Source organism: Streptomyces globisporus, assembly GCF_003501885.1.
GTDB classification, from domain to species: Bacteria; Actinomycetota; Actinomycetes; order Streptomycetales; family Streptomycetaceae; genus Streptomyces; species Streptomyces globisporus_D.
In genome coordinates this window covers 1-55,094 of sequence record NZ_QWFA01000013.1, presented here as the reverse complement: position 1 = coordinate 55,094, position 55,094 = coordinate 1, and the positions used below count along the sequence as shown (strand labels likewise).

The following is a 55,094-nucleotide window of genomic DNA, read 5'->3' as shown; positions in this document are numbered from 1 at the left end:
CCCGCATCCCGCCCCGACCTCTCCCTTCTCCCCCGCCCGAGCAAGGTCTCCTCGCTCGGCGGCCGCCTCACACTGGACCGGGACACCACCGTCCGCGCGCTGCCGGGCGCGGAACCGGCGGCGGACCTGCTGCGCACCCTGGTCGGCCACCCCGCCGGGCTTCCCCTCGTGCCGGCGCCCGACGGCCGGGTCGTCCTCGCCCTGGACGACCGGCTCGGCGGCCTCGGCGAGGAGGGGTACGGACTGACGGTCGCCCCGCAGGCGCTCCAGTTGCGCGCCGCCCACCGCACCGGGCTGCTCCGGGGCATCCAGACGATCCGCCAACTCCTGCCCGCCGAGGCCCTGTCGGGCGGGGCGGCGGGCACCGGCTCCTGGGAGCTGCCCTGCGTCGAGATCACCGACGTACCGGACCGGCCGTGGCGCGGGGCGATGCTGGACGTGGCGCGCCGCTTCCAGCCGATCGGCTATCTGCGCCGGTACGTGGACCTGTTGGCGCTGCACAAGCTGAACGTCCTGCACCTCCACCTCACCGACGACCAGGGCTGGCGGATGCCGGTCGACGCCTACCCCCGGCTGATCACGGTCGGCTCCCGGCGGGCCCGGTCGCAGAAGGGCCCGACCGGTCCGGACGGGGCGCACTTCGACGCGGTGCCGCACGAAGGTGCGTACACCAAGGCGGAGTTGAGAGGGCTGGTGCGGTACGCGGCGGAGCGCGGGATCACCGTCGTGCCGGAGATCGAGATGCCCGGCCATGTGCGGGCGGCGCTCGCCGCCTACCCGGAGCTGGGCAACCACCCGGACCGGCAGCTGGACGTGTGGACCCGCTGGGGGGTGTGCGACACGATCCTCGGCGTCCACGAGGGGGTCTTCGACTTCTGCCGGGCCGTGCTGGAGGAGGTGATGGACGTCTTCCCGTCGCCGTACGTCCACATCGGCGGCGAGGAGTGCCCGACCACCGAGTGGGAGGACAGCCGGGCCGCCCGGGGGCGCGCGGCGACCCTCGGGCTCGCGGGCCCGGCCGAGCTGCACGGCTGGTTCATGGGCCGGGTCGGGGCGTTCCTGGTGGAGCGCGGCCGGATCCCGCTCGGCTGGGTCGAGAACGGCGCCGAACTCCCCCCGGAGTTCACGGTGATGACCTGGCGCGACGCCACGCACGCCCGGGCCGCCGCCCGCCGCGGCCATCAGGTGATCGCCGCGCACCACCGGGCGACCTATCTCGACTACGCCCAGTCCACGGACCCGACCGAGCCGGTCGCCCAGCCCGGCGCGCCGGTTCCCCTGCACACGGTCCACGACTACGAACCGGCGCCGCACGACTGGCCCGAGGCGGAGCGGGCCCGGGTGCTCGGCACCCAGGTCCAGCTGTGGACGGAGTACGCCCGCACCCCCGAGGAGATCGAGTACCTCAGCTTTCCCCGGCTCTGCGCACTCGCCGACCGTTCCTGGTCCGGCGGGCGCGGCGACTGGCCGGGGTTCGTCGAGCGGCTGCGCCACCACACCGCCCGGCTGGACGCCCTGGGCGTCCCCTACCGCCCCCTGGACGCGCGGTCGCTCGCGACGGCCGTGTCCGCGTCCCCCTCCGCAGGAACAGCGCGACTCCACCCGTAACCACTCCCCCACCACCGTTCCGGAGAGGAACACCCGTGAACACATCACGCAGGAATCCGCACAGGTCCAGGCTGCGCACCGCCGCCGCCTCGGCCGTCGCCGTGGCCCTGGCCGCCACCGGTCTGGCCACCCTGCCGTCCTCGGCTTCCGCCGCGGCCGACGGGATCGTGGTCCAGTACCGGACGAGCGCGTCCGGAGCGAGCGCCGACCAGAGCGAGCCGTGGCTGAAGGTCCGCAACGCCGGCTCCACCTCCGTACCGCTCAGCGGCGTCAAGGTCCGGTACTACTTCAAGGCCGACTCGCCCTCCGCCGCCTACCGGTTCGCCTGTTCCTGGGCGGTGAAGGGGTGCGCGAACATCACCGGTACGTTCGGGACGCTCGCGAACCCGACTGCCATCGCCGACCGCTATCTGGAGATCGGCTTCACCGCAGGGGCGGGCTCGCTCGCACCGGGCGCGGACACCGGGGACATGCAACTCCGCTTCCACCAGGCGTCCTGGGCCTCGCTCGTCCAGTCCGACGACTACTCCTTCGGCCCGGACCGGACGGCGTACGGCGACTGGTCCAAGGTGACGGCCCACGTGAACGGGGCCACCGTGTGGGGCGAGGCGCCCGGGGGCAACGGCCCGACCGACCCGCCGGACCCGACGGACCCGCCGACCGACGGCCCCCGGCTCTTCGACGACTTCGACTACAGCTCCCACACCGACCCGAAGATCAACGCCAACGGCTGGAGCGTACGGTCCAACTCCGGCGGCCCCGGAGTGCCGGGCGCGACCTGGGCTCCCGAGAACGTCACCTTCGCCTCGCAGAGCGGGAACTCGGTGATGAACCTGGAGACGTCGACGGCGGGCACAGGCGCTTCGACGAAGCACACCGAGATCCTGACCAAGTCGATGAAGTTCAAGAACGGGACCTACGCGTCCCGGGTGAAGTTCAGCGACACCCCGCGCTCGGGCCCGGACGGCGACCGGATCGTGCAGACCTTCTTCACCATCAACGACCTCAAGGCGCCGATGGCGGACGACTACGCGGAGTACGACTTCGAGTATCTGCCGAACGGCGGCTGGGGCGAGCCCGCCAACATCCTCTACACGACCTCGTGGGAGACCTACCGGCCCGACCCGTGGGAGGCGGTCAACGCGCACAGTGAGGTCCGGGCGTCGTACGCGGGCTGGCACGACCTGGTGGTGACGATCGACGGCAACCAGATCACGTACTACGTCGACGGTCAGCACTTCGGGACGCACGGGGCGGCGTATCTGCCCGAGCGGCCGATGTCGATCAACTTCAACCAGTGGCTGATCGACCTGGAGGGCCAGGCGAGCACGGCACCCCGCGCCTACGACCAGCAGGTGGACTACGTCCTGCATGTGAAGGACCAGGTGCTCACCCCCTCCCAGGTGAACGCGATGGTCGGGGCGTACCGCAGTGCGGGGACGAGCTTCGAGGACACGGTTCCGGCCGGATAGCGAGCGGCGCGTACGGCGTGAGAGCCGGGCGGGGCGGGGGTCGAAGGCGGCCTCCGCCCCGCTTTCGCATGCCCGAAGGCACCCGTGTTCGCAGGTCCGAAGGGGCCCGCACCTCCCCTGCCGTGCGCCGCCGACCGGGGCGAATTTTGCGGCACCCCCTTGACAGCCCCACCCCCCTCCGGGCAATCTTCCGTTAAGCAGAAACTAACTTCCGCAATACGGAAGGAGCGCCGAAACCCTCATGGGATACCCGGACCAGCGCTTCGATGTGAACCTCTCGATCCTCTTCACGGAACTCCCGCTCCTGGAGCGTCCCGCGGCAGCCGCCGCGGCGGGCTTCACCGCGGTCGAGCTGTGGTGGCCCTGGATCGAGACCCCCACCCCGCCGCAGGCGGAGCTCGACGCCCTCAAGAAGGCGCTCGACGACGCCGGCACCCAACTGGTGGGACTGAACTTCTACGCCGGACAGCTGCCCGGCCCCGACCGCGGCGCGCTCTCCGTGCCCGGCGAGGAGTCGGACCGCTTCCGCGCCAACATCGAGGTGGCGGCCGACTTCGCCGCCTCGGTCGGCTGCACGGCGCTCAACGCGCTGTACGGCAACCGCGTCGAGGGCGCGGACCCGCAGGTGCAGGACGCGCTCGCGCTGGAGAACCTGGTACTGGCCGCCCGCGCGGCGGACCGCGTCGGGGCGATCCTCCTGGTCGAGACCCTCAACAAGCCGGAGTCGCCGCTCTATCCGCTGGTCAGCGCACCGGCCGCGATCGAGGTCGTCGACAAGGTGAACGCGGCGACGGGCCTCGGGAACGCCAAGTTCCTGCTGGACCTCTACCACCTCTCGATGAACGGCGAGGACCTGAGCCAGGTCATCAAGGCGTACGCCGCGAAGACCGGCCACGTCCAGATCGCCGACAACCCGGGACGCGGCGCGCCGGGCACCGGCTCGCTCCCGCTGGAGCGGCTGCTCGACGAGCTGAAGGACGCCGGTTACGCGGGCTGGGTCGGCCTGGAGTACAAGCCGGGCGACCGGCCGAGCGCCGAGTCCTTCGACTGGCTCCCGGCGTCGGCCCGAGCGGCCGGCTGACCGGCCGCCCCCCTTACGTACACACGTTTTTCAGGAAGGCACCCTCATGAGCAACAACCTCCCCAAGGTCGCCTGGATCGGTCTCGGCATCATGGGCTCCCCCATGTCGGAGAACCTGATCAAGGCCGGTTACTCCGTCACCGGATACACCCTGGAGCAGGACAAGATCGACCGGCTGGTCGCGGCCGGCGGCACCGGCGCCTCCTCGATCGCGGACGCGGTCAGGGACGCGGATGTCGTCATCACGATGGTGCCCGCATCGCCGCAGGTCGAGGCCATCGCCTACGGCCCGGACGGCATCCTGGAGAACGCCAGGAGCGGCGCGCTGCTGGTGGACATGTCCTCCATCACCCCGCAGACCTCGGTCGACCTCGCCAAGAACGCGGCGGAGAAGGGCATCCGGGTCCTCGACGCGCCGGTCTCCGGCGGCGAGGCCGGAGCCATCGAGGCGGTCCTGTCCATCATGGTCGGCGGCGAGCAGGCGGACTTCGACACCGCGAAGCCGCTCCTGGAGGCGCTGGGCAAGACCATCGTGCTCTGCGGCCCGCACGGCTCCGGCCAGACGGTGAAGGCCGCCAACCAGCTGATCGTCGCGGTCAACATCCAGGCCTGCGCCGAGGCCGTGGTCTTCCTGGAGAAGTCCGGGGTGGACCTCGCCGCCGCGCTCGACGTCCTCAACGGGGGCCTCGCCGGCTCGACCGTGCTGACCCGCAAGAAGGACAACTTCCTGAAGCGGGACTTCGCCCCCGGCTTCCGGATCGACCTGCACCACAAGGACATGGGCATCGTCACCGACGCCGCCCGCAATGTCGGCGCGGCCCTGCCCGTCGGCGGTGTGGTCGCCCAGCTGGTCGCCTCCCTGCGCGCCCAGGGCGACGGCGGCCTCGACCACTCGGCGCTGCTGCGCTCGGTCGAGCGGCTCTCCGGCTCCCAGGTCTGACCCCTCCCGGCTCCGCAAGGAGCCCCTGGCCTCGTACGGGGCCACGGCCCGCACGACGGGCCCCCTGATCTCCGGGCCGCGGTGGCGCTGACACCTGTCCTGTCGCGCCCAGGCGCTGCCGCGGCCCGGAACCACATACTTCGTTTTCAACAAACTGTTGACGTTCTCTCTGCGGCGAATCTACGCTCCTCAAGCCGTCAGCAGCTCGTACGAAAGGTCATCCCGCCACATGGCTAAGCGTGTGCTCACGACCGAGTCAGGCGCCCCGGTCGCCGACAACCAGAACTCCGCCACCGCCGGTGTCGGTGGACCGATCCTCCTCCAGGACCAGCACCTCCTGGAGAAGCTCGCCCGCTTCAACCGTGAGCGCATCCCGGAGCGCGTGGTGCACGCCCGTGGTTCCGGTGCGTACGGCTACTTCGAGGTGACCGACGACGTCACGGGCTTCACCCGTGCCGACTTCCTCTCCTCGGTCGGCAAACGCACCGAGACGTTCCTCCGCTTCTCGACCGTCGCCGACTCGCTCGGCGGCGCGGACGCGGTCCGCGACCCGCGCGGCTTCGCCCTCAAGTTCTACACGGACGAGGGCAATTACGACCTGGTCGGCAACAACACCCCGGTGTTCTTCATCAAGGACCCGATCAAGTTCCCCGACTTCATCCACTCGCAGAAGCGCGACCCGTTCACGGGCAAGCAGGAGCCGGACAACGTCTGGGACTTCTGGGCGCACGCCCCCGAGGCGACGCACCAGATCACCTGGCTGATGGGCGACCGCGGCATCCCCGCCTCGTACCGTCACATGAACGGCTACGGCTCGCACACCTACCAGTGGACGAACGCCGAGGGCGAGGCCTTCTTCGTCAAGTACCACTTCAAGACGAACCAGGGCGTACGGTCCCTCTCCGCCGACCAGGCCGCCGAGCTCGTCGGCAAGGACGCCAACTCGCACCAGACGGACCTCCTCCAGGCCATCGAGCGCGGCGTCAACCCGTCCTGGACGCTGTACGTCCAGGTGATGCCGGCCGCCGAGGCCGCGGACTACCGGTTCAACCCGTTCGACCTCACCAAGGTGTGGCCGCACAGCGACTACCCGCTCCAGCGGGTCGGCCGGCTGGTCCTGGACCGGAACCCGGACAACGTCTTCGCCGAGGTCGAGCAGGCCGCGTTCTCCCCGAACAACTTCGTGCCCGGCATCGGCCCCTCCCCGGACAAGATGCTCCAGGGCCGGCTGTTCGCCTACGCGGACGCGCACCGCTACCGCCTGGGCGTCAACCACACCCAGCTGCCGGTGAACGCGCCGCGCACGGCGGTCGTCGACAACTACGGCCGCGACGGCATCCACGCGACCCGCAACGGCTCGCGCCACGACAAGAACTACGAGCCCAACTCGTACGCCGGTCCGGCGCAGACCGACGCGGCGCTCGCCGCGCCGCTCGCGATCCACGGCTGGACGGGTACGCACGAGGCGCCCGCCCACGCCAAGGACGACGACTTCTTCCAGGCGGGCGAGCTCTTCCGGCTCATGTCGGAGGACGAGAAGGGCCGCCTGGTCGCGAACATCGCCGGAGGCCTCTCGCAGGTCACCCGCGACGACGTGATCGAGAAGAACCTCGCCCACTTCCACGCGGCCGACGCCGACTACGGCAAGCGCGTGGAGGAGGCGGTCCGCGCCCTGCGCGAGGACTGAGCCTCCTATATACCCCTGCTCGTACCGCGCACCCGGATGAGGGGTGCCGCGCGGGACGGGCAGGACGACGAGGCCGCGGCGGCTGTGCGATGCCAGTGCGGTGGTGAAGGCCCGGGGACCGTCTCCTGACCTGAAGGAGACGCCCTCGCCCGGGCCGATCGCCGCCGCCGCGGTCCCTGTCACCCCTGAACGAGGGCGTGGAGTACGGATACGGTCCCGTACTCCACGCCCTTCTCGCATGCCCGCACTCCTCCAGCTCGTCCGGCCAAGGTTGACGCCCTTGGCTACTGGCATTAGCCTTTAGCTAATCGCATTAGCTTACAGCTATTGCACTTACCGAGCTGGGAGATGTCATGACCGAGTTCATCTCCGTTCCGGGCGGCACCCTCGCCTACGAGGCCGCCGGCGAGGGCCCGCTGGTTGTCCTGGCCCACGGCATGGGCGACAGCCGCGCGGCGTACAGGTTCGTCCTGCCGCGTCTGGTGGCGGCGGGGTACCGCGTGGCCGCGGTCGATCTGCGGGGCTGCGGCGAGTCGAGTGCGCAATGGCCTTCCTACTCACGCACCGACATCGCGGGCGACCTGCTCGCGGTGATCCGTCACCTCGGCGGCGGCCCTGCCGTCCTGGTCGGCCACTCCATCTCCGGCGGCGCCGCCACCATCGCGGCCGCCCAGGAACCCGGCCTGGTCAGGGGCATCATCGAGCTGGGCCCCTTCACGCGCGCGCAGTCGATCAAGCTCGGCGACTTCCGCTCGAAGAGGTACCGCAGGGGCGCCTTCCGGCTGCTCGGCGCCGCTCTGTTCAGCAGCGCGGGGCTGTGGTCCCGCTATCTCGACCACGCCTACCCGGGCCGCAAGCCGGCCGACTGGGCCGACCGGCTGGCCCGCGTCGAAGCGATGCTGGGCGAGCCCGGCCGGATGCGGGCCTTGCGGAAGATGGGGCAGTCGGCGCCGACCGACGCCGGCGCCCAGTTGGGCAACGTACGGTGCCCCGCCCTGATCGTGGAGGGCTCGCTCGACCCCGACTGGGTCGATCCGCGCGCCGAGGGAGAGGCGATCGTGGCCGCGATGCCTGCCGGTGTCGGGAAAGTCGCGGTGATCGAGGGAGCCGGCCACTACCCGCACGACCAGTACCCCGGGGAGACGGTGTCCCTGATCCTGGCCTTCCTGGAAACGCACGCCCGTGCCTAGGGCGGGCCTCGATACGAACGCCGTCGTCGCGGCGGGGGCGGCACTCGCCGACGAGGTCGGCTGGGCGGGCCTGACCATGGGTCTGCTGGCCGACAGGCTCGGCGTACGGCCGCCGTCCCTGTACAAGCACGTCGGCTCCCTGCACGAACTGCGGCGCGGCATCTCCGTCCGGGCCAAGCGCGAGCTCGCCCATCATCTGGCCCGGGAGTGCGTCGGCCGTTCCGGCCCGAACGCGGTGCGAGCGTTCGCGGACGGCTACCGCCACTGGGCCCTGGAACATCCCGGCCGCTATGCCGCCACCGTCCCCGCTCCGGCGGCCGGTGACGAGGAGGACCACGACGCGGGCGAGGAGGCGTTGCAGGTTCTGCTCGCCGTCCTCGCCGGTTTCGGTCTGCCCGACGCGCGCGTGGTCGACTCCGCACGGACGCTGCGATCAGCACTTCACGGGTTCGTCACCCTGGAGGGCGCCGGCGGCTTCGGGCTGCCCGGTGACGTCACACGGAGTTTCCACTTCCTCCTCGACACCCTGATCGCCGGCTTCCAGGCCGGCCCTGCTGATCACGCTTCCGCACCGTGAGGGCCCCTGGCCCGGAGACATCTCCGGGCCAGGGGCCCTCGTTCGGTGCCGGGCGGGTCAGGACACGGCCAGGGGGCGGATCGCGGTGGGTGCGTGGGACGGGTCCGTGGCGATGTCCTCGAACTCGTTGACGGACGCGATGTCCGTACCGCTCATCGCGATGTTCGTGACCCGCTCCAGAATCGCCTCGACGACCACCGGCACCCGGAACTCCGCCGCCAGCTTCTTCGCCTCCTCGAAGGCCGGCAGCAGCTGGTCCGGCTCGGTGACCCGGATCGCCTTGCAGCCGAGGCCCTCGACGACCTTGACGTGGTCGACGCCGTAGACGCCCAGTTCCGGGGAGTTGAGGTTCTCGAACTCCAGGTTGACCTGAAAGTCGATGTCGAAGTTGCGCTGGGCCTGGCGGATCAGCCCGAGGTAGGAGTTGTTCACCAGGACGTGGACGTACGGGATGCGGTGCTGCGCACCCACGGCCAGCTCCTCCAGCATGAACTGGAAGTCGTAGTCGCCGGAGAGGGCGACGACCGTGCCCTCCGGGTCCGCGGTGGCGACACCCAGCGCGGCCGGGATCGTCCAGCCCAGCGGACCCGCCTGGCCGCAGTTGATCCAGTGGCGCGGCTTGTAGACGTGCAGCATCTGCGCGCCCGCGATCTGGGAGAGCCCGATGGTGGTGACGTAACGGGTCTCCGGGCCGAACGCCCGGTTCATCTCCTCGTACACGCGCTGCGGCTTGAGCGGCACGTTGTCGAAGTGCGTCCTGCGCTGGAGGGTCGCCTTGCGCTCCTGCGTGGAGGCGGCCCAGGCCGAGCGGTCCTTCAGCTCGCCGGCCGCCTTCAGCTCGCGCGCCACCTCGACGAAGAGCTCCAGCGCGGCCTTGGCGTCGGAGGCGATGCCGAGGTCCGGGGCGAAGATCTTGCCGATCTGGGTGGGCTCGATGTCGACGTGGACGAAGGTGCGGCCCCGGGTGTAGACGTCCAGCTTGCCGGTGTGGCGGTTGGCCCAGCGGTTGCCGATGCCGAGGACGAAGTCGGACTCCAGGAAGTTCGCGTTGCCGTAGCGGTGCGAGGTCTGGAGGCCCACCATGCCGGCGTTCAGCTCGTGGTCGTCGGGGAGGATGCCCCAGCCCATCAGGGTCGGGACGACGGGGACGCCGGTCAGCTCGGCGAACTCCACGAGCAGCTCGGAGGCGTCGGCGTTGATGATGCCGCCGCCCGCGACGAGCACCGGGCGCTCCGAGGCGTTCAGCATCTGCACGGCCCGCTCGATCTGCTTGCGGGAGGCCGCGGGCTTGTGCACCGGGATGGGCTCGTACAGCTCGGGGTCGAACTCGATCTCGGTGAGCTGGACGTCGATCGGCAGGTCGATGAGGACCGGTCCGGGGCGGCCGGTGCGCATCAGGTGGAAGGCCTGCTGGAAGACGCCGGGGACCTGCGCGGCCTCCAGGACGGTGGTCGCGGCCTTGGTGACCGGCTTGGCGATCGAGGCGATGTCGACGGCCTGGAAGTCCTCCTTGTGCAGGACGGCCGTCGGCGCCTGGCCGGTGATGCAGAGGATCGGGATGGAGTCGGCGATGGCCGAGTACAGCCCGGTGATCATGTCGGTGCCCGCCGGGCCCGACGTACCGATGCAGACGCCGATGTTGCCGGCCTTGGCCCGGGTGTAGCCCTCCGCCATGTGGGAGGCGCCCTCGACATGGCGGGCCAGCGTGTGGTTGACCCCGCCGGAGGCCTTGAGGGCCGCGTAGAAGGGGTTGATCGCCGCGCCCGGAACGCCGAACGCGTTGCTGACGCCTTCGCGCTTCAGGATCTCAACTGCCGCTCGGGCAGCGGTCATACGAGGCATGGAAGCTCCTGCTCGGGATTGGTGGAGTCGGGCTCTGTCGCGCCACCTGAGAGCACCAATTCCGTATTACGGAAACTTAGTTCTGCTATATGGAAGCAATCTAGAAGCTGGGGCGATCGCAGTCAAGGGCGCGCACCGCCGCACGCACGCATGAAGTACGTCGATCCCCTCCCCAGCGCCTCGCTCCTGGTGGACGATGGGGTGACGAGTCAGGCACGGAGCGGAGTCGGTCGCGCGGCCGTGCCGGAGGGAGAGATACGTGGAGTCCGTCCCGGTCCGGTGCCCCGTCTGCAACCGGGACCACGCCTACAGCACCCCGGCCTACCCCTGCCCGTGCGGCATGCCCACCGCCCCGCCGCTGCTGGCCGGCGCCCCGGCGGTCCGGGTCGGCCACCGCAGCTGGAACGACGTCTGGGTCACCGTCCGCTGCTCGTCCTGCGCCCGGGAGGACCAGTGGCCGCAGCCCGAGCTGTGCTGCCCGTGCGGCACGGTCCTGCGGATACCGGTGCGCCCCGTGGCCACCGCCGGGTCCCCCGCCGCACCGGTCTCGCCGGCCCACATCCCCCTGCCGCGCACCGCAGCGCACCCGCGCCCCGCATTCAGCCCGATGACGATCCGTACGGGCCACGACGCGGTGAGCACGGCCGGCCTCTACCTGACCTGGCTCGGCTACCGGGACGTCGGCCGGCCCGGCGCGGGCCCGGCCTCCGGCATCGATCTGCGGGGCGACGGCGTCATCGCCCGGGTCGACTCCAGCACCCGCCCGGCGACGCTCCGCGCGGTCGAGACCCTCTGGCTCAACGCGCTGGGCACCTCGGCGACCGGGGTGTTCTTCTCCCTCGCGGGGTACGCCCCCGACGCCCGGGCCCGCGCGGACGGCGTCGGCCTCCCCCTCTTCGTCCTGGACCTGACCGGGACCCCGCAGCCGGTGAACAGCCCGGCCGACGAGCTGGTGAGCACCGGCGCCTGAACGAACGAACCGGGCCCGGCCCGGGGAGGCGGATCCGGCCACCCGCGTACCGGTCCGGCCTCCGGCGCGGCACACTGAGTACATGCGTATCCGCTCCGCCAGACGCTCGGATCTCCCGCTGCTGCAGGACATCGAGCGCGCCGCAGGGGAACCGTTCCGCGCCCTGGGCATGGCCTTCGTGGCCGACGACGATCCGCCCCCGCTCGACCTGCTGGAGAGCTACCGGCAGGCAGGCCGTTGCTGGGTGGCCACCGACCCCCTCTCCGCCACCGGCGACCGGCCGCTCGGCTATGTGCTCGCCGATCCCGTCGACGACGCCCTGCACATCGAGCAGGTCTCGGTCGACCCGGCCGCCGCCCGCCGGGGTATCGGGCGGGACCTCATCGCCCATCTCGCCGCCCTGGCCGTGCGGCGGGGCATGACGGCGCTCACCCTGACGACCTTCACCGACGTGCCGTGGAACGCCCCGTACTACGCCCGCATCGGCTTCCGGGTCCTGACCGAGCACGAACTCACCGACGGGCTCCGAGCGATCCGCGCCGAGGAGGCCCAGCACGGCCTCGACCGCTGGCCCCGGGTCTGCATGCGACGCGAACTGTCGGCCGTCCCCCGGCCGTCGCCGGCCCCGAAGCCCACGAAGACCCCACCGGTTCCGGACACTTCGGGGGCCTCGGACGATTCGGGAGCCCTCGCTGTCAGTGGTGGCGGATAAGCTGTGCGCATGGCTTTACTCCCCGACAGCTCCCACCCCGCCGACCGCCCCGCGCCCGCCGCCGAGCAGGCCAACGAGGCCATCCGTGCGCTCGTCGACGCCACCGGAACGGACTGGTCCGCGGTGGAGGCGGCGACGTACGAGGTGCTGCTCATCGAGTGGGCGGCGGCGACCCGGGGCGACCCCGACATCATCGAAGCCGCCTGACCCGCCCGCTCAGCTTGTTCTTCCACGTCCGCCCCAGGGGAAGGACCGTACTGTTCTTCCGAAGGTCAGAGTTGGTCCGGCTGCGGGTGCTGAGGACCAGTCGACAGCCATCCGGGCCTTCGATGCCGGCACCCCAGGTGTCCCAGTACGGAATCCGGAAGCCAGACCAGTAGGGCCGGGAACGGGCGCCGGGGCACAGTCCCGCACAGGTGATCCCCGTCCGGGGATCCGGAGGTGCCGAGGCCGTTTCCGGTGCACACTGGGCACCAAGAGGCGTCGAGTTCTGTTTGGAGGCGGAAGAGTGAACGCCGGCAGTGGTAGACGGCGCCTGCCCGGCCGGGGCTCCGCCGGGCAACGCTCGGTCGGCGCGAACGTACGGTTCCGCCGGAGCAGAGGCGTCCTGCCGCCGGACCGGTTCACCACGCGCAGCCGTCTCGCCTGGCTGAATTCCGCCAGCTCCCGCATCGGCACGACCCTGGACCTGGAGCGCACCGCACGAGAACTCGCCGAGTTCACCGTGCCCGGTTTCGCGGACGGGGCGGCCGTGGACATCCTCGAGAGCGTCCTGCGGGGCGACGAGGGCTCTGACAAGACCGGACCCGGCGTCCCGCAGATGCGGGCCACGGCGCTGTGCGCCATCGAGGAGCTCTCCAGCCTGGAGCCGACCCCGGTGGGGGAGATCTTCGTGCACGCCGAGCAGCCGCACGAGACGCTGCTCCACCGTTACGTCCTCCGGCAGGGCAAGCCGGTGCTCCTGAGCAGGGTGCGCGACGACGACTTCATCCACGTCGCGCCCACTGCGAGCGCCGCCGCGCAGTTGCGTGCCGCCGGCGTGCACAGCTACCTGGCCGTGCCCCTGATCGCCCGTGGGCTGCTGCTGGGCAGCGCCGATTTCGTGCGCGGCCGCGGAACCCCGCCGTTCTCCACCACCGACCTGGCGCTGGCGGAGCAGCTCGCCTCCAAGGCGGCAATCTTCATCGACAACGCGCGTCTGTACGGGCGGGAGCGCGAGCACGTCGTCTCGTTGCAGCGCTCCCTGCTGCCGCGCGTCACCCCGGCGACGCCGGGCCTACGGGTGCACTCCGAGTACGCGCCCGCGGCGGCGCATCACGGCGTGGGCGGGGACTGGTACGACGTGATGGCCCTGCCCGGCGGACGGACAGCCCTGATGGTGGGCGACGTGATGGGGCACGGGCTGCCCGCCGCCGCCACCATGGGGCGCCTGCGGACGGTGGCCCGCACGCTGATGACCCTGGACATGGCCCCCGAACGGATCCTCGCGCGGCTCGACCTGGCCACCCGCGACCTGGAGGACGAGCAGGTCTCGACCTGCCTGTGCGCGGTCTACGACCCCGCCGACTCCTCCTACACTCTGGCGAGCGCCGGGCACCTGCCGCCGCTGCTCCTCGACGGGCAGGGAGCCGCCGCCCTCGTCCCGGTGCCGACCGGCGCGCCGTTGGGGGCGGGCGTGATTCCGTACGACCCCCTGCGGCTGCGCGTCCCGGACGGCGCCCACCTGGTCATGTACACGGACGGCCTGATCAAGTCCCGGGACGAGGACGTGGAGGCCCAGCTGGACCGGCTGCGTGCGGCGGCGCTGAGCCTGCCTCCGGGGTCGCTGGAGAAGGGCGGTCTGGTGGAGCGCGCCCCGGCCGCCGCCGCCCGGTTCGACGAGGCGGTGCTCCTCGTCACCACGAGCGCCGCACTCCCGGCCGGGGACCTGCGGGTGTGGGAGCTGCCGCAGGACGGCCGGGCCGCCTCGGCCGCCCGTGGTCTCGTCACCGGCCAGCTCGCCGCATGGGGGCTCGAGGAACTCGCCGACGTCTCCGAGCTCGTCGTCTCCGAACTGGTCGGCAACGCACTGCGCTACGGGAACGGCCCCGGCGAGCTGCGGCTGCTGCGCGGTGAACGCTTCGTCGTGGAGGTGTCGGACACCGGCCCCGACCTGCCCCAGATCCAGCACGCGGGCCTCAGCGACGAGGGCGGGCGAGGCCTTCAGCTCATCAACATGCTGTGCCGCCGATGGGGTTCGTCCCGCACAGTCACCGGCAAGGTGGTCTGGGCGGAACAGAACATGCCGTCCTCGGTCTCGGACCGCAGCTCACAGCCGTGGACCCAAGTGCATTGACCCGCAGGGTTGCTGACCCGGGTGATGGGTGGGTGGTCGCCGAGTGCGGTGTGGCTTCGGTGGTGGTTGCAGCTGTGGAGGAAGTCTGCCCGTGTGCTACGGCCCACCCCTTGCCGGCCATGGAGCCGGCATGGCGCACCTGGATCGACATCAGGTTTTCAGTCCGCGTACGTCTCGCGCAGTTCGATCTTGCGGACCTTCCCGCTGACCGTCATCGGGAAGGTCTCCAGAATCCGCAGCCTGCGCGGGATCTTGTAGTGCGCGAGCCGCTCCCGGCAGTGCTCGGTGAGCTCCTCCAGGGTGGGCGGGTCGGCCGGGTCCCGGGGGATGACGCAGGCCAGGATCTCCTCGCCGTAGCGCTCGTCCGGGATTCCGACCACCTGCACGTCGGCGATCTTCGGGTGGCCGTGCAGGAACTCCTCGATCTCCCTCGGGTACACGTTCTCGCCGCCCCGGATGATCATGTCCTTGATCCGGCCGACGACCTGGACGTAACCGTCCTCGCCCATCACCGCCAGGTCGCCCGTGTGCATCCACCGCCCGGCGTCGATCACCTCGGCGGTGCGGTCGGGCCGGTCCCAGTAGCCGAGCATCACGCTGTAGCCCCGGGTGCGCAGTTCGCCCGAGCTGCCGCGCGGCAGCGTGACACCGGTGACCGGGTCGACGACCTTGACCTCGATGTGCGGCAGCACGCGGCCCACCGTGCCGGTGCGGCGCTCCAGGTCGTCGTCGCGGCGGGTCTGGGTGGAGACGGGGGACGTCTCCGTCATCCCGTAGCAGATGGACACCTCGGCCATGTGCATCTCGGCGACCACCCGCTTCATCACCTCGGCCGGACAGGGGGAACCGGCCATGATCCCGGTGCGCAGCGAGGAGAGGTCGTACGCGGCGAAGTCCGGCAGGTTCAGTTCGGCGATGAACATGGTGGGCACCCCGTACAGCGAGGTGCAGCGCTCCTGCTGGACGGCGGCCAGCACGGTGGCGGGTTCGAAGGACGGGCCGGGGATGACGATGCAGGCGCCGTGCGAGGTGCAGGCGAGGTTGCCCATCACCATGCCGAAGCAGTGGTAGAAGGGCACCGGAAGGCAGACCCGGTCCGCCTCGGTGCAGGCGATCGTCTCCCCCACGAAATAGCCGTTGTTGAGGATGTTGTGGTGGGAGAGCGTCGCCCCCTTGGGGAAGCCGGTGGTGCCGGAGGTGTACTGGATGTTGATCGGGTCGTCGCAGGAGAGCTCCGCCTCGCGGGCGGCCAGTTGGTCGCGCGTGACGGCGGGGGCGGCGGCGGTCAGCTCCGCCCAGGACGGATCGCCGATGTAGTGGACGGCCCGCAGGTCGGGGCAGTTGCCGCGGACCTCGTCGACGAGGGCGCGGTAGTCGCTGGTGCGGTGCGCGAGCGAGGCGATCAGCAGGGAGATGCCCGCCTGCTTCAGGACGAACTCCACCTCGTGGGCGCGGTAGGCCGGGTTGACGGTGACCATGACGGCCCCGATCCGGGCGGTGGCGTACTGGACGAACACCCACTCGGGGCAGTTGACCGCCCAGATGCCGACCCGGTCGCCCTTCGCGACCCCCGACGCCATCAGGGCCCGGGCCAGTTCGTCGACGTCCGCGACGAATTCCGTGTACGTCCAGCGCCGGCCGGAGGACACGTCGACGAGGGCCTCGCGGTCGCCGTGCGCGGCGGCCGTCCGGTCGAGGTTGCGGCCGATGGTGTCGCCGAGCAGCGCGGTGTCGCCGGTGCCGTGCGCGTACGAGAGCAGGGTCACTTCAGGTCTCCCTCGTCGTACTCGGCGCCGGTGCCGAGAGCGGTGCGTTCGCGGAGCTCGATGCGGCGGATCTTGCCCGAGACGGTCTTGGGCAGCTCCGCGAACTCCAGCCTGCGGATGCGTTTGTACGGGGCGAGGACCGCCCGGGAGTGCTCGAAGAGGACCTTCGCGGTGTCCGGTCCCGGCTCCCAGCCGTCCGCGAGCACGACGTACGCCTTCGGGACGGCGAGGCGGAGCGGGTCGGGGGCAGGCACGACGGCGGCCTCGGCGACCGCCTCGTGCTCCAGCAGGGCACTCTCCAGCTCGAACGGCGAGATCTTGTAGTCGGATGCCTTGAACACGTCGTCGGCGCGGCCGACGTAGGTGATGTAGCCGTCCTCGTCGCGGGCACCGATGTCCCCCGTGCGGTAGTAGCCGCCGGCCATCGCCTCGGCCGTACGGTCGGGGTCGCCGTGGTAGCCGGTCATCAGACCGACGGGGCGGTCGGACAGGTCGAGGGCGATCTCGCCCTCCGCCGCACCGGGCTGCCCGGTCACCGGGTCGAGGAGTTCGACGGTGAAGCCGGGACTCGGGCGGCCCATGGAGCCGGTCTTGAGGGGCTGGCCCGGGGAGTTGGCGACCTGGACGGCGGTCTCGGTCTGCCCGAAGCCGTCCCGGATGGTGACGCCCCACTCCCGCCGGACCGTCTCGATGACCTCGGGGTTCAGCGGCTCTCCGGCCGCGACGACCTCGCGCGGCGGGGTGTCCAGCCGACTCAGGTCCGCCTGGATGAGCATCCGCCAGACCGTGGGCGGGGCACAGAAGCTGGTGATGCCCGAGCGGTCCATCTCGGCCATCAGCCGGCCCGCGTCGAAGCGGGTGTAGTTGAAGATGAAGACGGTGGCCTCGGCGGTCCACGGGGCGAAGAGGTTGGACCAGGCGTGCTTGGCCCAGCCGGGCGAGGAGATGTTCAGATGGACGTCCCCGGGCTTGAGGCCGATCCAGTACATCGTCGCCAAGTGACCCACGGGATAGGACACATGGGTGTGCTCGACCAGCTTGGGACTGGCGGTGGTGCCCGAGGTGAAGTAGAGCATCAGCGGTTCGTCCGCGTCCGTCTCGCGCCCGGGCGTGAACGCGGCGGGCGCCTCGGCCGCCTTGGCGTACGGCAGCCAGCCCGCCACCTCCTCGCCGACCGCGATCCGGGTGTAGCGGCCGGGGACCTCGTCGAACTTCGCGGTGTCCGCGTCCCGCACCAGCACATGGCGCACCCGGCCGCGCTCCACCCGGTCGCGCAGGTCGGCGGGGCCCAGCAGCGGGGTGGCGGGGATGACGACGGCGCGCAGCTTCATCGCGGCGAGGGCGGTCTCCCACAGCTCGACCTGGTTGCCGAGCATCACGAGGATGCGGTCGCCCTCCCTTACGCCCTGCGCCTTCAGCCAGTTGGCGGTCCGGTCGGAACGCATCGACATCGCGGCGAAGGACACCTCGGTGCGCCGGCCGTCCTCCTCCACGATGTGCAGGGCGGTCCGGTCGTTGTTCTCGGCGATGACGTCGAACCAGTCCAGCGCCCAGTTGAAGTGGTCCGCCCGCGGCCAGCGGAAGCCGGTGTACGCCCGCTCGTAGTCCTCGCGGTGCTCCAGCAGGAAGTCCCGGGCGGCCCGGAACGTCTCGGTCGCGCTGGTTGCCGACATGTGCCCTCCTCATTACGGACCGGTCGCCTAACATCATGTAAACAGTGACCCAGGTCTCACCACCCCCGGACGGGGGTGTTCCTCTCCCCCGTCCGGGGGGCTGCGCGGACCGGGCGGAGGGGCGTCGGAGTGCCGGAAGCGGTCGATGCGGTGGAGATGCAGGCAGCGCTGTTGAGGCTGCGCCGCACGAGCGGACTTCCCGTGGTGTTCGGCGGGCTGCTGTCGGACGCGCGCCACGCACGGATCGCCGAGCTGAACGGGGCGCAGACCAGCGCGCTGCGGGGGCTCGTCATCTCCGCCGGGAGCGGCCTCGGCGGCAAGGCCATCGCGCTGTCCCGGCCCTGCGCGGTGACCGACTACGCCATCTCCCGCCACATCAGCCATGAGTACGACGCGGCGGTGGCGGCGGAGGGCCTGCGTTCGGTCGTCGCGGTCCCCGTCGTCGTCCGGCGCGCGGTGCGGGGCGTGCTGTACGGGGCGCTGCGTACGCCGGTGACGCTCGGCGACCGGACGTTCGACGCGGTGGTGGCGGCCGCCCGTGATGTGGAGCAGTCGCTCGCGGTACGGGACTCGGCGCGGCAGTTGCTGGCGGCGGGCCGGGAGCGGGTGAGCGAACCGGACGCGGTGCCGGGTGCCTGGGAGGACGTGCGCGAGGCCCACCGCGATCTGCGCGCCCTGGTCCCGAGGGTCGTCGACCCGGCCCTGCGGGACGAGCTGCTGGAGGTCTGCGGGCGGCTCGCCTCGGCGTCGGGGGCCAAGGCGTCCACGGCCCGGGAGGTCCGCCTCGCCCCGCGCGAGGTGGACGTGGTGGCGTGTGTGGCGGCGGGCGCGACGAACGCGGCGGCGGCCGAGCGGCTGGGGCTGCGGCCGGAGACGGTGAAGGGGTATCTGCGGTCCGCGATGCGGAAGCTGGGGGCGCACACCCGGCTGGAGGCGGTGGTGGCAGCGCGCCGGGCGGGGCTGCTGCCCTGACCTCGGGCCGCCGGTCGCGCGGGGTTCAGTCATCGAAGTCCAGGAACGTACCGAACCGGACGTCGTGGTCCGTCGCGTCCGTCATCACCGTCAGCATCCGCGCCGCCTCCTCGGTGATCTCCGTACGCTCCGCGCGGGTCGTTTTCCGCAGCGCCTGCACGGTCAGGATGGCTGTCCCGCCCTCGCGGTCGACGCGCCAGAGGGCGTCGAGGAAGCCGTCGACGAGCATACTTCCGTACGTCTGTTTGCCCTTCCCGTTGCGTCCCTTGTTGGCCTCGGGGATGGCCCGGGTGCGGTCGGCGTGACCGAGCAGGACGTTGTCGAACTCGGGCAGGAAGCGCGGTGGGGCCGGGGTGTCCGGGTCGGGGCGCGGGGCGTCCGGGAGGTCGAACAGCTCGACGCCCCGCTCGTCGCGGAAGGTGAGCAGCCCGGGCCGCAGCCGTTCGAAGACCTCCTTGGTGCGGGTGAGGCCCGCCCATGACTGGAAGTCCATCACCGATGCGGGGCCGAACGCGCCCAGGTAGCGCCGCACGGTGGCGTCGAGCGTCAGCGCGGACGCGGGTTCGGCGGATCGGCCGAGCCAGTACTCGACGGTGGTCAGGGCCACCTGTCCGCTGCGGCCCCACAGCCCGCGCGGGGTGACCTGGACCAGGGGCAGCAGACAGCGGGCCGCGGAGGAGAGCGCGAGGGGGTCGGCGTCCGGCCAGTGGGTGAGGAGCTCCTCGCGCAACTCCCCCAGCGGGCGCGGGCGCTCCTCGACGAACTCCTCGGTCACCGCCGCCAGCCGGTCCAGGTCCACGCCTTCCAGCCCGCGCCGGAAACTCCTCAGCTCCCGGTCGCGCGGCGCCCGCACCAGCGGGACCAGGGTGAGCGCGTCGTCCGCCGTATGGGTGTGGAGGGTGGAGCGCAGGGAGACGGTCCGGACGGCCTCCCGGGACTCCATCAGGGCCGACAGCTCCTCGGGGTCGAAGTCCGCGAGCCGGGCGTACAGCTGGAAGTACGGGGGCTTGGTGTTCTGGGCCTGGAGCCCGACGAGATGGGTGACCGCGTCCTTCGCGGACATCGGTGACCGGCGCAGCAGGAGCTGCCGGTCCAGGGTCGCGCGGTTCAGCGCCCGGGTGGAGAGGACGGCGGGCGGTGCGGCGGTGCGGTGCGTTTTCGCGGCCATGGCCCGCACGCTACCGGGGCTTGCGGTCGGATACGGTCCGCAAGTCGCGGAGTACGTGCGTTACGCCCACCGGACCTCCGCGCCGCGCGCCCGGGGCGGGCCGCCGCCAGGATGGGCCGGGTGATCAGTGTCCTGTTCGCCGTCCTGACCGCCCTCAGCAACGGTTCCGCCTCGGTTCTCCAGCGCCGGGCGGCGATGGAGGTGCCCGACAGCGAGGCGATGCGGCTGTCGCTGATGACCCGTCTGGTGCGGCAGAAGGTGTGGCTGGCGGGGATCGGTCTGGTGATCGTGGCGGCGGTCTGCCAGGCCATCGCCCTGGCCACGGGGCCGATCGCGGTGGTCCAGCCGATCTTCGTGATCGAGCTGCCGCTGACCCTGCTGGTCGCCGGTCTGGTGATGCGGGTGCGGGCGGACGCGGCCGTCTGGTCCGGGGTCGCGGCGGTCACGGCGGGCCTGGCGCTCGGTATGGCGGCGGCCGCCCCGGTCGAGGGCCGCGACACGGTGGAGGGCTTCGCGTGGATTCCGGCGCTACTGGTGACCGGGGTGTTCGAGACGGGGCTGATCGTTGCCGCGCTCCGCGCCAGGGGCAACGCCCGGGCGGCGCTGCTGGGTCTGGCCGCCGCCTGCGGGTACGCACTGACGGCCGCGCTGATGAAGGACGCGATGGCAAGCCTGGACGACGGCGGGGTGGTCGCGCTGCTGGCGTCCTGGCAGCTGTACGCCACGGCGGCGGCCGGGGTGGGTGCGCTCTTCCTGCTCCAGAACGCCCTGCAGGCGGGCAGTCTGGTGGCCGTTCAGCCGATGCTGACGCTGGGGGACGCGCTGATCAGCATCCTGTACGGGGTGACGCTGTTCGAGGAGGAGCTGCGGACCGGGTGGTGGCTGGTGCCCGAGCTTCTCGCGCTGGCCCTGATCGCCACGGGCTGCGTGCGCCTGGCCCGTACGCCACTGGCCAGGGGCACGCTCGCGCCACCACCGCCGCCCGCGCCTGGGTGAACACCCGGGTCAGGCGGCGTCCGGCGGGGTGACCCGCTCGCCCGGCGGTACCGGTCCCGGGGGTGTGCCGTCGCCGAAGGGGCGGCCGCCGAGCTGTTCGCGGTGGTGCGGGGTGGTCCAGCCGGAGAGGTCGGGGCCGGCGGGGACGATGCCGGTCGGGTTGATGCCCGTGTGCACCTGGTAGTAGTGCCGCTTGATGTGGTCGAAGTCGACGGTGTCGCCGAATCCGGGCGTCTGGTAGAGGTCGCGGGCGTACGCCCACAGGACGGGGTCCTCGGTCAGCTTGTTCCGGTTGCACTTGAAGTGGCCGTGGTAGACGGGGTCGAAGCGGACCAGGGTGGTGAAGAGGCGGATGTCGGCCTCGGTGATGGTGTCGCCGACCAGGTAGCGGCGGTCGGCGAGGCGGGCGGAGACCTGGTCCAGGCGGGCGAAGAGCGCGGCGTACGCCTCCTCGTACTCCTCCTGCGAGCTGGCGAAACCGCACCTGTAGACGCCGTTGTTGATGTCCCGGTAGACGCCCTCCATCACCTCGTCGATCTCCGCGCGCAGCGGTGCGGGATAGAGGTCGGGAGCGCCGGGGCGGTGCAGGGCGGTCCATTCGGTGGCGAGGTCGAGGGTGATCTGCTGGTAGTCGTTGGTGACGAGCTGCCCGCTCGGTACGTCCACGATCGCCGGCACGCTGACACCGCCGGGGTAATCGCGCTCCCGGGCGTCGTAGGCCTCGCTCAGATAGCGGATGCCGAGGACGGGGTCCTTGCCGTCCGGGTCGAGGGTGAAGCGCCAGCTGCGGTCGTCCTGGATCGGGTCGGCGACGGCGAGGGAGAGGGCGTCCTCCAGGCCGAGGAGCCGCCGGGAGACCAGGGCGCGGCTCGCCCAGGGGCAGGCCCGGCTGACGGCGAGCCGGTAGCGGCCGGGTTCGACGGGCCATCCGTCACGGCCGTCCGCCGTGATCCGGTCGGGGAAGTGGCTCTTGGACCGCTTGAACGGCTTGTGGCCGTAGGAGTCGTTACCGCCGCTCCCGGCGCTGTCGTCGGTGGTGTCCGTGGTCGTGTCGCTCATGCCGTGCTCCTCGATGCGTCGGTGTCCTGGCGCTCGTTACGTCGTCTGCCCCGTCGGCCCGCCCCGACATCGGCCACCGCCACGATCAGGGCGGCCAGCACGAAGGCGACGGAGACGATGAGGCCGTGGTCGTAGGCGTCGGCCCAGCCGTCCGGGCCGACCTGGGCGAAGAACACCGCGCCGACGGCGGCGATGCCGATCGCGGAGCCGACCCGCTGGCCGGTCTGGAGAGTGCCCCCGGCGCTTCCCGCCTGGTGGACCGGGACCTCCGCCAGGGTGAGGGTCTGGTTCGGGGCGATGACCAGGCCGCTGCCGAGGCCGGCGAGGAGCAGCGGGGCGGCCATGGCCCAGCCCGCTCCGCGGCCGGGGACCAGGTGGACGGCGAGGGCGGTGCCCGCGAGGCCGAGCGCGACCATGGCCAGGCCCGCCACCACGAGCGGGCGGCCGAAGCGGCCGACGAGCCGGCCGCCGATGGAGGCGGCGACGCCGGAGCCGAGGGCGAAGGGGGTGACGGCGAGTCCGGCCAGGAGGGCGGAGTAGCCGAGGCCGGACTGGAGGTAGAGGGTCGTGACGAAGAAGATCGAGGTGAAGCCGGCGAAGTAGAGCAGGATCAGCAGGCAGCCCAGCCAGTAGGAGCGCAGCCGGAACAGCGACAGGTCCAGGACCGGCTGGACGCGTCCGCCCGTGCACCGCGACTCCCAGGCGACGAACGCGGCGAGCAGGGTGGCGGCCAGGAGCAGCAGCAGCCATTTCGTGTTGCCGGGCCACTGCTGGGCCTGGACGAACGGCAGCAGCAGGGCCAGTACCCCGGCGCCGAGGAGCAGCACGCCGAACGGGTCCAGGTCGCGGGGGCGGACCCGGGTCGCGGAGGGAGTGTCGGGCAGCAGCCGGTGGGCCAGCAGGAGGCAGACGACACCGAGCGGGAGGTTGACGTAGAAGACCCAGCGCCAGCCGTGCTCGGGTCCGGCGGCCTGGATGAGGAGTCCGCCGAGCAGCGGCCCGACGGCCGTGGAAATGCCGACGACGGTGCCGAACATGCCGAAGGCCCGGCCGCGCTCGCGCCCGGAGAACATCTGCTGGATCAGGGCGGAGATCTGCGGGGAGATCAGACCGCCCGCGATGCCCTGGACCAGGCGGGCGATCACCAGCCACAGGCTGGACTGGGCGGCGCCGCAGGCGGCGGAGGCCAGGGTGAAGAGGGCGAGTCCGGCCATGAAGACCGCCCGGCGGCCCCGCGCGTCGCCGAGGCGTCCGGCCGGGATGAGGAAGAGGCCGAAGGCGAGGGCGTAGCCGGAGAGCACCCATTGGAGGTCGGACTCGGGGGTGTCCAGGCCCTCCCGGATGGAGGGGAGGGCGACGTTGACGATGGAGACGTCCAGCAGGGTCATGAAGCCCGCGACCAGGCAGACGGCGAGCGCCTGCCAACGCCGGGGGTCGGGGCCGTCCGGGGCTGCGTCGCCCCCGGTCGGCCCGGGCTGCGCCGCGCTCCGTGCCATGGTTCGCACCTTAGGTCGCGTGGGGTGTTTCCTCATCCGGGACGCGGCCGCACCGGTGGCCCGGTTCCGGTTTCCCGGGACGAGTCCGGCCCGGCGTGCTCACGCCCGCCGGGGGTACCCGTTCCCGCATGACTGTGGAGAAAACGAGCGTCCTCGTCCTTGACTGTGCCGAGCCCATGGAGCTGGCCGAGTTCTACGCCGGTCTCTTCGGCGCCGAGACCCGGATCGGCAGCGACCCCGACTTCATCGAGGTCGTCGGCAACGACGGCGTCCGGCTGGCGGTCCGCCGCGACCACGGCTACGCCCCGCCGAGCTGGCCGCGCCCGGAGGATTCGCAGCAGGCGCATCTGCGGATCCTGGTGGCGCGTGAGGACATCGACGAGGCCGAGCGGGAGGCGATATCCCTGGGCGCCCGGCCCGTCGACACCGGCGACAGCAACAGCGGGCCCCGGGACGTGCGGGTGTACGGGGATCCGGCGGGGCACTCGTTCTCGCTGGCGGTCTATCCGCTGCGGGAGGACTGAGCGGCGCAGCGGCACACCGGCACGTCCAGGAAGGACGCTTGGCGGAAGGGCCCCGACGGACCCTTCCGCCAAGCGCATCAAGCTCCAACAGGCCCCACGGGGGAGGACTGTCAGAGACGCCCCCTGCCAGGGCGCCGGCCTTGGTGGTCGCCGTCTCGTGGAAGCAGGGGGATCGGCCCGGCCGCTCCCCCGGTCGCTCTGGCGGGGGGGCGGCTCGTGCTCACATCCCGCCGGCGATCCTCAACACCGTGCCGGTCGCGTACGAGGCGTCGTCCGACAGCAGCCAGGCGACCGTCCCGGCAATCTCCCCGGGCTGGCCGGCACGGCCCATGGGGACGTTCTCCGCGGCTTCGGCGGGGCGCTGGGGGTCGGCGCGGAAATCGGTCCGGATCGTGCCGGGAGCGACACAGTCGACCCGGATGCCGTTGGCCGCCACCTCCTTGGACAGCCCGATCGTCATGGCGTCCACGGCGGCCTTCGCCGCCGCCCAGTGCACGTAGGTGCCCGGGCTGCCGAGGGTCGCTGCGGCGGAGGAGATGTTCACGATCCCCCCTCCCGTCGACATGTTGCAGATGGCCCGGCGGGCGCACAACAAGTATCCCAGGAGGTTGACCTCCAGGGCCTGCCGCATACCTTCCGGGTCGGCGTCGGTCAGAGGCCCGACGGGCCCGCTCGCCCCGGCGTTGTTCACCAGCCCGGTGACCGGCCCCAGGCGCGCAGCCGCAGTATCGAACGGTCCACGTCCGCCGCCGCGGAGGTATCGACCGCGACCACAACAGCCGCCCGGCCCAGCGCGCGCACCCCTTCGGCTACGCCCTCGGCCGCCTCGGCGTCCTACCGGTAGGCGACGGCGACGTCGTGTCCTTCGGCTGCCAGTCGAAGGCAGATCGCCGCGCCGATGCCCCGGGCCCCGGAACCCCGGGGGCGATCACCAGCCGGCGGCGAGGTGAAGATGCGGGCCGCTCTGCCCAGCGTGAGGATCAGGAGTACGACGAAGGTGTCCGGACCGCCTCGACCAGGCGTTCCCCGGCCCTTACTCGCCGAGCGAGCAGCCGCGCAGGGATTCTGGAGGTGGAAGTGATGCCGCGACCGTTGTGGGCCGGTGCCATCAGCTTCGGGCTGGTCACGATCCCCGTGAAGATCGTGTCCGCGACCGAGGACCACGACGTCCACTTCCACCGGGTGCACCTTGCGGACATGGGCCGGGTGCGGACGCGTAAGATCTGCGAGCTCGACGGCGAGGCCGTCTCCCCGGACGAGATCGGCAAGGGCTACGAGATCGCGAAGGACCACACGGTCCCCGTGACGGACGAAGAGCTGGAGCACATACCGCTGCCTACGGCGAAGGCGATCGAGATCGCCGCGTTCGTCGACGCCGACACGATCGACCCGGTCCGCATCAGCGACTCCTACTACCTCGCCGCCGACGGACAGGTCGCCGCCAAGCCCTACACCCTGCTGCGCAGAGCTCTGGAGCGGTCCTCGAAGGTGGCGGTGGCGAAGTTCGCGTGGCACGGGCGTGAGCGCCTGGGGCTGCTGCGGATCCGGGAGGGTGCGATCGTGCTGCACTCCATGAAGTGGCCCGACGAGGTCCGCAGCCCCGACGAGCTGGCCCCGCGCGAGGTCGAGGTCGGCGATGAGGAGATCGAGCAGGCCCTGCAGCTGGCCGAGCGGATGACGATCGAGGACCTGTCCGGCTTCCACGACGAGTACCGCGAGGCCCTGGAGGACATTATCGCCGCGAAGGCGGAGGGCAAGCCCCTCCCTGCCCCGGCCGAGGACGAGGGGAAGGAGAAGGGCGAGGTCGTGGACCTGATGGCCGCCCTGAACGCCTCCGTCGAGGCCGCGAAGGAATCCCGCGGTGAGGATGGCGCGGACGCCACCGTGCACGAGATGCGGCCGTCGAAGAAGACCGCCAGGAAGACACCTGCGAAGAAGGCGGCCGCCTCGAAGAGATCCACGGCGTCGAAGAAGACGACGAAGAAGACGGCCGCGAAGAAGCGCAGTGCCTCCTGACCCTCCTCCTGCTGCTCCGGGTGCCGTGCTGCCGAGCATCGAGCCGATGCTCGCAACACCCGGCCCTCTGCCGTCCGCGGCTGTGGAGGACCGGTGGGCGTTCGAGGTGAAGCAGGACGGACAGCGGGCCATGGTCTACCTGCCGGGCGACGGCACCATCCTCCTGCGCGCTCGTTCGGGCTGGGACATCACCGCCGCCTATCCCGAGCTGCTCCCCCTCGTCAGCGCCCTCGGCGCGCGGAGCGCCGTGCTGGACGGGGAGATCGTTGCGCTCGACGATCAGGGCCACAGCGACTTCGAGCGCCTCCAGCAGAGGATGGGCCTCGCCGGCGCCCCGGCCCGGGCCGTGCGTATGGCGAGCCGGGTTCCCGCGCACCTGATGATCTTCGACGTCGTGCACCTCGACGGCCGGCTCCTCACCGGACTGCCGTACGCGAAGCGGAGGAAAGTACTGGAAGGTCTTGGGCTGGCCGGGGCCGCCTGGTCGACGCCCGCGGCGGTCAGCGGGCACGGCGCCGAGGCGTGGGAGATGGCCCGGGAGGCCGGGCTGGAGGGGCTGATCGCGAAGCGGCTCACCTCCCGGTACGAGCCCGGGGCACGCTCCAAGGCCTGGGTGAAGATCAAAGTCCACCGGCTCGCCGATGTCGTGATCGGCGGGTGGGTCCCCGGACACGGACGGCTGACCGGCCTGCCCGGGGCCGTCCTGGTCGGCGAGCGGCACGACGGACTGCTGCACTACGCGGGCAGCGTCGGCACCGGCTGGAGCCGTACCGAACGCACCCGCCTCGCCGAACTCCTCCAAGCCGCGGCCACCGACACCTGCCCCTTCGCGCAGGCTCCCCCAGTGGCCGGGGCCCGGTGGGTGCTCCCCCGCCTCGCCGGTGAGGTCCGCTACACCTCCCGCACCCGCGCCGGACGCCTGCGCCACCCCTCCTGGCACCGGCTACGCCCCGACCTCACTGCCGGTCTGGCCTGAGATTGCGCCGGGCGGGCGTTCCGGGCGGGGCGGAAGCAGCAGGACGCTCCGTGCCGGCTCCTGGACGACCGCCTGGCCACCCGGCAGACGCCCTGCTGGTACGGCGCGACTCGTCGGGCTCAGCTGAACATGTCGAGGTAGTGCTGTGTGTGGACCGGGTGGTAGTCCCCAAAGTCGACGGATGCCGGGTCGCCGCCGGTCTCGGCGGCGACGAGCCGGTCGAGGTAGTAGTCCCAGCCGGGGCCCACTCCGCCCGCCATCGCCGGGTCGTCCCCGACGGACTGGGTGAAGGTGAGGGTCGTGGCGCCCTCGTGCTCGACGAGCGTGAGCGTCATGTGCCAGACGAGTTCCTCACCGGGCACTTGCGACGTGAGTACCAGACGGCGGGGGGCCTGGCACTCCTGGATGGTGAAGACCTCGGCCTGGTGCTCGTCGCCCTCGTAGAGCATCCGGAAGTCGACCGAGCCGGTCGACGGGTCTCCGGTCCATTCGCCGATCCATCGGGCCAGACGGTCCGACTCGGTGACCGCCGCCCAGACGTCCTCGATGCCGGCCCGGAAGATGCGGTCGAAGGCGATGCTGTCCAGGCCGTCGATGGTCACGCGACGCCCGGTGGGGGTGCTGGTCATGCGGATTCCTCCTGAGGTCTTCCGGTACCGGGAACGGCGTCGGTGCCGGCCCGGCGGTCGTGGACGGTTCTGCGGACCTCCAGGTCGAGGGCGTCGAAGGCGCTCTCGGGGATCGGGGGCCGCCGCCCGGCGAGCTCGTCGAGCAGGGCGCGGACCGGGGCGAGGCCCGGGCGGGCGAGCGCGTAGTGACGCTCGCGACCGCGGTCCTCGGCCGTGACCAGCCCCGCCTCGGTGAGCACGCGCAGATGCTTGCTCACCGCGGGCCTGCTGATCGGATGCCGCGCCGCGAGGTCGATAACCCGGGCCGGGCCGGAGGCGAGTGCGCGCAGCAGATCACGACGTACGGGATCGGCCAGCGCGACGAACGGGTCCATCTCATATTGGTAACCCACAGGTTACCAATAAGCAAGTCCTCCCCCCACCTCAGGATTCCCGAAACCCTGAGCGGACCCCGAGGGCCGCCCATGTCGAACCTGGAGGCGGGAGTCCGGGAAGCAGCCGACACGGCCCTGTACTCCCGAGGCTGCCGCCAGCACGCGCGCCGACGAGCTGGGAGGTCACCGCCTCGAACTGCTTCTCGTCCACGACCGTGCTCGTGGCCTGCCCGCCCTCGTCCTCCCGGACGATCTCCACGAGGCCTTCGTCGGGCAGAGCAGGCCGACCAGGCCGTAGCCCTCGGTGATCCGGTAGACGAACGGCAGTCCGGTAGGCGAACGGCAGCACGCTGCTCCCTGGGTGGCCTGAAGGGGGGCCAGCGTAGGTTCCGCTGCCGAGTCTGCGGTCAGGATTCTCGGAGAACATCCCAGGTCACCCCGGCTGGACACCCCCTGCTCGCCACATGGAACACACACACGCGACAGGTCCAGCGCTCACCGGACAGGTCTGATGCTCAGCCACAGCATCCTGCTGGCTGAAATTTGTGCGACTCGAACTCGCATGTTCGAATTAATGTTCGATACAGTCGAGTGTAGTGAGGTCGTTTCATCATGTTTGAGGGGGTTATAGGCGGAGGTTGCCATGCAGGGAAGCGTTCCTCACTTGCATGTCAGTAGTGGGTTTTCGGCCCGCTACGGTGCCTCGCACCCCCATGACCTCGTCGCACGGGCGTCCGAGCGCGGGATCGGGGTGCTGGCGCTGACCGACCGCGACATGGTCACCGGCACGGTGCGCTTCGCGAAGGCCGCCGCGGCCGCGGGCGTGAAGCCGGTGTTCGGCGTCGACCTCGGCATAGCCCCCCACATGCCGTCGGCCGAGGCCCGCCGCCGCACCCCGGTGCGCGGCGGTGCGCACGTAGCCGAGGCGCCGTTCCGGGCGACGTTCCTGGCCCGGAACGCGTCCGGGTGGGCGCGGCTGTGCCGGATGGTGTCCGCCGCGCACGCCGAGGCCTTCGCCGGGGGTACGCCGCCGGCAGCTTCGTGGGAGATGCTCGGCCGGTACGCGGGTGAGGGGCTCATGGTGCTGCTCGGCCCGGCGTCGGAGCCGCTGCGGGCGCTCGCCGGTGGCCGCCCGGACATCGCCGAGCGGCTCCTCGCACCGTGGCGGGAGGCCGTCGGTGGCGGGCTGCGGCTGGAGATCGTGTGCTGGGGGCTGTCCGGCACCGGCGCCGGATCGGTCCGTCTGGCCGCGCACACCCTGGCGCTCGCCGATCGCCTCGGCATCCCGGCCGTGCTGACCAACGCCGTACGGTACGCCGACGCGGTCCAGCACCGGGTCGCGGACGTGCTGGACGCGGCCCGGCTCCTGCGGCCCGTCGACCGGCGGCGGCTGGACTGCGGGGAACGCTGGCTGAAGGACGGGTCCGCGATGACCGAGATCGCGGAACGGGTAGCGGCCGCCGCCGGGAGCGGCCGGGCGCGGGCCGTGCGGCTGATCGCCGACACCGCGGCCGTCGCGGAGGCGTGCGAGGTCGACCCGGTGAGGGACCTGGGGCTCGGGGTCCCGCACTTCCCCGAGCCGTCCGTGGTCGGCGCAGAGGCGGGCCCGGGCGGGGCGATGCGGCTGCTGCGGCAGCGGTGCGAGAGCGGCATGGCAGCCCGCGGCCTCGACCGGGACCGCCGTTCGATGGACCAGCTCGACTACGAGCTCGGCGTCATCGGCCGCCTGCACTACGAGGCGTATTTCCTCGCCGTCGCCCAGGTCGTCGCCGACGTACGGGACATGGGCATCAGGGTCGCCGCCCGCGGATCCGGCGCCGGCTCCATGGTCAACCACAGCCTCTTCGTGGCCACCGCGAACCCACTGGAGCACAACCTGCTGTTCGAGCGGTTCCTGTCCGAGCGCCGCGCCTCGCTGCCGGACATCGACATCGACGTGGAGTCCGCGCGCCGGCTGGAGGTCTACGACCGGATCATCGACCGCTTCGGGCGGGATCGGGTCGCGGTCACGGGGATGCCCGAGACCTACCGGGCCCGGCACGCCCTGCGGGACACCGGCCTCGCACTCGGGATCGCCCCGGCCACCGTGGACCGGATCGCGAAGTCGTTCCCGCACATCCGGGCGTGCGACATCCGCTCCGCTCTCTCCGAGCTGCCGGAGCTGCGGGAGCTGGCGTCCCAGGCCGGGCGGTACGGGCCGCTGTGGGAACTCTCCGAAGGGCTGGACGCGCTGCCGCGCGGGATCGCGATGCACCCGTGCGGCGTGATCCTCTCCGACACCAGCCTCCTGGACCGGCTGCCGGTCCAGCCCACCCCCGGCGGCGAGTACCCGATGCTCCAGGCCGACAAGGAGGACGTCGAAGACCTGGGCCTGCTCAAGCTCGACGTCCTCGGGGTGCGGATGCAGTCGGCGATGGCGCACGCCGTCACGGAGATCCGCCGGACGACCGGCCGGGCCATCGACCTCGACAACCCCGACCACGTGCCCCTGGACGACCGGTTCGCGTTCGCCCTCATCCAGGCCTCGGACACGGTGGGGATGTTCCAGCTGGAGTCCCCCGGCCAGCAGGACCTGGTCGGCCGGCTCCAGCCCCGCGGCCCGCAGGACGTCATCGCCGACATCAGCCTGTTCCGCCCGGGACCGGTCCAGGGCGGGATGCCCGCCCTCTACATCGCCGCCCGTCACGGCGCCGCCCCCGCCTACCCGCATCCTGACCTGGAACCGGTCCTGCGCGACACCTACGGGGTGACGATCTGGCACGAGCAGATCATCGACATCCTCGCGGTCATGACCGGCTGCGACCGCGCCCTCGGAGAGGTGGCCCGCCGCGCCCTCAGCGACAAGGAGCGGCTGCCGAAGGTCGAGGCTTGGTTCCGGCAGCAGGCGGGCGCCCGCGGGTACGGCCCGACGGTGCTCGACGAGGTCTGGGACGTCGTCGCCTCGTTCGGCGCGTACGGGTTCTGCCGGGCCCACGCCGTCGCGTTCGCCGTGCCCGCGCTCCAGTCCGCGTGGCTCAAGGCCCACCACCCGGCCGCTCTCTACGCCGGGCTGCTGGAGCACGACCCGGGGATGTGGCCGGCCCGGGTCATCGTCGCCGACGCCCGCCGCCACGACGTTCCCGTCCTGCCCGTCGACATCAACACCTCCCAGGCCCAGTACGCGGTGGAGCGGACCGGAGCGGGGTGGGGTGTAAGGATCTCCCTGTCCACGGTGCACGGCATCTCCGACGACGAGGTCGCCCGGATCACCGCAGGCCGGCCCTACACCTCCCTCCAGGACTTCTACGCCCGCGCCCACCCCAAACTGCCCACCGTCGAGCGCCTCATCAGCATCGGCGCCCTCGACCAGGTCAAGGGCGAGGCGTCCCGGCGGGACCTGCTGCTCCAGGTGACCGAGCTCCACCGTCAGGCCCGCACGCGCCCCGGACCCGGGCAATTGCCTCTGGCCACCACCCCGCACGCCGCCGGGGCGTCCGGACTGCGGGAGATGACCGCCCGCGAACGCCTCGACGCCGAACTCGGCGTCCTCAAGATCGACGTCTCCCGGCACCTCATGGAGGACCACCACCGGCTGCTCCGCGAGATCGGCGCCACCGACGCGAAGCACCTACGGGCGATGCACCCCGGGCAGCGTGTCCTGGTCGCCGGCGTCCGCGCGTCCACCCAGACCCCGCCCATCGCCTCGGGCAAGCGCATCATCTTCGTCACCCTCGAAGACGGCTCCGGTCTCGTCGACCTCGCCTTCTTCGAGGACTCCCACGAACGGTGCGCCCACACCGTCTTCCACCACGGCCTGCTCCTCGTACGCGGCACCGTCGAAGCCCGCGGCCCCCGGCGCACCGTCGTCGGAGAAATGGCCTGGGACCTCGACGAACTCGCGACCGCCCGCGCCACCCACGGGCCACAGGCCGTCCTCGACCTCCTCGGCCAAGACCCCTCCCCCACGCCGGCCCAGCCCGCGCCCGCGCGGACCATCCCCGACGGCACCGCGGGAGCCCGCCTGCACCCCTGGAGCGACCTCCGGCCCGCCGGAACCCGCTCGGCCGACCTCACCCGCTTCGGACACCGAAGCCCCGGGAGCCCGGGATGAGCGGCACCAGCCGCCCGCGACCGCGGGCGATCCTGCGGATCCACTTCCACCCCGCCGAACGGACCGACGAACTCTACGGGCAGCTGCTCACGGTCGTCGACGGGATCAGCTGCCGCGTCGAGCCCCTGCCCGCCGACTGGTCCGCGTACGCCGACCTCACCGGCGCCCTGACCTACTGGGGCCGCGACACCGAAGGCCTGGTCGCCGTGGTGCGACTGCGCCTGCTCGCCCTCCACGGCGTCCAGTGCTCGGCCGGCGCCGGCCCGACCCGCTCGATCGCCGCGATGGCCGCCGACGCCACCCCGCCGGGCGCCGCCACCGTGGTCCGCGACGACCCGTACGAGATCGCCGCCTTCCTCCGCACCAGACCGGCCTCCGCCCTGCCCGGCATCGGCCCCAGAACAGCCCGCACCCTCTCCCGCTACGGCATCACCTCGGTCGGCGACATCGCCGACGCCCAACTACCCACCCTTCAGCGCATCCTCGGCGCCACAGCCGCCCGACAGGCCCACCATCGCGCCCTCGGCATCGATGAGCGCCCTGTCGTCCCCGGCGCCGCACCCAGGACCATGAGCGCCGTCCACCGCTTCGACCGCGACGAACTGGATACCGAACGGCACCACCGGGCGGTCCTCGGCCTGGTCCAGGACCTCGGCCGACGGCTGCGTACGAGCGGCGAGATCGCCCCGGCGCTCACGCTCACCGTCACCTACGCCGACCGCACCCAGACCACCCGTACCCGAACCCTCGCCGAACCCACCGCCCACACCCCCGCGTTGGCCGCCTGCGCCCACGACCTCCTCACCGGTCTCGGCCTCCAGCGCGCCCGCGTCCGCACCCTCGCCGTACGAGCCGAACGCCTCCGGCCCGCCGAGGGCGCCATCCGCCAGCTCACCCTCGACCAACGCGACGACAAACTACGCCGCCTCGAAACGGCCCTCGACAAGGCCGCGACCCGCTACGGCCCTGGTGTCGCCGGAACCGCGTCGACCTTCCCCCGGGCCGGGTGAACCGCAGTCCTCAGCATGCGTTCCTCATAGGAAGGAAAGTTTCCCACCACCGTTGACGCCAATTGGAAGGAAGCTTTACTTTCAGTTATGCCGACATGGCGCCTCCCACCCCCTCCGAAGGGAGCACCACCATGCACCAGCGCCCCACTCCCCCCACCGGCCCCACCGTCACGACCGCCCGCCGCGGAATGGCCCGCAAGGCCCTGCTCGCCGCGTCCGCGCTCGGTGTCGTCACCGCGCTGATGGCTCCCGTCCGCGCCGGGGCCGCACCGGCGCCCGCCGCTCCCACCGCCGCCACCCCGCTCGCCGCCAACGGACAGCTCTCGGTCTGCGGCCGCCGGCTCTGCAACGCCTCCGGCCAGGCGGTCGCACTGAACGGCATGAGCACGCACGGCACCCAGTGGTACGCCCAGTGCGTCACCGACGGCTCGCTCGACGCGCTCGCCCAGGACTGGCGCTCCGACGTGCTGCGCGTCTCCACCTACGTACAGGAGGGCGGTTACGAGACGGATCCGGCCGGATTCACCGCCCGTGCGCAGAAGTTCGTCGACGCGGCGCACGCGCGCGGCATGTACGCGGTCATCGACTGGCACATGCTGACCCCGGGCGATCCGAACGCGAATCTGGCGCGGGCCAAGACCTTCTTCACGGCGATGGCGAAGAAGTACAAGAACCACCCGGGTGTGCTCTACGAGATCGCCAACGAGCCCTCAGGGGTGAGCTGGTCGGCCATCAAGTCGTACGCCGAGCAGATCATCCCGGTGATCCGGGCCGAGGACCCCGACGCGGTCGTCCTGGTCGGCACGCGCGCCTGGTCGTCCTTCGGGGTGTCCGAGGGTTCCGACGAGTCGGAGGTCGTGAACAACCCCGTCAACGCCTCGAACATCATGTACACCTTCCACTTCTACGCGGCCTCGCACCGCGAGGAGTACCTCAACACCCTCGACCGGGCCTCCGACCGACTGCCCGTGTTCGTCACGGAGTTCGGGACGCAGAACTACGCGGGCGAGGGGGCGAACGACTTCGCCATGTCGCAGCGCTACCTCGACCTGATGAAGCGCAAGAAGATCTCCTGGACCAACTGGAACTACTCCGACGACCACCGCTCCGGCGCCGCCTTCAAGACCGGCACCTGCAGCGGCAGCAACTGGACGGGGACCGGGGTCCTGAAGGAGGCCGGGGTCTGGATCCGCGACCGTATCCGTCAGTGACCGGCTCCCGCCTCGACCGCCGCCGACAGGGCGGGGCGGAGTCCTTCGCAACACGCCCGGTCGCAGCCCTCTCCAGGACCGCGACCGGGCGTGTTGTTGTCACGATCACCGTGGATACGCGCGGAATTAACCTCCAGCGCCTTGTCATGCCCCGTTCTACGCGCATAGCTTTTGCCCCTACTACTCAGTTCAGTTGGGGGCTCCTCCCGTGCAGATATACAGATCCGGTTCCGTACTGCTGACCGGCGCCGTCGCCGTCGCTCTCGCGGTGACCGCCCTGCCCGCCGCCCAGGCGGCGCCGTCGGCCACCGCCGTCATCTCCGAGGTGTACGGCGGCGGGGGCAACTCCGGCGCGACGCTGACCCGGGACTTCGTCGAGTTGGCCAACGCCGGCTCGGCGCCCTTCGAGGTCGGCGGCCTCAGCGTCCAGTACCTGCCGGGCAGCCCGTCAGCCGGATCGCAGTGGCAGGTCTCCGAGCTGTCCGGGTCGATCGCGCCCGGCGGCCGCTATCTGGTCGCGCAGGCCGCGGGCACCGGCGGTACGGTCGCGCTGCCCACCGCGGACGCCACCGGAACCGTCGCCATGGCGGCGGGCAGCGGCACCGTCGCCCTGGTCTCCGGGACGGCCCCGCTGACCTGCAAGTCGGCGGCGGACTGCGCGGCGGACACCCGGATCGTCGATCTGGTCGGGTACGGCTCCGCGGTCGTCCGGGAAGGCGGCGGCCCGGTCCCCGGCGCCTCGGCCACCACCTCCGTCGCGCGCGCCGCCTCGCTCGCCGACACCGACGACAACGCCGCCGACCTCACCGCGGGCGCGCCCACCCCGGTCAACGCCAAGGGCGAGACGTCCGGCGGCGGGCAGCCGCCGGAGGAGCCCGGCCCGACCGAGCCCGGCGACGTCCGGATCCACGACATCCAGGGCACCACCCGCGTCTCCCCGCTGGAGGGCGCGGCGGTCACCGGTGTCCCGGGCATCGTCACGGGCGTCCGGAGCAGTGGCTCGCGCGGCTTCTGGATCCAGGACACCGCACCGGACAACGACCCGCGCACCGGCGAGGGCCTGTTCGTCTACACCGGCTCCACCGCGCCGACCGTGAAGGCCGGGGACTCCGTCCTGGTCAGCGGAAAGGTCGCGGAGTACTACCCGGGCACCGGCACCCAGTCGCTCACCCAGATCACCGCGCCCCGCGTCACCGTGCTCTCCTCCGGCAACGCGCTGCCCGCCCCGGTCGTCCTCGACGCCCGCTCGGTGCCCGGCCGTTACGTGCCCTCGGCGGACGGCGGGGCGATCGACGCGCTCCCGCTGGACCCGGCCACGCACGCGCTGGACCTGTACGAGGCGCTGGAGGGCTCCCGGATCCAGATCGCCGACACCCGGGTGACCGGGGCGACGACCGCGTACGACGAGATCTGGGTGACGGTCAAGCCGAAGGAGAACCCGACCCGGCGCGGCGGCACGCTCTACGCCTCGTACGAGGACCAGAACACCGGCCGCCTGAAGGTCATGTCGCTGAACCCGGCGCAGCCGGTCCCCGCGGCGAACGTGGGCGACGTGCTGAAGGGCCGCACCACCGGCGTGCTCGACTACGCGAGCTACGGCGGCTACAACGTGCAGGCCACCGAGCTGGGCACGGTCGTCGACAACAAGCTGCGGCGCGAGGTGACCCGCAAGCAGAAGAAGGACGAGCTGGCGGTCGCCACGTACAACGTGGAGAACCTCGACGCGAACGACGACCAGGCCAAGTTCGACACCCTGGCCGAGGGCGTCGCGGTCAACCTGTCCTCCCCCGACATCGTCTCGCTGGAGGAGATCCAGGACGACAACGGTGCGGTGAACGACGGCACGACGGGCTCCGAGGCGACGCTGAAGCGGTTCACGGACGCGGTCGTCGCGAAGGGCGGGCCGCGTTACGCCTGGCGCTACATCGCGCCGGAAAACAACAAGGACGGCGGTCAGCCGGGCGGCAACATCCGCAACGTCTTCCTCTACAACCCCAAGCGGGTCTCCTTCACCGACCGGCCGGGCGGCGACGCCACCACGCCGGTGCGGGCCGTCGACACCTGGCTGGGCGTCAAGCTGTCCGCGTCCCCGGGCCGGATCAACCCGGCGAGCCCGGCGTGGGAGGACAGCCGCAAGCCGCTGGTGGGCGAGTTCGTCTTCCGGGGCAAGCCGGTCTTCGTCATCGGCAACCACTTCGCGTCCAAGGGCGGCGACCAGCCGCTGCACGGCCGCTACCAGGAGCCGACGCGGTCCTCGGAGTCGCAGCGGATCCAGCAGGCGGCCGAGGTCAACACCTTCGTCACCTCACTGCTGAAGGCGGACCGGTCGGCACGGGTCGTCGCGCTCGGGGACTTCAACGACTTCGAGTTCTCCCCGACGATGAAGGCGCTGACCGAGGGGAAGGCGCTCAAGCCGCTGATCAACACGCTGCCCGTCGGCGAGCGGTACAGCTATGTCTTCGACGGCAACTCGCAGACGCTGGACCACATCCTGACGAGCCCCGGCGTCCACCGCCTCGACTACGACGTGGTGCACATCAACGCCGAGTTCGCGGACCAGGCGAGCGACCACGATCCGCAGGTGGTGCGGATCAAGGTCGGCGGCCTCTGGCCCTGGTGGTAGGACGCAGGGCACACGGCCCCGGCCGCGGCGGACCGAAGCTCAGGTCCGCCCGGCCGGGGCCGTGGCCTGCCGCGGCAGCACGACCGCACCGGTCGCACAGGTCGTAGGGGCCACCGGCTCCCGCCCGGTGAAGAACCCGGTGACCAGCGAGGCCACCTCCTCGGCCCGCTCCAGGACCACCCAGTGGTCGGACTCCTCGACCGTCAGGAACCGGCTCCCCTCGATCGTCGCGGCGAACTCCCGCTGCCGCGCGGGCGAGGTGACCGTGTCGTGCTCCCCGGCGAAGACGAGCGCCGGTACGCCGGTGAGCCCGCCGGTGAAGTCGGGCCGGTCGGCCAGCGCCCGGTAGAGGGAGTCCGCGGCGTGGGGCGAGTGGGTGAGCGCGTGGAGGAAGGAGCGCCGCACATAGCGCCGGGCCAACTCCCGGCGGTGTACTGGGCGTTCCGGGTCCAGGCACATCAGCGCGTCGGCCGCCGTGGCGGCGAACCCCTCACGGTCCCCGGCGGCCAGTTGCCGCCTGGCCCGCTCCCAACAGGCGACCTGGGCGGCGTCGATGTGGACAGGCACCCCGCCGAGGGCGAGCCGGGCCACCCGGTCCGGATGGTGCTGGGCGAAGCCGAAGGCGATGGCGGTGCCGTAGGAGAAGCCGAAGACGTTGAGCCGGGGGGCGCCGAGGTCGTCGGCGATGCCGAGGACGGCGCGGCGCAGCAGATCGGCGCTGGGGCCCGGCGGGAGCGGGTCGGCGCCGCCCATGCCGGGCAGGTCGGCGGTGACCACGTCGGCGGCCGGACCCAGGTGGTCGTCCATCTGGGGCCAGCCGAACATGCCCTGGAGCGCGCCGCCGAGAATGAGCGTCGGTTCGGTACGGGGGGCGGCCCCGCCGCTCCGGTCGTACGGCAGGACGCGGTAGCCGTAGCGCACTCCGTCGGCGGACAGGGTCCGGATGATCTCCTCGGGCATGTGGTGCTGCGTTCCCTTCCGCTCAGGGCCTGGTGAGGACGAGTGCCGCGTTGTGCCCGCCGAAGCCGAGCGAGGTCTTGACGGCACAGTCGAAGGAGGCGGCGCGGGCTTCCTTGGCGACCACCTCGATCGGGATCTGCGGGTCCGGTGCGTCCAGGTTGACGGTGGGTGGGACCAGTTGGTGCTGGAGGGCGAGCACGGTGAGGGCGGCCTCGATGCCGCCCGCCGCGCCGAGGGTGTGGCCGGTCATCGCCTTGGTGGAGGTCACCAGGGGGCTGTCGCCGAGGACGCGGCGCAGCATCGTCGCCTCGATCAGGTCGTTGGAGAGCGTCGAGGTGCCGTGGGCGTTGACGTGCCCGACGTCGGCCGGGGAGAGGCCGGCGTCGGTGAGCGCGGTGCGCAGGGCGCGTTCGATGCCGAGTCCTTCCGGGTCCGGGGCGACGGCTGAGTGGGCGTCGCTGGAGGCCCCGTAACCGTTCACGTGGGCGCGGACGGTGGCGCCCCGGGCGCGGGCGTGGTCCGGGTGTTCCAGGACGAGCAGGCCCGCGCCCTCGCCGACGACGAAGCCGTCGCGGTGGGTGTCGAAGGGGCGGCAGGCGGCCGCGGGGTCCTCGCGGCGGGTGGAGACGGCCTTGAGACTGCAGGCGCTGGCGAGCAGGAGGCGGGTGCAGGTGGACTCCGCACCGCCCGTGATGACGATGTCGCAGGCCCCGGAGCGGAGCATCTGGTGGGCGGTGCCGATGGCGACGGTGCCGGAGGAGCAGGCGGTGGAGACGGCCTGGCTGGGTCCGTGGACGCCGAGGTCCAGGCTGACGCTGCTGGCCGCGCCGTTGACGACGCTGAGCGGGGCGAGTTTCGGGGAGACGCGGCGGGGGCCGCGGGCGGCGAGCGCGGCGGCCTGTTCGTCGTAGAAGGGCAGTCCGCCGTGGGCGGAGCCGATGACGACGCCGACGCGGCCGCTGTCCCAGACGGCCGGGTCCAGTCCGGCGTCGGCGACGGCCTCACGGGCGGCGATGACGGCGAGCTGGGCGAAGCGGTCCATCAGCCGCTGGGTGGCCACGCCGAGGACGGCCCCCGGGTCGCAGTCGGTGACGGAGTAGAAGAAGTCGCAGGGCAGACCGCCCAGTTCGGGCCGGGGCGCGGCTGACGGCGCGAGGCCCTCGGTGACGCCGTGCCAGGCGGCGTCGACGCCCGTACCGGCCGAGGTGACCAGGCCGACGCCGGTGACGGCGGCGGCGAACGGGGCGGGCGGGGTCCGGCGGTAGGGCGCTGCGGCGGCCGCGCTCATGCGGTGACCTTCCCCTGCACGGCCTCGACGAGGCGGCCGACGGTGTCGCGCGAGGTGAGCGCGACGTCCTCCAGGTCCACGTCCAGCCGGTCCTCGATGTGCAGCCGCAGCTCCTCCAGGGCGAGGGAGTCGAGTCGCAGCCGGTGCAGCGGAACATCGGGGCGGATGGCCTCGGGGTCGGTTCCGAACTTCGTCACCAGCAGCGTGCTGATCTCTTCCGACGTGCTCATTCGGCTCTCCTGGGCTCGGTGACGCGGTGACGCCGGCCGCGTGGTGAGGGGAGGTGGGGGGAGGGGCCATCGGGGGACGCCGGCTGCTCCGGAAGGACCCTTTATACGCCTTCGCGGGCGGACCCCCGGCCCGCGTTCCCCCGTGCGGTGGGAGGGCTGTCCAGGTGTACGAATCCGGGGTGCGGTGACGAGGGAGGGAGGTGCGGGGATGCCAGGATGGAGGCGCAGCCCGTACGGGACGCCACGAGAGAAGGAGATACCCATGACGGCCGAGCAGGACGGCAATGCGGAGGTCGCGCTGAGCCCCGCCGACTGGGTCGCCCGGCAGGCCGAGCTGTACGAGTCCTCCGGCGGCACGAAGGGCACCACCCAGCTCGGGGTCCCCTGTCTGCTGATGGACTACGTCGGCCGGCGCAGCGGGACGGTGCGGCGCACGGTGCTGATGTACGGGCGGGACGGCGAGGACTATCTGATCGTGGCGTCCAACGGCGGCTCGGACCGTCCGCCGCTGTGGTATCTGAACCTCCAGGCGAATCCGGAGGTCCAACTCCGGGTGAAGACGGAGCGGTTCGGGGCGCTCGCGGCGACGCTGCCGGCCGAGGAGAAGGCGCGGGTCTGGCCGGGTCTGGTGGAGCTGTTCCCACGCTACGGGGAGTATCAGGCGGGTACCGAGCGGGACATCCCGGTGGTGCGGCTGACGCGGACCTGAGGCGGCGGGTCCGGAGCCGGGACGGCGGACGCGGAGGCGGCGAAGTCCGGCTGCCAGGAGCCCTTCTGGCGCGCCGGTCGGAACCGTAAAATCCGCGATCATGACCATGAAAACGGTTCAGGCCGACCCGTCCGCCCTCGGCGGCCCCGCTCTCTTCGACACCATGTCCACGATGCGCGCCATGCGCCGGCTCAAGCCGGAGCCGGTGCCCGAGGAGCTGGTCGAGCAGCTGATACAGGCGGCCGTCTGGGGGCCCAGCGGCGGCAACATGCAGTGTTACGAGTACGTGGTGGTGACCGACCGCGAGGTGATGGCGCGGCTCGCCCCGCTCTGGAAGCGGTGCGTGGACGCGTATCTGGCGACGACCGGGAAGTACGCCCCCGAGGGCATGGACGAGGCGGCGTACGGCCGGATGGTCGCGGCGATCGAGTACCAGCGCGACCACTTCGCCGACACCCCGGTACTGATCGTGCCGTGCTACCGGTTCCCGGAGCCGCGCCTGGACGAGGAGGGGCTCGCCGCGTCGGCGCGGGCGCTCGGTCCGGCGGGCACGGAGCACATGATGAACACGCAGACCCGCTTCCAGGCGCTGGCGGAGGGCTCCTGCGTCTATCCCGGGGTGCAGAACCTGCTGCTGGCGGCCAGGGGACTGGGGCTGGCGGCGAACATCACCATCTGGCATCTGATGCTGGAGCAGGAGTGGAAGAAGGAGCTGGGCATCCCGGAGGACATGGCGACGTTCGCCGCGGTTCCGGTGGGGTGGCCCGCGGGTAACTTCGGGCCTGTCCGGCGACGTCCCGTGGCGGACGTCATCCACCGCGACCGCTGGTAGCGACGGCCCGCGTCAACCGGTACCGGCACCCCTGTCGGGTGACGCTCGATGTCACCCGACAGGCTCAGCGGGCCAGGCAACTCCCTTGAATTTGCAGGATGTTGCCAGTCGAATCACCAAGGCATCCCTTTGTCATGCTCGCCTCACGTCGATAGCCTGGCCGGGTTCGGCATCCCTCTGGCCCACCCGGGTCCGAGGGCTTTTTACTACCTCCCACAGAGCAGGAGCCCTCATGCGCCTACGCACCGCCGCCCGAACCCGGGCCCGCGCCTGTGCCGTGGCGGCCCTCACCGCCGCGGCCCTTCTCGCCGCCGGGCAGCCGACGAACGCCGCCCCGCGGGCGGACACGGCCGACCCGATGAACCGCGCCTTCGCCGAGGCGTCCCAGGAGTACGGCGTACCGCGCGACCTGCTGGCCGCCGTGGGCTACGGCGAGTCCCGGCTGAACGGACACGCGGGCAAGCCGAGCCAGGCGAACGGCTACGGCGTGATGCACCTGGCGAGCAACCCCACGAACCGTTCCCTGGAGAAGGCCGCCGAGCTGACCGGCGAGAGCGCGGCCCGGCTGCGCCGGGACACGACCGCCAACATCCTCGGCGGCGCGGCCGTGCTGCGCGACCACGCCGACGCGCTGGGCCTGGACGCCGCCGAGCGCCGGGACGTGGACGCCTGGTATCCGGCGGTGGCCCGCTACAGCGCCGCCGACGGGCCGGCGGCCGCGCTCTACGCGGACGCGGTCTTCACCTTCCTCGCCGAGGGCGTGTCCGCGACGGTGACCGGCGGCGAGGAGGTGCTCGTACCGTCCCGCCCGGTCGCCCCGGAGAAGGGCGAGGTGTCGGCGTCCGACGTCTACGCGCAGAGCGAGGACTACCCCTCGGCGCGCTGGGTGCCCGCCCACGCCGAGAACTTCGCCGTAGGCCGCACCGCGGCCGTCGACAAGGTGGTCGTCCATGTCACCCAGGGCTCGTACGCGGGCTCCATCAGCTGGTTCCAGAACCCGGCGTCCCAGGTCAGCGCCCACTATGTGATCCGGTCATCGGACGGGGAGGTCACCCAGACGGTCCGGGACAAGGACACGGCGTGGCACGCGCGCAGCGCCAACGCCTCGTCCGTCGGGATCGAGCACGAGGGGTGGGTCGACGAACCGGCCTGGTTCACCGACGCGATGTACCGCTCGTCGGCCGCGCTGACGTCGCACCTCAGCGCCAAGTTCCGCATCCCGAAGGACCGGGCGCACATCGTCGGCCACGTCGAGGTGCCCGGCAACGACCACACCGACCCCGGCCCCCACTGGGACTGGGACTACTACATGGAGCTGATCGGCGGTGACCCGGGCAACGGCGGAGACGGTCTGACGTTCCCCCTCTACACCACGCAGCAGTCCGGCTCGTCGGGCCCGCAGGTGACCGCCGTCCAGACGCTGCTCACCGCGCAGAAGTACAACCCCGGCAAGGTGGACGGCCTCTTCGGCGCCACCACGAAGAGCGCTGTCGAGGCGTTCCAGCGGGCCCGCTCCCTCGACCCGGACGGCATGGTCGGCCCGAAGACCTGGACGGCCCTGCTGTCGGCCGGCACGACCCCGCTGCTGAAGCAGGGCAGTTCGGGCGATGCGGTGAAGCGCCTCCAGCGCGCCCTGACGGCGGCGCTCGGCAAGACGGTGGGCGTGGACGGCAGCTTCGGCCCGACCACGGACACGGCGGTCCGCACCTACCAGACCACCCGCAAGCTGGGCGTCGACGGCCAGGTGGGCCCGGCCACATGGACGGCCCTGCAGAACGGCAAGTGAGCACGGACCCGGGCGGGCCTCCCGAGCACGGGGGCCCGCCCGGGCCCGCAAGGGGCCACCCGGGCCTACGGCTGCGGCAAGCGGCCACGCTTCCGCCCGCGCACCGGCGCGGAGGAGGACGACTGACCCCGATACCGCAGGCGGGCCGGCCCCGGGCGGCTCACCGGCTCACTCCCCCGCGCCGACCGGATACCCGATCTCCTTGATGTCCTTGGCCAGTTCGGCGGGAATCCGCTCCGGGTTGATCGCGGCGACGATCTCGTCCGTCAGCGGTCGCAAGGCGAAGACATGGCGTACGGCTTCGAGGTCGATGTCCACCTCGAAGTAGTCCTCGGCCCACTCCTGGTACGACTCGGGGGTCCCGGTGACGAGGAGTTGGAAGAGCCAGTCGGCCCCGTCGGAGTCCTCCCCGTCCTCCGGGAACTCCACGGCCCCCGTCCGCCAGCGGTCGTCGCCGCTCTCGCGCCAGAGGCAGGCGGTGACGACGGGCAGCCCGAACTCGTCGCAGAACGACGGCTCGTCCACGTATGGGCGGAACACCTCGGGCACCTCGTCGAGCACCCCGGGCCAGGGGACGTCATCCACGTACGGGCTCATCGGCGACTCGTGGTCGAAGCCCCGGGCGTACGCGCCGGCGGCGGAGAAGACGATGGAGTACTCGCCACCCGACCCGTCCCGCATCGAGGCCACCGCCTCGCTCGGCGACCACTGCGCGTCGAAGCCGTGCCAGCGGTGGTCCCACTCCGCACACAGGATCGCGTCGAGCATCGCCAGGGAACGGCAGAGATCGGTGAGGGCGGATATGCCAGGCAGCCGACGGGCCACGTCATGAACGCTCATGGGGCCATCCAACCGCACCGGCCGGGCCGGGTATTCAGGTGCTCCCCCGAAGCCGCCCGGGCACACTGTCACGATGAACACCGATCACCCGGCCCCCTCTCCCCGCAGGCGGGCGCTGGAGCACGTCTCCTCACTGTCCTCGGGCGCGCCCCTGGCTCCCGGACCCCGTGTCACCCTGAACTTCCACCCCGACCGGGCGGTGGCGGGGATGCCGATCCTCGAACGGCTGGGCGGGGACGGTCTGTACGTCTCCCAGTTCGTGACCGGCACCAGCAACGGGGGGCTCACCGCACACCCCGGCGGTGACCGGTGGCGGTGGGAGAGTCGGATCTTCGGCGGCGCGTACGACCGGGCGGAGGCCGCCGAGCGGCCCGTCTACGGGGCGCTGGACCTGCGTCGGACGCCGTTCGGCGCCGCGCCCCGGTTCGGTTCGGCGCACTTCAGGCTGGTGCCGGAGGTGCTCGGCGCGGCCACGTTCTGCTATCCCGACAGCGCCGCCGAACCCGTGCACTTCGGGGTCGCGGCCCGGATGTCGGGGCTCGTCGAGCTGGCGGCGGCGGACGACCGTGATGCCCTGGACGACTACGTCGAGGCGCAGATCCATGCCCCGGTCCGGCTGGACCGCGACGTGGAGGCGCTCGTGCTCGACCCGGCCCACCGGGGGACGGCGGTGGAGGCCGCGGCCCGCCTGCTGCCCTGCCCCGTCGAGTGGCATCCGGGGTTCCGGCTCTCCGTGGAGGAGCTGCGGCTCCATCCCGGCTACCGGGGGCCCGAGTTCGTCGCCCTCGGCTCCGCCCTGGCGGTCGACGGATGGCTGGACGCCCGGATCATCGGCGACGCGGTGCGGGCCGGCCGGTACGACGCGCAGGACCTCAAGCGGGTCTGGCATCTGCTGGCCCGGTTCGGCCGGGTGTCCGCAGTCCTTCCGGCCTGAGGCCGACGCACCTGGTCCCGCACTCCCGTCGCAGGGGTGCGGGACCAGGTCAGCGGGTCACTTCAGGCCGAAGGCCCGGATGATCTCCTGGTCGACGACGAGGCCGCCGGGGCCCTCCGCGTGGGCCTTGAGCGAGGCCGAGGTCGCGCCCTTCGAGGGGGTGCGGAACTTCGCGGTCCACTCGCCGGTCTTCTTCTTCCGGAGGTCCACCTTCGTCCAGTGCTTGCCGTCGTCGTAACTGACCGACAGCGAAGCCTTGTTCGCCTTCACCGCGCCCGGCAGCCATTCCTGGGTGCCGGAGGTGAGGCCGATCTCCGTCGTGCGGCCGGCGCGGACGTCGCCCGCCAGGTCGGTGTCGACGGCGTAGTCCAGCTGGAGCAGCGGGATGTCGGCCTGGTAGGGGCCGGCGTCGTCCAGGGCGCCGGAGACGAAGCCCCACTCGGAGTGCGTACGGGTCGATGTCTTCCAGGTCTTCGCGTCGCGTTCCGAGTCGATGACCAGGCGGTAGGGGCGCTTCTCGGCGGAGAGGTCACCGATGTAACCCGCCCTGCCCGCGCCCTTCTTGAGCTCGGTGTCGCCCTGGTAGAAGGCGTACGAAGTGGTGTCGTACTCGTTCTCGGGCATCGAGCCGGAGTGGCCGGCGCCCGCGTCCGTCCACGGGGTGATGTTGAACTGAAGATCGTTGTTGACCGTACGGAACGGGCCCCAGTAGCCGGTGCCCAGGCGAGGGCGGGTCACCGGGGCGAACCACTCGGCGGGGTAGTCCTTGCCCGCCCGGTAGTCCAGCTCAGCGCTGCGCATCTCGTGTGCGCGGTCGGACTCCTCCGCGTTGAGGACCGAGTGGTTCTCGTACCAGAAGGAGTCTCCCGGCAGCGGATTGACCCATTCGGTGCGGACGTCCGGGAACTGCTCGTACTCCTCGAAGCCGAGGCCGGGACCGTAGTCCGGGATGTCGTAGCGGTAGCCGCCGCCGAGCGTCTTCTTGTGGCCGTAGAAGGTGTTCTCCACCTTCGCGAGCTGACGCGCCGAGGGCGCGAAGGCCAGCGAGCGGTCCGGGATGGTGCCGTCGTGGCGGTCGACCAGGTCGTAGAGGTAGTCCGCGAACCTCTTCTGGTCGATCTCGATCTTCTTGCCTCGCTTCGCCGCGCTGATCAGCGTCTCGCCCGCCGACTTCTGGACCGAGGCGACCGGGATCGTGGTCTCCTCGCCCCACGGGGTGTAGCTCTCCATCGCCACGCCTCGCTCGTCGTTGACGACGAACAGGGCCTTCGCCCCGGCGGCCAGCGCGACCGCGAGACGTTCGGCGGGGGTGACGTCGGCGCTGCGGGTGATCACGACGGCCTTGCCGCGAGTGTTCAGGCCCTTGTAGTCCGCCGGTGCGCCCTTGCCCGCGTACACCGCGTTCGGCTTCTGCTCGCTGTCCTCGGCGATCGCCGCGCCGCCCTGGACGTGGACCGGTACGTCACGGCCGTCGGCCTCGACGTCGATCAGCTCCTCGTCCTGCCGCCAGCGGGTCAGGAAGCTGAAGTCGCCCTCCTTCACCTTCTTGGTGGGGCTCGCCCACAACTGGTCGTGGGTGAGCGGTATCTGGTACGCGTCACGCTGGACGGTGCCGTCCGGAGCGGTGCGCGCCATGTCGTAGCGGAGCTGGCGGGTCTCGGTCTCCTTCGGGGTGCGCACGCTGACCTTGCGGGCCTCGGACGCGTCGAGGGTGACCGTGGTGGAGCCGGTCAGGATCGTCTCGGGGGCCGCGAGGAACGCGACGGCCCGGGAGTCGGGGCGGTCGCCGTCGACGTCCACGGAGGCCCAGGCGGTGTAGTTGCCGGGAGGCAGGCGCAGCGTGGTCTCGCCACCGCTGATCTGGACGAGGCCGAGCTGCGGGTCGCCCAGTTCTCCGAGGACGGCGAGGCCGTCCATCGGCTTGCCCGACCGGTCGCGGAGCTTCAGCGTCAGATCGTGCAGTTCCTTCTCCTTGGTGAGCGCGAAGCCGGTGTGCGCGACCGTCGTGCCGGCCGCGTCGGTGGCCACGACCTGGCCGGAGAAGGTGGTGTCGACAGCGACCTTCGCCGGGTCCAGGGACAGGACCGCCTCGGCGGTGCCGCCCGCCGGGACGGTCAGTGTGTCGGTGGAGAGCGTGCAGGCCGCCTCGTCCGTGTCGGTGGCCAGGTTCAGCGTGACGTCCTTGTCACCCGTGTTGCGGTAGGTGATCGTGCGGTCGGCGACCTCGTCGGACGGGCCGTGCGGCCAGGCGTAGGAGGCGACCTCGACCGAGCCGGTGGCCTCGATCGTGGTGTCGATCGCCGCCTTCACATCGAGCCGGCCGGTGCCCTGCTGGTACGGGGTGTACGCGTCCAGCTTCTGGGACGAGGTCATCAGCGCGTCCTTGATGCGCTGACCGCTCCATTCGGGGTGACGCTGCTTCAGAATGGCGGCCGCGCCCGCGACATGGGGGGTGGCCATCGACGTTCCGGACATCGACCGGTACATGCCCTCGGTGCCGGGAACGGACTGCGAGGCGGCGGCGTTGATGTCGACGCCGGGGGCCGACAGGTCGGGCTTCAGTCCGTGCGAGCGGACCAGCGGGCCCATGGAGGAGAAGTCGGCGCGGCCGTCCTGCTTGTCGACGGCGGCGACGGTGAGCGCCTGCTCCGCCGAGCCGGGCGAGCCGATCGTGCCCGCCCCGTACGCGTTGCCCGCCGCGATCACGAAGAGCGGACCGCCGTCCGCCGAGAGGGAGTTCACCGCCTGGGACATCGGGTCGGTGCCGTCGTCGGGTACCGGGGAGCCGAGGCTCATGGAGACGATGTCGGCCCCTTCGGCCTTCGCCCACTCCATGGCCTCGATGATCCCGGAGTCCGCGCCGGAGCCCTCGTCGCTGAGGACCTTGCCGACGAGCAGGTCGGCCGCCGGGGCGACGCCCTTGTTCGCGCCCTCGGACGCCGCGCCGGCTCCGGCGATGGTGGAGGCGACGTGCGTGCCGTGGCCGTGCTTGTCGTCGACCTCCTCGCCGGGGACGAAGCTGCGGGCGCCGACGAGGCGGTCCTTGACGTCCGGGTGGTCGGCGTCGATGCCGGTGTCCAGGACGGCGACCCTGGTGCCCTTGCCGTCGAAGCCGGCGGCCCACGCCTCGGGGGCCTTCACCTGCGGCACGGACTCGGCGAGCAGCGCATCGGAGCGGCCGTCCAGCCAGAGCTTCGCGATCCCGCCGTCGAGCGAACGGGCACTCGGCGTACGGGTGATGGCGTCCCAGAACGTGCGCGCCCCGTCCTTGTCGGCGCTGAGCGCGGCCCCGTGGATGGAGGCGAGGGTGCGGACCTTCTTCGCGCCGCGCGGAGCTGCGGGCAGGGCCCTGGCGCGCTCGGGCGGATAGGTGGCGATGACCGGGACGGCCCCGGTGCTCTCGTCGTCGTACCCCATCCGGACCAGGGCCGAGACGTTGAACAGCCGCCGGTCCAGGGTGCCCGCCGCGATCAGGGTGGTGGCCTCGTCGGGCAGGACGTACACGTCCTCGCCCGCCTGCTGGATGCGTACGCCGCCGCTCGCGCCGTCGGGGCGGTCCACGGTGACGGTGTCCCGGGCGCCGGGGCCGTCCACGTACCGCACCACGTCACCGGTGACCAGGGTGATGGTGTGGCTGTCCGTGGTGGCGTCGGAGCTCGGGGCCTCGGGGCGCGGTGCGGGGGCTGCACCGGCGGTGCCCGCACCGGCGAAGGGGACCAGCATGCCGCCCAGGAGGGCCGCCGAGGTCGCCAGGAGCAGGGCTCTGCGTCCTGAGCGAGCGGATCTCGCCCGGCCGGGAACGGAGGAGGGGGAAGAAGTCATGCAGCTGATCTACCGGTTGATCCGGGGTGACCGCTGCGTTCCGGGCGGGCGGGAAACCGCCGTGGCGGTAACCCGCCCGGGACGGACGGGGTGTTGACGGGCGTTTCAGGCGACCGAGGCGAGCGGCTGTCCACTGCTGTCGTGGTGGATGGGGGTGTGGGCCCCGGTGAGCGGTACGCCACTGCCGCCGCGCCGGACCGCGACGATCTCGGCCGCGATGGACAGGGCCGTCTCCTCCGGCGTACGGGCTCCGAGGTCGAGGCCGATCGGCGAGTGCAGCCGGGCGAGTTCCCGGTCGGTGAGGCCGACCTCGCGCAGCCGGTCGTTGCGCTCCAGGTGGGTGCGGCGCGAGCCCATCGCGCCGACGTAGGCGACCGGGAGGCGGAGGGCCGCCTCCAGCAGCGGTACGTCGAACTTGGCGTCGTGGGTGAGGACGCAGAGCACGGTACGGGCGTCGGTCTCGGTCCCGGCGAGGTAGCGGTGGGGCCATTCGACGACGATCTCGTCGGCCTCGGGGAAGCGGGCGGCGGTGGCGAAGACGGGGCGGGCGTCGCAGACGGTGACCCGGTAGCCGAGGAACTTCCCGGCCCGCACCAACGCCGCCGCGAAGTCGATGGCGCCGAACACGATCATGCGGGGCGGCGGCACGCTGGACTCGACCAGCAGCTCGATGGGCCGACCGCAGCGGGAGCCCTCCGCGCCGATGGCGAGCGGTCCGGTGCGGCCCGCGTCCAGCAGGGCCCGGGTCTCGGCGGCGGCGGTCCGGTCGAGCGCCGGGTGGCCGCCGAGCCCGCCCTCGTAACTCCCGTCGGGGCGGACCAGCAGCGGCAGGCCGAGCAGTTCCTCGGGGCCGTCCGTGACCCGGGCCAGTGCGGCCGCCGTCCCCTCGGCGGCGGCCGCGAGCGCGGCGGCGAACACCGGCCGGGCGGGGTCGTCCGCCCGGACCGGGGTCACCAGGATGTCGATGATGCCGCCGCAGGTCAGACCGACCGCGAAGGCGTCCTCGTCGCTGTAGCCGAAGCGCTCACGGACGGGCCGGCCGTCCTCCATGGCCTGTTGGCACAGTTCGTAGACGGCCCCCTCCACGCAGCCGCCGGAGACCGACCCGATGGCCGTGCCGTCGCGGTCGACGGCGAGGGCCGCGCCGGGCTGCCGGGGCGCGCTGCCGCCGACGGCCACCACGGTGGCGACGGCGAACTCGCGTCCCTGCGAGACCCACCGGTGCAGCTCTTCGGCGATGTCCAGCATGCCGTTTCTCCTTAAGCGGGAAGGGGGCCCGGGCGTCAGTGGACGCCCAGCCAGCTCTCGATCGGGTTGAGGGCGAAGAAGACGATGAAGATCACCGTCAGCCCCCACATGAAGGCCCCGACCTCGCGGGCCCGGCCCTGGGCGAGCTTGATGGCGCTGTACGAGATGACACCCGCGGCGACACCGGTGGTGATGGTGTACGTGAAGGGCATCAGGACCACGGTCAGGAAGACCGGGATGGCGACCGAGCGGTCACCCCAGTCCACGTGCCGGGCGTTCTGCATCATCATCGCGCCGATGACGACGAGGGCGGCGGAGGCCACCTCGGTCGGCACGATCGCGGTGAGCGGGGTGAAGAAGAGGCAGGCGGCGAAGAAGAGGCCGGTGATGACGGAGGCGAACCCGGTCCGGGCCCCTTCGCCGACGCCGGTGGCCGATTCGACGAAGACCGTCTGGCCGGAGCCCGAGGCGACACCGCCGATGACGCCGCCGGCGCCGTCGATGAACAGCGCCTTGGACAGGCCCGGCATACGGCCCTTGTCGTCGGCGAGTTTGGCCTCGGTGCCGACGCCGATGATGGTGGCCATCGCGTCGAAGAAGCCGGCCAGCACCAGGGTGAAGACGATCATGCCGACGGTCATCACGCCGACGTCGCCCCAGCCGCCGAACTCGACGTTCCCGAAGAGCGAGAAGTCGGGGGTGGAGACCGCGCTGCCCTCCAGCTCCGGCGGGCCGCTGCTCCACTTCTTGGGGTCGATGTCGACGATCGCGTTGATGACGATCGCGACCAGCGTGCCGACGACGATGCCGATCAGGATCGCGCCGGGAATATTGCGCGCCTGGAGCATGAAGATGAGCAGGAGCGTCACGCAGAAGATCAGGACGGGCCAGCCGGCGAGTTCACCGGCCGGGCCGAGGGTGACGGGGGTCGCCTGGCCCTGGTGGACGAATCCGGCCTTGTAGAGACCGATGAGGGCGATGAAGAGCCCGATGCCCATGGTGATGCCGTGCTTGAGCGCGAGCGGGATCGCGTTCATGATCATCTCACGGAGGCCGGTGACCACCAGGAGACAGATCACCACACCGTAGATCACACACATGCCCATGGCCTGCGGCCAGGTCATGTTGGGCGCGACCTGCGAGGCGAGGACACCGGAGACGCTGAGCCCGGCGGCGAGCGCCAGGGGCACCTTGCCGACGAAGCCCATGAGCAGGGTCGTCGCGGCTGCCGCGAAGGCGGTGGCGGTGATCAGGCCGGGCTGGCTGAGGAGGTTGCCGTTGACGTCCTCCCCGCCCAGGATCAGCGGGTTGAGCAGGAGGATGTACGCCATGGCCATGAAGGTCGTGACGCCGCCGCGCAGCTCGCGCGCGACCGTGGATCCTCGTTCGGATATGTGGAAGTACCGGTCGAGCCATGATCTTCCGGCGGGGACACGTGAGCCGGGGCCCGCGCTTTCCGGACTGGTTTTCGGTTCCACTGACTGCTGGGTCATGATGCCTGACTCCCAAGGTTCACAGGGGCACCCGCTTGGAGATTCCTGAATGCGGGATTTGGGATGACTGCGTCGGCTGCACGACCCGGGGACGGCCGGGACGAACTGTTGAAGCAGAACGGATGTGCCGGCGGCACGGATGATCCGTGAGGCGCTGCCGTGCTCTCGGGCACGGCGGGGAAGAACCGCGAGCGGTGCGGTACTTGGTCCTCCGGGCGGTGCGGGGTGCGGAAAAGTGTGACGTTCTCGGCTGCGCACCGCCCGGAAAAATGGGGGGACCGCTCGGAGGCTGCCGGGTGACGACCGGTGGGAGGTCACCCGGCAGGCTCTCAGGTGGTGGTGAGGTGTTCGGGCCGCACCGGTGTCCTGTTGAGCTCAAGGCCCGTCGNTGCCGCGCAGCCCGTACGGGGCGTGCTCGTCGGCGAGTTCGAGCACGTCGACCGGGATCGTCGGCGTGTCGAGGATCGTGGGGAGCAGGTAGTCCGTGAAGGAGGGGTTGCGCACCTTCGCGGTCTTCGGGTCGACGATGATCTCCTCCATCACCGCGACGCCCATGCCCTGGAGCGTGCCGCCCTGGATCTGGCCGAGGACGGAGAGCGGGTTGAGCGCCTTGCCGACGTCCTGGGCGCAGGCCAGTTCGATGACCTTGACCAGGCCGAGCTCGGTGTCGACCTCGACGACCGCGCGGTGGGCGGCGAACGAGTACTGGACGTGGCCGTTGCCCTGTCCGGTGCGGAGGTCGAAGGCCTCGGTGGGCCGGTGGCGCCACTCCAGCTCGATGTCGATGGCCTCGTCCTCCAGCACGTCGGCCAGGTCCGCGAGGACCTCGCCGCCGTCGGTGACGACCTTGCCGCCCTCCAGGAGGAGTTCGGCGGTGGCCCAGGCCGGGTGGTAGGTGCCGAACTTGCGGCGGCCGATCTCCAGGACCTGTTCCCGTACGGCTTCGCAGGAGTTCTTGACCGCTCCGCCGGTGACGTACGTCTGCCGACGCGGGTGTCGGCGGGGTGGATGGTGACCTGGTTGACACCGAGCTCGGTACGGGCGATCTGGGCGTGGACGGTGACACCGCCCTGGCCGACCTCGGCCATCGCGGTGTGCACGGTGGCGACCGGTTCGCCGTTGATGACCTCCATCCGCACGCGGGCGGTGGAGTAGTCGTCGAAGCCCTCGGAGAAGCCGACGTTCTTCAGGCCGACCGCGTAGCCGACGCCACGGACGACGCCTTCGCCGTGGGTGGTGTTGGAGAGTCCGCCGGGCAGGGCGCGTACGTCCGGGCCTTGACCCGGCGCAGCAGCTCGGCGACCGGGGCCGGCGAGTCGCAGGGCTGGCCGGTGGGCAGCAGGGTGCCCTGCTCCATGGCGTTGAGCTGGCGGAACTCCACCGGGTCCATGTCGAGCTTCGCGGCGAGCTTGTCCATCTGCGCCTCGTAGGCGAAGCACGCCTGGACCGCGCCGAAGCCGCGCATCGCGCCGCAGGGCGGGTTGTTGGTGTAGAGGGCGATCGCCTCGATGTCGACGTCCTCGATCCTGTACGGGCCGACCGAGAGCGAGGAGGCGTTGCCGACGACCGCCGGGGAGGCGGAGGCGTAGGCCCCGCCGTCCAGGACGATGCGGCACTTCATGTGCGTGAGCTTGCCGTCCTTGGTGGCGCCGTGCTCGTAGTGGAGCTTGGCCGGGTGCCGGTGGACGTGGCCGAAGAAGGACTCGAACCGGTTGTAGACGATCTTGACCGGCTTGCCGGTGCGGAGCGCCAGCAGGCAGGCGTGGATCTGCATCGAGATGTCCTCGCGGCCGCCGAAGGCCCCGCCGACGCCGGAGAGCGTCATACGGACCTTGTCCTCGGGCAGGCCGAAGGGCACGGCGAGGCCGGACTCGGGGCCGAGGAAGGCCTGGTCCTGCATGCCGAAGGTGTACTCGCCCTTGACGATGACGTCGGCGCGCTTGGCGGCCTCGTCGGCGTCGCCGCGGATGATCGGCTGGCGGTGCACGATGTTGGGGTGCGGGACGTGGCCGATGTGGTGGTCGTCGCGGCCCTCGTGGACGAGGACGGCGTCGGGGGCGGTCGCCGAGGCCTCATCGGTGATGAGCGGCAGCTCGCGGTACTCGATCTTGATCTTGGCGGCTGCGCGGCGGGCCGTCTCCGGGTGGTCGGCGGCCACGATGGCGACCGGCTCACCGTGGTGGCGGACCTTGCCGTGGGCGAGAACCGGCGTGTCCTGGATCTCCAGGCCGTAGTTCTTCATCGCGGCGGGCAGGTCGTCGTACGTCATCACCGCGTAGACGCCGGAGGTGGCCAGCGCCTCGGAGGTGTCGATGGAGACGATCTCCGCGTGGGCGACGGTGGAGCGCAGGGTCTGGCCCCACAGCATGTCCTCGTGCCACATGTCGGAGGAGTACGCGAACTCGCCGGTGACCTTGAGAGTGCCGTCGGGGCGGAGCGTGGACTCGCCGATGCCGCCCTTGGTGGGCGAACCCTGGGTGATCTTGGTCGGGGTTCCGGACGGTACGTTCTGGGCCTTCGGCATGGTGGCCGCGGGGCGCGTGGTGGCTTCGGGGCGCGTCGTCATGACTGGGCCGCCTCTCCCTGGCGGGCGGCCGCGAGGCGGACCGCGTCGAGGATCTTCTCGTATCCGGTGCAGCGGCACAGGTTGCCGGAGAGCGCCTCGCGGATGTCCTGGTCGGACGGGGAGGGGGTGTTCTCCAGCAGTTCGTCGGCGGCGACCAGCAGACCGGGGGTGCAGAAGCCGCACTGGACGGCTCCGGCGTCGATGAACGCCTGCTGGATCGGGGCCAGTTCGACGGCCTCGCCGGTCTGGCCGTCGGTGGGCCGGGCCTGCCAGCGCTTGGCGGAGTCCAGGGTGGTGCCGCAGGCGCCGGAGGCGCAGCCGCCGCCCGGGTGGGCGTCCTCGCGGTGCTTGGCGTAGTCGGCCAGGCCCTCGACGGTGACGACCTCGCGGCCCTCGACCTGACCGGCGGCCACCAGGCACGCGCAGACCGGGACGCCGTCCAGGCGGACGGTGCAGGAACCGCACTCGCCCTGCTCGCAGGCGTTCTTGGAGCCGGGCAGGCCCATGCGCTCACGCAGGACGTAGAGGAGGGACTCGCCCTCCCAGACGTCGTCGGCTTCCTGCTGACGGCCGTTGACCGTGAAATTGACTCGCATGATTACGCAGCTCCTTCCAGCGTGCGGCCCGCGCCGCGGTACTGCTCCCAGGTCCAGCCGAGCGTGCGGCGGGCCATGATGCCGACCGCGTGCCTGCGGTACTTCGCCGTCCCGCGCACGTCGTCGATCGGGTTGCAGGCGCCGGACGCGAGGGCGGCGAACTGCTTGGCGGGCCGCGAGGAGGGCCGGGTGCGCGTCACCGGCCGGCGAGGCGGTGCCGAGGTTGCCGCCGACGCCGCCGCGGTTGCGGATCTGCGGGGAGGCGACCGTGTGCGAGGCCAGCGCCAGGCCGGGCAGCTCGGCGCGCAGGTGGTCCATGATGCTGCTGTACGGCACGGAGGCGCCGAGCCGCACCTTCTCCTGGCCCACCTCCCACTCGGACAGCTCACCGATGCGGTTCAGGTCCAGGAGGTACTCGGGCCGCCGGTGGTCGAAGTTGATCTCGACCATCACATCGGTGCCGCCCGCGATGGGCACAGCCGTGGGGTGCTCGGCCTTGGCGGCGAGCGCCTCCTCCCAGCTGGCGGGGCGAAGGAAGTCCATGAGTGGCTCTCTTCTTCTCAATCGGTCGTTCGCCGGGGCCGGGGACGGCCTGCCTCGACTGGCTCGTTCATGTGGTGTTCACGTGGTGTGTGGCCCAGTACACAAGCCCGGCCCCGGCCGGTGCAGTCACCGAAACACTGAAGGAGTTGGCTGGTCTCCGTCCCCGTCTTGTAGATTCGAACGAATGACGGGGATCGGTAACCTCACCGCAATTCACAGATACCCCGTTCGCCCCACCGCTCCCCCACCC

At 71.6% G+C, this 55,094-nt stretch carries 40 protein-coding genes and 3 pseudogenes; 24 read left to right on the top strand and 19 right to left on the bottom strand.

Features of this window, described 5'->3' with window-relative positions; translation table 11 throughout:
- The 7 genes from D3105_RS04445 to D3105_RS04415 all read left to right on the top strand — a co-directional run.
- Positions 1–1,608: beta-N-acetylhexosaminidase (locus D3105_RS04445; RefSeq protein WP_118900192.1), on the top strand; the 1,608-nt coding region annotated here is incomplete at its 5' end.
- A gap of 35 nt (positions 1,609–1,643) precedes the next feature.
- Complete coding sequence (locus tag D3105_RS04440) at positions 1,644–3,080, top strand: cellulose binding domain-containing protein (RefSeq protein ID WP_118900190.1); 1,437 nt, start codon at positions 1,644–1,646, stop codon at positions 3,078–3,080.
- Between the two features lie 241 nt (positions 3,081–3,321).
- Positions 3,322–4,161 (top strand): TIM barrel protein, encoded by an 840-nt coding sequence (locus D3105_RS04435; RefSeq protein ID WP_069736741.1) that lies wholly within the window; start codon positions 3,322–3,324, stop codon positions 4,159–4,161.
- Positions 4,162–4,207: 46 nt separating this feature from the next.
- A complete protein-coding gene (locus tag D3105_RS04430) occupies positions 4,208–5,101 on the top strand; it encodes a 2-hydroxy-3-oxopropionate reductase (RefSeq protein WP_118900188.1) in 894 nt (297 codons plus the stop codon).
- A gap of 229 nt (positions 5,102–5,330) precedes the next feature.
- Entirely contained in the window at positions 5,331–6,788 is a 1,458-nt protein-coding gene (locus D3105_RS04425; protein ID WP_006128571.1) for a catalase, read from the top strand.
- Between the two features lie 353 nt (positions 6,789–7,141).
- On the top strand, positions 7,142–7,978 hold the full coding sequence (locus tag D3105_RS04420) for an alpha/beta fold hydrolase (protein ID WP_118900186.1): 837 nt from the start codon (positions 7,142–7,144) through the stop codon (positions 7,976–7,978).
- Positions 7,971–8,555, top strand: coding sequence for a TetR/AcrR family transcriptional regulator (locus D3105_RS04415; protein WP_118900184.1), 585 nt, complete (start codon positions 7,971–7,973; stop codon positions 8,553–8,555). The genes D3105_RS04420 and D3105_RS04415 overlap by 8 nt, the downstream gene beginning before the upstream one ends.
- Before the next feature lie 57 nt (positions 8,556–8,612).
- On the opposite strand, the gene gcl is transcribed toward D3105_RS04415, so the two are convergent.
- Complete coding sequence (gene gcl / locus D3105_RS04410) at positions 8,613–10,397, bottom strand: glyoxylate carboligase (RefSeq protein WP_118900182.1); 1,785 nt, start codon at positions 10,395–10,397, stop codon at positions 8,613–8,615.
- A gap of 259 nt (positions 10,398–10,656) precedes the next feature.
- On the opposite strand from gcl, the gene D3105_RS04405 reads away from it, so the two are divergent.
- From D3105_RS04405 to D3105_RS04385, 4 genes are all read left to right on the top strand, one after another.
- Positions 10,657–11,367 carry a hypothetical protein gene (locus D3105_RS04405; protein ID WP_118900180.1) on the top strand — a complete coding sequence of 237 codons (711 nt, stop codon included), beginning with the start codon at positions 10,657–10,659 and terminating at the stop codon, positions 11,365–11,367.
- A gap of 82 nt (positions 11,368–11,449) precedes the next feature.
- Positions 11,450–12,079 carry a GNAT family N-acetyltransferase gene (locus tag D3105_RS04400; RefSeq protein WP_118900178.1) on the top strand — a complete coding sequence of 210 codons (630 nt, stop codon included), beginning with the start codon at positions 11,450–11,452 and terminating at the stop codon, positions 12,077–12,079.
- Between the two features lie 9 nt (positions 12,080–12,088).
- Positions 12,089–12,286 (top strand): hypothetical protein, encoded by a 198-nt coding sequence (locus tag D3105_RS04395; RefSeq protein ID WP_118900176.1) that lies wholly within the window; start codon positions 12,089–12,091, stop codon positions 12,284–12,286.
- Between the two features lie 301 nt (positions 12,287–12,587).
- Positions 12,588–14,414: an ATP-binding SpoIIE family protein phosphatase gene (locus D3105_RS04385; protein WP_118900174.1), complete on the top strand. Its 1,827-nt coding sequence runs from the start codon at positions 12,588–12,590 to the stop codon at positions 14,412–14,414.
- Positions 14,415–14,572: 158 nt separating this feature from the next.
- Here the strand turns inward: D3105_RS04385 and D3105_RS04375 are convergent, their stop codons facing one another.
- Positions 14,573–16,180 (bottom strand): AMP-binding protein, encoded by a 1,608-nt coding sequence (locus D3105_RS04375; RefSeq protein ID WP_118900172.1) that lies wholly within the window; start codon positions 16,178–16,180, stop codon positions 14,573–14,575.
- On the bottom strand, positions 16,177–17,853 hold the full coding sequence (locus D3105_RS04370) for an AMP-binding protein (protein WP_118900170.1): 1,677 nt from the start codon (positions 17,851–17,853) through the stop codon (positions 16,177–16,179). Before D3105_RS04370 ends, D3105_RS04375 begins: the two co-directional genes overlap by 4 nt.
- A 129-nt stretch (positions 17,854–17,982) precedes the next feature.
- Between D3105_RS04370 and D3105_RS04365 the strand changes: the two genes are divergently transcribed.
- Entirely contained in the window at positions 17,983–18,825 is an 843-nt protein-coding gene (locus D3105_RS04365; protein WP_118900168.1) for a response regulator transcription factor, read from the top strand.
- Between the two features lie 25 nt (positions 18,826–18,850).
- Here the strand turns inward: D3105_RS04365 and D3105_RS04360 are convergent, their stop codons facing one another.
- Entirely contained in the window at positions 18,851–19,993 is a 1,143-nt protein-coding gene (locus D3105_RS04360; protein ID WP_118900166.1) for a winged helix DNA-binding domain-containing protein, read from the bottom strand.
- A gap of 120 nt (positions 19,994–20,113) precedes the next feature.
- On the opposite strand from D3105_RS04360, the gene D3105_RS04355 reads away from it, so the two are divergent.
- On the top strand, positions 20,114–20,989 hold the full coding sequence (locus tag D3105_RS04355) for a DMT family transporter (RefSeq protein ID WP_118900164.1): 876 nt from the start codon (positions 20,114–20,116) through the stop codon (positions 20,987–20,989).
- 9 nt (positions 20,990–20,998) lie between these two features.
- Here the strand turns inward: D3105_RS04355 and D3105_RS04350 are convergent, their stop codons facing one another.
- Together D3105_RS04350 and D3105_RS04345 are read right to left on the bottom strand one after the other, a co-directional pair.
- The gene (locus D3105_RS04350; protein ID WP_118900162.1) at positions 20,999–22,048 is read right to left on the bottom strand and encodes a glutathione S-transferase family protein; all 1,050 of its coding nucleotides are present in this window, start codon (positions 22,046–22,048) and stop codon (positions 20,999–21,001) included.
- The gene (locus D3105_RS04345; RefSeq protein ID WP_118900160.1) at positions 22,045–23,544 is read right to left on the bottom strand and encodes an MFS transporter; all 1,500 of its coding nucleotides are present in this window, start codon (positions 23,542–23,544) and stop codon (positions 22,045–22,047) included. Before D3105_RS04345 ends, D3105_RS04350 begins: the two co-directional genes overlap by 4 nt.
- Positions 23,545–23,672: 128 nt before the next feature.
- Here D3105_RS04345 and D3105_RS04340 point away from each other — a divergent pair, with 128 nt between their 5' ends.
- Positions 23,673–24,068, top strand: coding sequence for a VOC family protein (locus tag D3105_RS04340; RefSeq protein WP_118900196.1), 396 nt, complete (start codon positions 23,673–23,675; stop codon positions 24,066–24,068).
- A gap of 220 nt (positions 24,069–24,288) precedes the next feature.
- On the opposite strand, the pseudogene D3105_RS04335 reads toward D3105_RS04340, so the two are convergent.
- Positions 24,289–25,022: pseudogene (locus D3105_RS04335) on the bottom strand (SDR family NAD(P)-dependent oxidoreductase).
- Between the two features lie 126 nt (positions 25,023–25,148).
- On the opposite strand from D3105_RS04335, the gene D3105_RS04330 reads away from it, so the two are divergent.
- Both D3105_RS04330 and ligD read left to right on the top strand, forming a co-directional pair.
- A complete protein-coding gene (locus tag D3105_RS04330) occupies positions 25,149–26,084 on the top strand; it encodes a Ku protein (protein WP_118900158.1) in 936 nt (311 codons plus the stop codon).
- A gap of 46 nt (positions 26,085–26,130) precedes the next feature.
- Positions 26,131–27,060, top strand: coding sequence for a non-homologous end-joining DNA ligase (gene ligD / locus D3105_RS04325; RefSeq protein ID WP_118900194.1), 930 nt, complete (start codon positions 26,131–26,133; stop codon positions 27,058–27,060).
- Positions 27,061–27,179: 119 nt separating this feature from the next.
- Here the strand turns inward: ligD and D3105_RS04320 are convergent, their stop codons facing one another.
- Positions 27,180–27,689, bottom strand: coding sequence for an SRPBCC family protein (locus D3105_RS04320; protein WP_118900156.1), 510 nt, complete (start codon positions 27,687–27,689; stop codon positions 27,180–27,182).
- Complete coding sequence (locus D3105_RS04315) at positions 27,686–28,063, bottom strand: ArsR/SmtB family transcription factor (RefSeq protein WP_118900154.1); 378 nt, start codon at positions 28,061–28,063, stop codon at positions 27,686–27,688. The genes D3105_RS04320 and D3105_RS04315 overlap by 4 nt, the downstream gene beginning before the upstream one ends.
- 643 nt (positions 28,064–28,706) lie before the next feature.
- Here D3105_RS04315 and D3105_RS04305 point away from each other — a divergent pair.
- The 4 genes from D3105_RS04305 (at position 28,707) to D3105_RS04290 (ending at position 36,997) form a co-directional block, all read left to right on the top strand.
- Positions 28,707–32,153: a DNA polymerase III subunit alpha gene (locus D3105_RS04305; protein ID WP_118900149.1), complete on the top strand. Its 3,447-nt coding sequence runs from the start codon at positions 28,707–28,709 to the stop codon at positions 32,151–32,153.
- Complete coding sequence (locus tag D3105_RS04300; protein WP_118900146.1) at positions 32,150–33,163, top strand: DNA polymerase Y family protein; 1,014 nt, start codon at positions 32,150–32,152, stop codon at positions 33,161–33,163. The genes D3105_RS04305 and D3105_RS04300 overlap by 4 nt, the downstream gene beginning before the upstream one ends.
- Positions 33,164–33,294: 131 nt before the next feature.
- Positions 33,295–34,374, top strand: a complete 1,080-nt coding sequence (locus D3105_RS04295) for a glycoside hydrolase family 5 protein (RefSeq protein ID WP_118900144.1) — start codon at positions 33,295–33,297, stop codon at positions 34,372–34,374.
- 208 nt (positions 34,375–34,582) lie between these two features.
- A complete protein-coding gene (locus tag D3105_RS04290) occupies positions 34,583–36,997 on the top strand; it encodes an endonuclease/exonuclease/phosphatase family protein (protein ID WP_118900141.1) in 2,415 nt (804 codons plus the stop codon).
- A 39-nt stretch (positions 36,998–37,036) separates the two neighbouring features.
- Here the strand turns inward: D3105_RS04290 and D3105_RS04285 are convergent, their stop codons facing one another.
- From D3105_RS04285 to D3105_RS04275, 3 genes are read right to left on the bottom strand one after another with little or no spacing between them, the layout of a single operon-like run.
- The gene (locus tag D3105_RS04285; RefSeq protein WP_118900139.1) at positions 37,037–37,957 is read right to left on the bottom strand and encodes an alpha/beta fold hydrolase; all 921 of its coding nucleotides are present in this window, start codon (positions 37,955–37,957) and stop codon (positions 37,037–37,039) included.
- A gap of 22 nt (positions 37,958–37,979) precedes the next feature.
- Entirely contained in the window at positions 37,980–39,245 is a 1,266-nt protein-coding gene (locus tag D3105_RS04280; RefSeq protein WP_118900137.1) for a beta-ketoacyl-[acyl-carrier-protein] synthase family protein, read from the bottom strand.
- On the bottom strand, positions 39,242–39,475 hold the full coding sequence (locus D3105_RS04275; RefSeq protein ID WP_006128548.1) for an acyl carrier protein: 234 nt from the start codon (positions 39,473–39,475) through the stop codon (positions 39,242–39,244). The genes D3105_RS04280 and D3105_RS04275 overlap by 4 nt, the downstream gene beginning before the upstream one ends.
- 262 nt (positions 39,476–39,737) lie before the next feature.
- Between D3105_RS04275 and D3105_RS04270 the strand changes: the two genes are divergently transcribed.
- From D3105_RS04270 to D3105_RS04260, 3 genes are all read left to right on the top strand, one after another.
- Complete coding sequence (locus tag D3105_RS04270) at positions 39,738–40,184, top strand: nitroreductase family deazaflavin-dependent oxidoreductase (RefSeq protein ID WP_118900135.1); 447 nt, start codon at positions 39,738–39,740, stop codon at positions 40,182–40,184.
- A 100-nt stretch (positions 40,185–40,284) separates the two neighbouring features.
- Positions 40,285–41,016: a nitroreductase family protein gene (locus D3105_RS04265; RefSeq protein ID WP_118900133.1), complete on the top strand. Its 732-nt coding sequence runs from the start codon at positions 40,285–40,287 to the stop codon at positions 41,014–41,016.
- 232 nt (positions 41,017–41,248) lie between these two features.
- On the top strand, positions 41,249–42,802 hold the full coding sequence (locus D3105_RS04260; protein WP_118900131.1) for an N-acetylmuramoyl-L-alanine amidase: 1,554 nt from the start codon (positions 41,249–41,251) through the stop codon (positions 42,800–42,802).
- A gap of 168 nt (positions 42,803–42,970) precedes the next feature.
- Here the strand turns inward: D3105_RS04260 and D3105_RS04255 are convergent, their stop codons facing one another.
- The gene (locus D3105_RS04255) at positions 42,971–43,642 is read right to left on the bottom strand and encodes a hypothetical protein (protein ID WP_118900129.1); all 672 of its coding nucleotides are present in this window, start codon (positions 43,640–43,642) and stop codon (positions 42,971–42,973) included.
- Between the two features lie 73 nt (positions 43,643–43,715).
- On the opposite strand from D3105_RS04255, the gene D3105_RS04250 reads away from it, so the two are divergent.
- On the top strand, positions 43,716–44,576 hold the full coding sequence (locus D3105_RS04250; RefSeq protein ID WP_118900127.1) for a DUF3626 domain-containing protein: 861 nt from the start codon (positions 43,716–43,718) through the stop codon (positions 44,574–44,576).
- Between the two features lie 57 nt (positions 44,577–44,633).
- Here D3105_RS04250 and D3105_RS04245 read toward each other — a convergent pair whose 3' ends face one another.
- The 6 genes and pseudogenes from D3105_RS04245 to D3105_RS04220 all read right to left on the bottom strand — a co-directional run bounded on the left by D3105_RS04245 (position 44,634) and on the right by D3105_RS04220 (position 54,844).
- The gene (locus D3105_RS04245; RefSeq protein ID WP_206272651.1) at positions 44,634–48,299 is read right to left on the bottom strand and encodes a S8 family peptidase; all 3,666 of its coding nucleotides are present in this window, start codon (positions 48,297–48,299) and stop codon (positions 44,634–44,636) included.
- Between the two features lie 204 nt (positions 48,300–48,503).
- The gene (locus D3105_RS04240) at positions 48,504–49,646 is read right to left on the bottom strand and encodes an XdhC family protein (RefSeq protein ID WP_118900122.1); all 1,143 of its coding nucleotides are present in this window, start codon (positions 49,644–49,646) and stop codon (positions 48,504–48,506) included.
- Positions 49,647–49,681: 35 nt separating this feature from the next.
- On the bottom strand, positions 49,682–51,139 hold the full coding sequence (locus D3105_RS04235; RefSeq protein WP_118900120.1) for an NCS2 family permease: 1,458 nt from the start codon (positions 51,137–51,139) through the stop codon (positions 49,682–49,684).
- A gap of 329 nt (positions 51,140–51,468) precedes the next feature.
- Positions 51,469–53,663 (bottom strand): annotated as a pseudogene (locus D3105_RS04230) (xanthine dehydrogenase family protein molybdopterin-binding subunit).
- Between the two features lie 38 nt (positions 53,664–53,701).
- Positions 53,702–54,301 (bottom strand): (2Fe-2S)-binding protein, encoded by a 600-nt coding sequence (locus D3105_RS04225; protein ID WP_006128538.1) that lies wholly within the window; start codon positions 54,299–54,301, stop codon positions 53,702–53,704.
- A 2-nt stretch (positions 54,302–54,303) separates the two neighbouring features.
- Positions 54,304–54,844: pseudogene (locus D3105_RS04220) on the bottom strand (FAD binding domain-containing protein).
- Between the last annotated feature and the right edge of the window lie 250 nt (positions 54,845–55,094).

Bases quoted from the DNA above. Each gene is read 5' to 3' on its own strand.
- D3105_RS04435 (WP_069736741.1), top strand. From the start codon at position 3,322: ATGGGATACCCGGACCAGCGCTTCGATGTGAACCTCTCGATCCTCTTC.
- D3105_RS04430 (WP_118900188.1), top strand. From the start codon at position 4,208: ATGAGCAACAACCTCCCCAAGGTCGCCTGGATCGGTCTCGGCATCATG.
- D3105_RS04425 (WP_006128571.1), top strand. From the start codon at position 5,331: ATGGCTAAGCGTGTGCTCACGACCGAGTCAGGCGCCCCGGTCGCCGAC.
- D3105_RS04420 (WP_118900186.1), top strand. From the start codon at position 7,142: ATGACCGAGTTCATCTCCGTTCCGGGCGGCACCCTCGCCTACGAGGCC.
- gcl (WP_118900182.1), bottom strand. From the start codon at position 10,397: ATGCCTCGTATGACCGCTGCCCGAGCGGCAGTTGAGATCCTGAAGCGC.
- D3105_RS04400 (WP_118900178.1), top strand. From the start codon at position 11,450: ATGCGTATCCGCTCCGCCAGACGCTCGGATCTCCCGCTGCTGCAGGAC.
- D3105_RS04395 (WP_118900176.1), top strand. From the start codon at position 12,089: ATGGCTTTACTCCCCGACAGCTCCCACCCCGCCGACCGCCCCGCGCCC.
- D3105_RS04370 (WP_118900170.1), bottom strand. From the start codon at position 17,853: ATGTCGGCAACCAGCGCGACCGAGACGTTCCGGGCCGCCCGGGACTTC.
- D3105_RS04360 (WP_118900166.1), bottom strand. From the start codon at position 19,993: ATGGCCGCGAAAACGCACCGCACCGCCGCACCGCCCGCCGTCCTCTCC.
- D3105_RS04350 (WP_118900162.1), bottom strand. From the start codon at position 22,048: ATGAGCGACACGACCACGGACACCACCGACGACAGCGCCGGGAGCGGC.
- D3105_RS04345 (WP_118900160.1), bottom strand. From the start codon at position 23,544: ATGGCACGGAGCGCGGCGCAGCCCGGGCCGACCGGGGGCGACGCAGCC.
- D3105_RS04340 (WP_118900196.1), top strand. From the start codon at position 23,673: ATGACTGTGGAGAAAACGAGCGTCCTCGTCCTTGACTGTGCCGAGCCC.
- D3105_RS04330 (WP_118900158.1), top strand. From the start codon at position 25,149: ATGCCGCGACCGTTGTGGGCCGGTGCCATCAGCTTCGGGCTGGTCACG.
- ligD (WP_118900194.1), top strand. From the start codon at position 26,131: ATGCTCGCAACACCCGGCCCTCTGCCGTCCGCGGCTGTGGAGGACCGG.
- D3105_RS04320 (WP_118900156.1), bottom strand. From the start codon at position 27,689: ATGACCAGCACCCCCACCGGGCGTCGCGTGACCATCGACGGCCTGGAC.
- D3105_RS04315 (WP_118900154.1), bottom strand. From the start codon at position 28,063: ATGGACCCGTTCGTCGCGCTGGCCGATCCCGTACGTCGTGATCTGCTG.
- D3105_RS04305 (WP_118900149.1), top strand. From the start codon at position 28,707: ATGCAGGGAAGCGTTCCTCACTTGCATGTCAGTAGTGGGTTTTCGGCC.
- D3105_RS04300 (WP_118900146.1), top strand. From the start codon at position 32,150: ATGAGCGGCACCAGCCGCCCGCGACCGCGGGCGATCCTGCGGATCCAC.
- D3105_RS04295 (WP_118900144.1), top strand. From the start codon at position 33,295: ATGCACCAGCGCCCCACTCCCCCCACCGGCCCCACCGTCACGACCGCC.
- D3105_RS04285 (WP_118900139.1), bottom strand. From the start codon at position 37,957: ATGCCCGAGGAGATCATCCGGACCCTGTCCGCCGACGGAGTGCGCTAC.
- D3105_RS04280 (WP_118900137.1), bottom strand. From the start codon at position 39,245: ATGAGCGCGGCCGCCGCAGCGCCCTACCGCCGGACCCCGCCCGCCCCG.
- D3105_RS04275 (WP_006128548.1), bottom strand. From the start codon at position 39,475: ATGAGCACGTCGGAAGAGATCAGCACGCTGCTGGTGACGAAGTTCGGA.
- D3105_RS04270 (WP_118900135.1), top strand. From the start codon at position 39,738: ATGACGGCCGAGCAGGACGGCAATGCGGAGGTCGCGCTGAGCCCCGCC.
- D3105_RS04265 (WP_118900133.1), top strand. From the start codon at position 40,285: ATGACCATGAAAACGGTTCAGGCCGACCCGTCCGCCCTCGGCGGCCCC.
- D3105_RS04260 (WP_118900131.1), top strand. From the start codon at position 41,249: ATGCGCCTACGCACCGCCGCCCGAACCCGGGCCCGCGCCTGTGCCGTG.
- D3105_RS04255 (WP_118900129.1), bottom strand. From the start codon at position 43,642: ATGAGCGTTCATGACGTGGCCCGTCGGCTGCCTGGCATATCCGCCCTC.
- D3105_RS04250 (WP_118900127.1), top strand. From the start codon at position 43,716: ATGAACACCGATCACCCGGCCCCCTCTCCCCGCAGGCGGGCGCTGGAG.
- D3105_RS04245 (WP_206272651.1), bottom strand. From the start codon at position 48,299: ATGCTGGTCCCCTTCGCCGGTGCGGGCACCGCCGGTGCAGCCCCCGCA.
- D3105_RS04240 (WP_118900122.1), bottom strand. From the start codon at position 49,646: ATGCTGGACATCGCCGAAGAGCTGCACCGGTGGGTCTCGCAGGGACGC.
- D3105_RS04235 (WP_118900120.1), bottom strand. From the start codon at position 51,139: ATGACCCAGCAGTCAGTGGAACCGAAAACCAGTCCGGAAAGCGCGGGC.
- D3105_RS04225 (WP_006128538.1), bottom strand. From the start codon at position 54,301: ATGCGAGTCAATTTCACGGTCAACGGCCGTCAGCAGGAAGCCGACGAC.